We start from the raw sequence: 57,671 nt of genomic DNA, 5'->3' as shown, positions 1-57,671 counted from the left end.
CTGGCTGAGTCGAACGTGGAACGAGTTTACTAAACGGTATAATTGAAATATAATGCTTCGGTAAAAAATGTAAGGCTCTGCCTTGTCCCGCATTGGACTCCACCACAATCGTTCCTGATTCAGCTAGTAAAAACTCAGCAAAGGCAATCGCAATATTTGCCTGAGCAGCTGTTTGAATATTCGCTTCTCGTTGCTCACTTCCAGGTTGCCATTGCTTAACAGAAACAGCCTCTAATGACTTAGCTAAATCAGCTAATCCATAGGCTTCAAAACGTGCATCTGTTGGCAATAAAAGATTGCCCCCACCAAACTCAGCAACAATTTGCTGAATCGTCGTCAGTAAATTTTCTTGTGTGGTTTCCACTAAGTTCGTGTGAATCGTTTCCACACGTTCTTTCACAATCGTTAATAGCTCTGCTGGTGTTTTATCTGCCAACTGTTCTTCTGGTAAATGATTAACTGGCTCAAATGGATGGGCCGAAACAGGCTGTTTTTCTACGCCTAATTTTTCTCGTAGATTTTGTAAAAAAGGTTCTCGATTTTGAATCGCTTCGTTAGTCATTTTTTTCACCTTCTTGATGTTTTTTGAACCAACTTCTGAAGTTTTCTGAAGATTTTGGTGGTCTTGGCAAATCACGAACATCGGTCCAACCTTTTACTAACCCTGGTCCTTTATCAAGGTAGCCCCCATGATTATACATGTTTTCAACAGTAATTTCTTTTTGTTTACTTAAAATGCCCGCTGCAGCATGATCGACTTTCATGGCTGCTTTAAACATTGCTGGTGAACCAGTGGCTTTACCTACCATACGCATTTGGAAATCTTCAAATCCATGTTTCATTTTCAGATCATCGGTCATCACTTTACGATGTTCAATTAATAGTTCGTGCAATGGAATTTTCACAGGACACGTTTCCGTACATGCCCCACAAAGACTAGACGCATAAGGCAATTCCCCAAACTGTTTATATCCACCTAAAATTGGAGAAAGTACAGCACCAATTGGTCCTGGATAAATAGAGCCATAACCGTGCCCTCCAATATGGCGATAGACCGGACAAACGTTCAGACAAGACCCACAACGAATACACTGTAAGACTGGCTGAAAGGCTGTTCCTAAAGCTTTTGAACGCCCGTTATCCAAAATGACTACGTGAAATTCTTCTGGACCATCGGATTCATCCGCATTTTTTTGCCCGGCAAACGTCACATACGTTGTTAAATTTTGACCAACAGCACTTCTGGCTAAAAGGTTATCTAAAACCTCTGCTTCACGCATTGTTGGTACGATTCTTTCCATTCCCATTAACACGATTTGTGTCTTAGGAATACTGATGGTCAAATCAGCATTTCCTTCATTTGTATTTAAGTTAATTAAGCCGCTATCCGCAATAGCGAAATTACAACCTGTAATGCCAATCTCCGCTTCCAAAAAGAATTTGCGCATCACTTCTCGTGCACAGCGTGCCAAATTTACTGGGTCATTATCTCCTTGATACCCTAATTTTTTCGCAAAAACCTGACGAATCTGTTCGCGATTTTTATGAATACTTGGGAAAACAATATGTGACGGCTCATCCCAGTCATCCATTTGTAAAATGAATTCCGCCAAATCTGTTTCCATCACACTGACATCGTCTAATCCCAATAACATTGGATCAATATCGACTTCGGTCGTCACCATTGATTTAGATTTCACAATTTTTTTCGCCTTTTTTTCTAGAACCACTTGTTTCACATATTCATTGGCCTCTTCGGCGGTTTGAGCAAAAAAGACTTTGCCACCTCGTTTGGCGACGTTATCACTGAACTCTTCTAAATAGTCAGGCAGATACTGAATTGTATGTTGGCGAATTTGTTCTCCCAGTTCACGCCATTGTGGCCAATTGCCTAAAGCTTCCCGCGCACCTTCTCGTTTCTCCCATTGGGCATCTTGTGCTTTGGCGACAGCCTTTTGCATAAACACATCTTTTTTACTTTCTTCAATTCGTTCACTTAACGGCTTATTGCTCGTTGATAATCCCACAGTTCTTCCCCCTTACCCTACCGATATGATTTGCGGTTGGTCCATGCGTGCTTCATCCACTTCGTGATTAAGGACTTCTGCAATATGCATAATCTTAATCTTTTTCCCATCACGATTAAATTTACCGCCGATATTCATTAGGCAACCCATATCCGCACTAATTAAAATTTCTGCGCCCGTATCAATCACATCGTTCATTTTTTCCGTCACCATTTGTTCAGAAATAGCTGGCATTTTCACTGAAAACGTTCCGCCAAATCCGCAACAATTTTCAAGATGTCCTAAAGGAATCATTTCTAATCCTTTCACATGATCCAACAAAACAAAGGGTGATTCTCGTTCATTTAAAATTCGCGTCATATGACAAGAACGATGATAAGTGGCTTTCCCATGTAACGTTGCGCCAACATCTTTGACCCCTAAGACACGATAAAGAAACTGACTAAACTCATAAGTTCGCTCAGCTAAACGTTGTGCTTTTGGTCCATAAATAGGATCATCTGCTAAAAATTTGTGGTATTCTTTCATCATGCCGACACAAGACCCCGCAGGTCCCACCACATAATCGGCACCGTCAAAACTATCAATTTGATTCTTAAGCGTTGTCGTGCTCTCTGTCACATAGCCACTATTGTACGTTGGCTGACCACAACACGTTTGGCTTGTTGGTAAAACCGTTTCACAGCCATAACGTTCCAAAACCTCTACCATTGCTTGCCCTACATTTGGAAAAAGTAAATCCACCACGCATGTCGAAAATATACTCACTTTCACGCAAAATAACCTCCTCGTTTTCTACGAAAAGGCTCCATGAAATTAATTGGGCGGCTGTCATTAAAAGTCACTTGGCTGTCGTCTCTAACTACTTCACAGTGCCTTTTCAACAAATACGTTATTTGTAACAAAAATCGTTTTTTAAAATGATTCTTATACAATAATTATTTTACCAGTATCTGGTTTTAACAGCAAACGATTCCAGAAATTTTGTGCATTTTCACACAAAAAAGGAGGCTTTTTTATAAAAGTTTCTTTTACCCCCTTCGAAATTCGTTTTTTCTGAAGAAAAGAGTGACGAAATTTTGAAATTTTGGTAAACTAAGAAAAAACGAGAAACGAGGGCCATGCATGTTCATTTCATTTAACATGTTTATTCTATTAATTGTTGCAACGATCCTAATGATTTTTCTGATTATCTATTTGACAGTCACTGGAAATGATAAAAATAATAAAAAGAAACAAAAGAAAGAAACAAAAAGAACTACGCCAACTTTAAACAAAAAAACAACTGTTCCCCCTTCCCAGAAGCCAAATGTTGTGACTGATGTTGCAAAAAAGAGCGAGCCGGAAAAGCAAGCCGTACAACGAACACAGCAACCAACCACTAGAGAGGACGAGACTTCTCAATTTACACGAAGCCAACGTCATAAATGAAAATGGGACATAAGTCGAGATGACTTATGTCCCATTTTCTAATTCTTAAGATAATCAGCTGAACAAAAAATCCGCTAGTTGTTTCACTTTTTCTTTTAATTAATGATAGTTTATTCTTCTTTTCAGGTGTATACTAAATGATTGAAAAGAGACTTTAACTAATTAGGAAGAGGTGATTTTTTGTCTGCAAAGCGGTTTATTCAATTATTCATTTGTTATGCTATTTCAATGATTGTCGCAATACTTTTAACGGACTTATTTAATTTCTCAAGTTCTATAGCTTATTTAGTAGTGGCTAGTATCATCGGCTATGTAGTCATTACTGTTCCATTAACAATTATGACTCTATTAAAAAATAAAAATTAATAAAAAAATTGAGCGATTTTAATCACTTAAATTGCTCGATTTTTTTATTTTCATAATATTTTTCACTTATTTTTTCATTTTCATTGACAGAATAGTTGTAATTGTCAGAAAATTGTATATAATAAAGAAAGTTATTTTCATATTATTTTTTTCAATTAAAGGAGAATCCTATGAGTGAAACACAACAAACAACCTTAAAAAAACAATTAAGCTCGCGCCACATTACGATGTTAGCCTTAGGGGGAGCGATTGGCGCAGGTCTTTTTAAAGGAAGTGGCGAAGCAATTGGTATTGCTGGTCCTTCTGTTTTAATCGCCTTTCTAATTGGCGGTGCTGTTCTCTTCATCGTCATGAGTGGTTTAGGAAAACTTGTTTTAGATGGCGGAGACACACATCATGGTTTGTCTGGCTTAGTTCGACCATTTTTAGGTGCACATTCTGCTGATTTTATTGATTGGGTTTATTATTCCATGTGGACAATTAATATTATCGCAGAAGCGGTTGCCGCAGCTTCCTTTTTACAACTTTGGTTTCCTAATATTCCTGCTTGGTTTTTTGTTTTCATTTTAGCTATTTTAACGACGCTCATTAATCTTTACTCGGTTCGTTTATTTGCAGAAACAGAATATTGGTTGGCGTTTGCTAAAATTAGTGTCATCATTTTGTTAATTATTTTTGGTGTTTATCTGGTGGGACAACAAATGCTAGGCAGTGGTGTCTTCCCTACTTTACAAAGTATCACCGATCATGGTGGCTTCGCCCCACATGGCATGAAAGGTATTGTTAATTCTTTATTAGTAGTTATTTATTCTTATGGCGGTTCAGAATTAATCGCGATTACTGTCAGTGAAGCAGATGATCCTAAAAAAGCCATTCCTAAAGCGATTCGTGGTGTGATGGGACGGATTATTTCCTTCTATATCATTCCATTATTCTTACTTTTGATTATTTTCCCTTGGAATACCTTAGCAGGCACAACGGTGAGTCCATTTGTTATGGTTTTTGAAAAAATGAATATTCCTTTTGCTGCTGACATCGTAAATTTTGTGATTATTTTAGCCTTGTTTTCTTCTATTAATTCTGGGGTATACGCCTCTTCTCGCCTTTTATATTTTCGCTTAAAAGATAAAAAAGGACCCATGAGTAAACTTGCGGTTTTAAACAAGCACCAAGTACCTCAACGTTCAGTTTTCTTCTGCGCCAGTGTTTTATATCTGGGCGTTATTCTTTCTTATTTTGTTGGCGATGAATTATTTGGTTACTTAGCCGGTTCTCTCTCTTACACTGTCTTGCTAATTTGGATTTTAATTAGCGCTGCGGCGTTTGTTCTGTCTTTAAAACGAGGGTCTCTCTTTGAAAAAAGTATTAATCTCCTTGCTTTAATCATTTTAGGCCTCATCTTTATTGGCATCTTATTTACAAATTCGTTAGGCGTCACTCTTTTAACAGGCCTACTGTACTTTGTTATTTTCTTTAGTTATCGTAAGAAAAATGATTCCTTTCTACTCTCTGATGAAAGCTAAATAGACAAAAAAACGAACAGTTTTGTAAGACAACTGTTCGTTTTTTCGATGTTCCATCTCCTTCTTCTTTTGCTATGCTATTTTTGTAAATTGTTAGGAGGACAAAAAATGAAAAAAATCGGCGCTATTTTATTTATTGGCTTATTTATTGTTGGTGGTTATACAGGCTATCGTTATTATGCAGATACATATAAGGGTGAAAAAGCCTATGCACAAGTTCCTCTAGAAATTCCTGAACGAAAACAAACAGTAGATGACAATCAAAAAAGCATAGATGGCCAATATTCTTTACACTATCGACTAACTTTTGTTAAATGTAATGGAAAAACGCAAGTTATGGACTACGAACGGACAGACAAAAATCCGCAACCTTTGGAACCAAATGCTTACATAGAAGCAACCATTAGTAAAAAAAGAATCATCCAATCTCCTGCCAAAATTGATAAAAAAGAGATTCCAGAAAAAGCTTTCGCACAATTAAATAACCGAAAAACAACCAGCGATAATTAGTAATCGCTAGTTGTTTTTTTACATGGAATAACAATTAATTCATAAATAATGGTACGCTGATTTTGCTTAATTTCATGAGAACCAAAAATTTCTTGTACGCGTTGTTCTAAAATTGGAACTGACCATTGTTCTTCAAAATAGCTGCGGAAAAAGTCTTTTGAAATAGTTTCTGATGCTTCAAAGAAAAATTTTTTTGTGAAAAAAGGTCGCTGTTCTTTTTTTAGAAATGCTTTGTATTTTGCCATCCAATTTAACTGCGGGTTGCTCTCTTGCTCAAAAGGAGAAAATAACGAATCTTGCTCTTCCACTAGCCGAAATATAAGACACCATTTCTCACTTAATTGGCACAATGCATTAACTTTTTCCGGCGTATCCAAAGCAGGGTTCATCGCTGAAAAAACGACTTGAAATTTTTTCCCAGTCTCAATCAGTCTTTCTTGGCTTTGGTGAAGAAAAACAACGTTGCTTTGTGCTTTTGCTTCCGCAATCTCCAACATTCTCTGAGAAATATCGGCTAGCGTGTACTCCGTGACTTGCTCTTGAAAAAAAGGCAAATATCGTCCCGTCCCACCTGCGATATCCAGAAATGTCTGACACGGAAAAATGCCTTCTTGGACCAAGAAATCACGTAATTCTCGGGCAATTGGAAATGGCGATTCTTGTTGAATTTCTTCATATTCTTCTGCAAATTCATCCCAAAATTCCGCTAATTCTTGCTCATTATTATTCATCAACAGTTGCCCCTTTCTCTCAATTCTTATAAAAAGTGTAGCAAAAGAAGCGCCAAAGAGCTAACAAGTTCACTCATTTAAATCAATAATTTCATCTACAAATCGCAGGGTTTTAGGTCGATGAGTAACCAAAATAGTCAACTTATTGTGGGTAAATTTTTGTACTTCTTGTAACACTTTTTCTTCGGTCTTTTCGTCCAATGCAGAAGTCGCCTCATCTAAAATAAGGATCTCTGCTTGTGTAAATGCTAAGCGTGTGAAAGCAATCCGTTGTTTCTCGCCACCAGAAAAATTCATTCCTTTTTCACTCACAATAGTGTTTAAACCTTCCGGCAACCGTTCATAAAGTTCCCCCAACTGAAAACGATACATAGCTTCAATTACTTGTTCATCAGAAATTTCTTGATTCAATACAATATTTTCTTTCAACGTTCCTTGAAATATTGGCACATCTTGAGATAAATAAAAAACTTTTTCATAATAATCTTCCAAATTGAATTGTGTTAGAGGAAATTGATTCACATAAACTGTCCCCTCTGTCGGTTTCAATAATCCTAAAATCAATTTAATCAGGGTAGATTTGCCTGTCCCACTTTTTCCAATCAAGCCATAGGTTTTGTTCATTGAAAATTGTCGATTTTGTTGGGACATAATCGTTTGACTATCTACGCTAAAACACACATCTTTTAATGAAATTGTTTGAATTTCAGGTAACGCTTTGCCTGGAACCGCTAAGTCAGGATCATCTTCTTTTTTATAAAAATCTTCCAAGCGCTGATAGGCTACTTTATCCAAATTATATTGAACAAATAAAACATTAAATATGGCTATCGGCGTATAAATTCGATCGATATACATCACTATCGCTACAAGTCCACCTAAACTCAATGTCACAACGTTAGTAAAACTAAGTACGACAATGCTTACTTTGATAAGTGCGACTAACAAGGCAAAAAAGCCAAAGAAAAATTCATGGATCATAGTCATTTTTGTTATATTTTGACTATTTTCCTCTGCCATTAACGCGTAATTTTCAATCTCTTTTTTATATTTTCGATTAATTCTAAAAGTCACTAGTTCTGTCATCCCTCGTATCAAAGTAGCATTCATTGCTTCTTCAGAAATAAGTGTTTTTTCTTTCATTTTTTGTAGCGTTTTCAAAAGTATTTTGGTTAAAATAAATACAATCACATAACCAATTAGAATTGCTGGTAGTAATTTTTTATCAATCAATGCTATGAAAAACAAATTAAATAACGTCTCTGGAATTAGCTCTCGAAATAAGCGTCCATAAAAATTCAAGTGGATATTTCTCCCAGCTGCTGCACCAACTTCTACTTTTTGTAGTAAAGCTCCCGCTCCCAGTTTTAGATATTCTTCATAGGAAATCTTGCTCATTTTTATTAAACTTAATTTCTTCAAATAGAAATAGATGCCATTAGTTAAGTAAGCTTTCGGTTTCTGTTCACAGTAAGACAATAGCGGAATTAAAATAATTGTCGTTCCATACGCTACTAACAACCCTAGTTGGAAACTTTTTTGATAATGATCTAACAACTGTTGAAAAAAATAAATTGCTAAAGCACTACATAATGAAACAATCACGCCAATCAAAATGTACCAAGTGAAGCTTTTCTGAAAGTGCGACCATATTTTTTAGTCATTTACTCCCCCCTTTTCGAGCATTATATACCTTACTGTAGCATAGTTTTTGATTGGCGCCTATCAGCAATTTATCTCCAGATAATAGAAAAGCCCCCCAGCGAAAGCTGGATGGCTTTTCTATTGTTAATTCTTTCTGATTTGTAGATAACTTACACCTAAAACGGCAAATGTACTTGCCAGTATTCCTGCTATTAACATAAACGGTGTTTTTGTTGTGCCTGTTTTGGGAAGTTCTCGTTGCCCGTTTGCTTCATTTAATTTTTGAATTGGTTCACTAAGCAGTTGGGGAGCCAACTGTGGGCTTCCTTCATTTTTCAATGTATTTAATGGAGCGTTTAGTATTTGTGGTTGATTTTTTGATGTAACATTTTTATTTGTCTCCACAGTTGTTTCTGTGGATGGCTGTTTTTTCTCAGTTGTAGTAATTTCTTTTGTTGGTGAGACATGGACTTCTGGTTGACTGCTTTCTGCAGTCTCTGTTGTGCCGTTCTCTTCAGTTGTCACACTTGGTTTTTCAGGTATGATTGGCTCAATCGTGCCTAGTGTTTCACTTTCATCTGGATTTTCTTCTTCTGTTGGCGACACATGAACTTCTGGTTGACTGCTTTCTGCCGTTTCTGTTGCGCCATTCTCTTCAGTTGTTACGCTTGGTTTTTCAGGTATGATTGGTGCAATTGTACCTAACGTTTCACTTTCATCTGGATTTTCTTCTTCTGTTGGCGACACATGAACTTCTGGTTGGCTGCTTTCTGCCGTTTCTGTTGCGCCATTCTCTTCAGTTGTTACGCTTGGTTTTTCAGGTATGATTGACTCAATCGTGCCTAGTGTTTCACTTTCATCTGGATTTTCTTCTTCTGTTGGCGACACATGAACTTCTGGTTGGCTGCTTTCTGCCGTTTCTGTTGCGCCATTCTCTTCAGTTGTCACACTTGGTTTTTCAGGTATGATTGGTTCAATTGTACCTAACGTTTCACTTTCATCTGGATTTTCTTCTTCTGTTGGTGAGACATGAACTTCTGGTTGGCTGCTTTCTGCGGTTTCTGTTGTGTCTGTCTTTTCACTTGTTTCTATTGCCTGTTCCGAAGTAGGTGTCTTTGGTTCCCATTCTTCTATTGTCTCTAAAGGAATGTCTAGACTTTCTTCTGTTGGCATTTCCACATTTTGATTGCCGCTTGCCTCGCCTTCTACAAAAACATTTTTAACCTGTGATGTATTTTTTTCATTCATTGCGTCTTGATTGTTTAGTTGATAATTGATGTCATAACTATTTTCAAATGTTGCTTGATGTTGGCCTGCTTCTGTGATTGTCGAAGTGTAACGGACGATAAAGGAAGTAAAGCGTGCTTTATCCCGATAAAAACGTAAATTAAAGTCATTATCTGTCACGAAGTCAATTTTGCCATAACCTTGTTGCTCAAACTCGGCAAGTGAAATATATTTAGTTTCTTTGTCATTCACAATATCAAATGTAAAACTCTCTTTATTTAATTGTTGACCACTTCCTTGTCGATCCGCAATTGAAATATCTTCTGTGACATCGGATTTATTGAGGTTCACATTTAAAAACCAGCGTACTTGATTTGACTCTCCAGCCAAATCGCCTACTTTATAAAAAAACGGATAGTCTCGCTCAATTTGGCCAGTCTCTGTGTTAGTCACTCCTTCAATCGTCAAACGTTGAGTCGCCGTTGCTGTTCCGAAATCCGTTTCTATCACATTCGGTTGCGAACTATTGGTGATAAGCGTTTTAATCCCGAAAGAAAAATGCCCATTCACATTATGTAAAGATTCAACTTTTTCGTTAAATGTTGCTACAACATGATCTTTATAGATAAAAACTTCCCCTAAACCATTTAAATTGATTTTTCGTGGTGAGCCATCGTTCTCGGTCATTCCAACTAATGCATTTGGTAAAGTTAAAGTAATAGTATCGCCAGGTTTTATTTTCTGATTCTCTTTGTCACTAAAAGATACTTTAATGGAGGTCATCTCTCCTTGATATAAAGTAGTGTGATCTAATTCTACTTTGTCAACGATTGAACTTTTGCTCAATTCGGCGCCAAACGAAATTGGACCAATCAATAACGCCCCCGCAATTGGTAGAATCATTACCAACAGTAACACTAAAAATTTTACACTTTTTGTCATAAAAAATTATTCACCTTTCTTTTCTCTTATTTTTTCCACTTAGTGGTCTTTTTCAGAAGTTGACAATAGCAAAAAGATATGTCTCGTACAATATTAATGCTCATTTAAGTAGCCTTTTTTTTAAATTTCTAATTCACTTCCTAAGGAAAACGTTTTATTATGGTAGTTACATTAGATAACATTTGTTACAAAATATCTAATGTTGCCAAGTTTGAGTTGCATAAATAACATATTTCACATCAATAATGAATAAAAATACTTATTTCATCCTCATTTTGTTTCCCAGGCCATTTATTCTTGTTATAATAAAGTTTATGAGATAAGGAGGAAAAGAATGAAAAATTCATATTTTGACGGTGGTTTAGCAACGTATATCGGGACTTCAATTTTAGCAACCTTGATTACTGTCTTTACATTAGGCATTTGCGCACCTTGGGGAATTTGTATGATGTACAACTGGAAAATCAAGCATACCGTTATTGATGGTAAACGCCTTTATTTTGACGGTACAGCTATGCAATTATTCGGTCATTGGATTAAATGGCTTTTATTAACTATAATTACTTTAGGAATTTATGGTTTTTGGTTGAATATCCGTTTGCAACAATGGATTACAAAACATACCCACACACTTTCATAAAAAGAGGAAGGATGAACTGAATTACGGTCCATCCTTCCTCTTTTTATGAATATCTAACAGAGTGTTATCCTACTCTTTGAAAAAACAAGGAATTTATGCTATACTTTGATAAGTATCAAGGGATACTTATGTTATTTCGGGGGCGTTACGGATTCGACAGGCATAGTTGAGCTTGAATTGCGTTTCGTAGGTTACGGCTACGTTAAAACGTTACAGTTAAATATAACTGCTAAAAACGAAAACAATTCTTTCGCTTTAGCTGCCTAAAAACCAGCTAGCGAAGATCCTCCCGGCATCGCCCATGTGCTCGGGTCAGGGTCCTAATCGAAGTGGGATACGCTAAATTTTTCCGTCTGTAAAATTTAGAGGAGCTTACCAGACTAGCAATACAGAATGCCTGTCACTCGGCACGCTGTAAAGCGAACCTTTAAATGAGTGTCTATGAACGTAGAGATTTAAGTGGCAATATGTTTGGACGCGGGTTCGACTCCCGCCGTCTCCATTAAAAAGGAACTTGCTAAACGTTGTTAAATCAACGATTTAGTAAGTTCCTTATTTTCTTGGGAGTTGGACTGAACTCGGACTTTTGAGAAAAATCATAAAGAAAATAGAAAAAGGTATCAACTAATAATCAAAATTTGGTGAATACTTTCAAGAAAACATTATTAAAAAGGTAATCTTTTACATAACGAACCAATTTTCTGCTGAATAATTTCAATTTATTTAAATTATACTTGATTCGATTAGCTTCACATGGATATCCACTTTTTCTAAAATGAATCTCCATTGTAATTATTTCATATTTATGAATAGATATTCTAATGGATAAACCTGTAGAAATTTCGATTTATATTACCTTATAGAATCCAGATAACAAATTTGTATAATAAAAATAGATTCAATATTTTTGTATTTTATGTGGTAAAATTAATTAAATAATGTCAAAGGAGATTCTCAAAATGGGTTACGTAAATTTCACTATAAAAAATTTAATTAAGAAAATAGATAACAATGAATATGTACTACCTGCGCTTCAAAGAGAATTTGTATGGAAACCAGAACAAATTGAAAGATTATTCGATTCCATTATGAAAGGATATCCCATCGGCTCGTTCTTATTTTGGAACGTCCAAAATGAAAATATAAATAAATATGAATTTTATAACATATTAAAAGAATACCATCAAAGAGATGCTAGACATAATACAAAAATCAATATTTCACATAAAGATAGTGTTACAGCAATACTAGATGGGCAACAAAGAATAACATCTATCTATATAGCTTTGAAAGGTACCTACAGCTACAAAATAAAAGGAGCATGGAAAAATAATGACAATGCTTATCCTTCGAGACAGCTTTATTTAAATATCGTTTCTCCAAATTTAGATACCAACAAAGATGTTCAATTTGATTTTAGATTTTTAACTAATGAGGAAGCAGAAGATTTTACCGAAGATACTCTTTGGTACCCTGTCTCCGATATTTTGCAATTTGAAGTAGGTGAAATGTTTACTGTGATTGCTAGATATCAAGAGCTTTATCGGAAAAATTTTCCTAATGAATCCGTTGAAAAAACAAGTTATATTATGAATTCTTTAGGAACTTTACATCAAATGATGGAAAAAGATATATTGGCATATTATGAAGAAAACTCACAAGAAATTGATAAGGTTTTAGATATCTTTATCAGAATGAATAGCGGTGGTACTACGCTAACTTATTCTGACCTTTTGCTTTCTTTAGCGACTGCTAAATGGCAAAATCTGAATGCTCGAGAAGAAATTTATTCATTAGTTGATGAACTAAATATGATAGGAAACGGTTTCAATTTTAACAAAGATAATATTTTAAAGGCTGCTTTAGTGTTAACTGATAAAAAGAATATTAAATTTAGAGCTTCCAATTTTGACAAACAAACCACAAACCTAATCGAAACTAACTGGGAAAAGACAAAAAAAGCAATATCTTTAGCAGTGAATTTACTTTCAAATTTTGGGTTTAATGGAGATACTTTAATTGCTAATAGTGTAATCATCCCTGTTGTTTATTACCTATACAAAATTGATTGCCCAAATAACTATTTAGAAGCTGATAGATACTTAAATGATAGGAATAAAATAAAATATTTTGTTCAGATTTCTTTGTTAAAAAGAATCTTTGGAGGAACTCCAGACTCAATATTACTTAAAATGAGAGAAAATATGCAGGATTTATCCGAAGGGTTCCCATTGTCAAAACTTCTTAAAGTTAGAGATACAAACAAATCTTTAATCCTAACGGATGAAGACATTGATTATTTACTAGATACAAAAATTGGAAAGTACTCTTTCACACTTTTATCGGTAATTTTTCCAGCCATAGATTTAAAAAATAAGTTTCACCAAGATCATATATTCCCTTCAAGCAAATATAAAAATAAAAAGAATTTAAGAGAAATAGGTTATTCAGAAGAAGAAATAACATTTATTGTTGAACACATCGATACAATTGTAAATTTACAATTACTAGAAGGCATTCCTAATACAGAAAAAAATAATAAGTATTTCGATGATTGGGTATTAAAAAGATATAATTCTAACGAGGAACTGGATTATTATCTAAATAGGAATTTACTAAATAAAGTTTATAAAAAGAATGAATTCATCCAAATGTATACAGATAGGAAGGAAGAATTAAGAAAAAGACTGCTACAAAACTTATCTTTTTAGCCATCTTTTCAATTACTAATAACTATGTTTTATATCAAAGCTAGATAGTATAGAAATAAACTAACCTTATTATTCTTGCTAGCATTCCCTTCTCTATAGAATAATTCTAGCAAGAATAACCTGAATAATAAAAATTATGTATTATTAACTATCGTGTTAGTCGGTTTAGTACTGACACTTTTTACTGTAATTAATTGGATTACTTACTCAGTGATCTTGTTAATTGTAGGCATATTAAGCAAAAGAAAGTAGTTGATTAAATGACTTACACTGAAAAAATCGAAAAATTAATAGACCTAGATTTAACGAGCTATCGTATTGCAAAAGAAACTGGAATCAGCACGCAATACATTGACAAAATCAGAAGTGGAAAAACAGCTATTGAAAATATTGGACTTGGAAAAGCGGAAATATTAGTAAAGTATTTTGATGATTTAGAAAAAAACATATCTTGATATGATGTAGTTTTTAGCTTCTATATTTCTAATATCAATATTTTTTCCAACATCTTTCTTGATTCACAAAAAAAGACCCCCAAAAATTCTGTAGAATTAAAGTTACTGAACCCATTCTAAGTAGGAATCAAGCTATGCTAAGCTTATCAAAGAAACATTGAATAGTTTAAACCTGAATGTTATATAGGATACTTATATTTCCACCTTAAGTGTAATGAAATTTCTATGGCTTTTTTTATAAGTATTACCTCCTAAACTGTTAATGTGGTTGTCGTGAACCAAACTTCATTTTAACGGTTTGGTAGGCTTTTTAGCTATCTTGAACCATCTACATAGCAAGTCAATAAAAAAATAAAGAGAAGGCTCGTTACCTCCTCTTACACTTCCTATCACATTATCTTTCTAAAACCACTTCATTTTCTTTTTCTATTGGTGATTTTGGGTATTGCATAGAACATGGCTAAAAATATTATTGTTATCAAAAGAGTCTTTAAGATTTCAATTTCTCCTGAATCTATCCAAGTATATACAAAAGCGATGATAAAAGTAATTACTATTTCCGTAACATGATCTTTTAAATTCATTAGCTTAACCCACATTGAACTGCCCATAAAGCTAGTTGTCCAGCTACAATAATAGCATTCGTCTTTAACCCATTGGCTTTAGCGAAGCGTAATACAGTCACTGCTAATTCTTTCCAGGCTTTCTTTTGTGCAGCTTTTACAATTGCGCTGATACTAATCATTGCAAAAAACTCATCTTTGATTTTGTTAGCAACGCAACTTCCTAATGCATTCCAATTAAAACGTGCTTGAACTACTGTTGAAGCATCAGAAATATTTACATTTAACTCTTCCTCAACTGAAGAAATCTCTTGCTGAGCAAAATTATTTTTGACATAGTTTTTAAAGTTATCTTCCGTCACTCCATTCGCATACATTTCTTCCAGTCCTTTTGCTACAGCCTCAACTTCTGAATCCTCTAGCTGGTCAGATGCATAAACACTTGTACCAGCGCTGATAAAAATACCTAATGTCATTAGTAATGCCATCGCCAAACAAAAAAATTTAGCCTTTTTTGTCACCTGTAATTCCATACATAAATCCCTACTTTCTTTTCCTTGTTATAATCATAACAAGGAAAAAGATAATTTATCATCAAAATCCCTATTTGATGCTTATATTTTCCTATATATCCTAGAGCTGATTTTTCTCACTAGTGATCACATCAATTTGAACTAATGATTCAAAAAAAGACACAGGTTATTTGAGGTACATTCGAGGTAATGCTAGGTTCTATTTTGAAAACAACGCTGCTCTCTTGAAATATTTTTTGAGCTTGTCTAAACCTTCTGAAACGAATATAGAAAATAAAAAAAGAGTCCCCTTTCTCAAGGAAACTCTCAATTACTAAGTTAAAATAACTTCCCGTTATCTAAATCTTTTAAATCAATCCTATGGTTCGCGGAACAAAGGAGCTAAAAACTTAATAGAATAAATCGCACAAATTCCGACAATAATATAGATAATTTTTGCTAATGGTGTGGTTGCACCGCCACTAATTGTTGCAACTAAATCAAAATTAAATGCACCGACTAATAACCAGTTTAAACCTCCGACAATCAATAAAATTAAAGCAATAATATCCAGATATTTCATTTTTAACACTCCTTCCAAATTTGATAAGCCAAGAGTAACACGTTTATTCTTTATTTACGAAAATAATGATTCAGGAAAAAAACTTTTTTCAATTATTTTCTCTAATAATTTTTTCATTATTAAGAATTTTATGATATAACTAAAGAGTAGACAAAAACAGATTCATTATCTCTGATAAGAAATGGTGGTTTATTATGCGTGCTAAGTTATTTTTAATTTTGCGGTATCGAGTGTTATCCCGTGTTGTCTTTGTCATTCTATTTTTACATGTGTTTTTTAACACAAATGATTTCACGGTGTTGCTGCTCCTCTTACTATTAAATTATTTACTCACGCTTGAAGATAGCGCGAAAAAAAACAGAAAAATCCAAACTTGGCAAGAATTTAAACAGTCGATTGATTGGCCCTTTGTCGCTTTTTATTCAGGGCTTGCTCTTTTAGTTATTTCGTTAATACTTCTGTTTCTCTGGTTCAATTATGCACGATAAGGAGGATTAAAAATTGAAAAGCTATTTTTTTACTCTTTTTTTTAGTATGTTTAGCCTTTTCGTCATACTACTTTGGTTTTCTGGATATGATAGTAAGGGATTTCTATTGGCCCTTACAGATTTTCTAGGTTTTTCTATTATTCACCAAACGCCTGTGCTGGATACTTATTATTCCCAGCAGCCTTTAACAACCAGAATGTTGATTTCTTCTGAGCTTCATTTTTGTACTTATTTTTGCTTAGGTTTGGTCATTGATTTACTACGTAAAGGGTTTAAAAAAATAAAAACATAGTCACTTTTATTATACGAATCGTTAATTTCCATGCTTTCTGGTCGTCTTTTTCCGTCGCTTGTACCAGATAATGAAGCCGCTAATAATTAACGCACAGGCAATTAAAAGTAATGTCCATAATAGTAAATTTTGTTGTTGTGTCACTTTTTTCATTCCTGCTGCTGCTTTTTCTGGTTGATATGGGATACGATGTCCTCGAACTAATAACCGATGACTGTTTATCATATACGGTGTGCAAGTTAATAAAGTGACGAGATCTTGGCCAGACTCAATGTGTAAATCTTTTGTATCAGTTGGTTCAACGGTTTTTATTTGATCCACTTGATAAGCGAGCGTCTTCCCATTGACTTCGATATAAAATTCATCGCCTTTTTTTAATTCTGGCAAATCTGTAAATAATTTGGCTTGAGGGAGACCACGATGTCCTGAAATGACCGCATGTGTATTCGCACCACCTGTAGGATAGGAGGTTCCTTCTAACAAGGAGCTTCCTTTTTCCAATAGTAATGCATTCGTTTTATCAAAAATTGGTAAACGGACATTTATTTTTGGGATGGTTAAAACACCAATCGTATGACTTTCAAAATAGGATTTGTCTGGTTTTTTCGTTGTTTTTTGCGTTTCGGAAAAAGGATCTAATCCAGGATTGCTGCCTTTTTTCGCTAATTCTTGGTTTTTCTTTTCCATTTTTTCTTGAAGTTCAGCCATTTCTTTGGTGTTTTCTTGGCTTGCTTTTGCTTGATAATGAGCGATAATTTGTTGATCCAGATAGTTATTTAATGCATCGCTAACAAAAGGATACGCAAATGCACCTATTCCAATAATCAGTAAAAGAATCATAAAACCATCAATGATACGACGTTTCTTTTTTGACTTCATTGCTTCCTCCTTAAAAATAAAGCATGAGAGCCTGGGACAGTGATTTGCCCAGGCTCTTTGTTTTTCTAAAAATTTCTTCGGTGATGCTAGAAATTAAGCATTTTCTTTTCTACGTCTAGCAAAGTAGACTACTGCAATAAGTAGCAAGACTGCGCCACTTCCTAAGTAAACGTAGATTCCTTTGCCACCTGTTGAAGGTAAGGTACCTTTGTGTTTGTTTGGTACTTTTTCTGGTGAAACTAGGTTTTCTGTTGTGCCATATGATTGTTCATTGACCACAAATTCAATCCGATTTGTTAACAAGACATAATCATCAGGAGCTACAGTTTCTTCTAAATAATAGGTGCCGTATTTAAGCCCTGTGATATCAACTAATCCATCAGCCGTTGTTGTAAAAGTAGTTGCTTCGGCTTTTGTTTTCACCCAAGTTGCTGCTTTCGTTGTTTCATCGATTTTCAAATAATTTGCTGTGTCACTGTTTTGATCACGAACGACAAAGGAAGCTCCCGCCAAGGCTTGTGTCGCTGTCACATCGCCATCGACTTTAATGAAACGTTTCCCACCTGTCACAACTTCAACAGTTGGTGGTGTTTGATCGTCGGTATGGCCATTATCAACATTCGCCTCATTTTTAAAGCCTTTCGTAGGATCTGCTTTTTCATTTAAATGCATAAAGTAAACGAATTTTAGTGTGCCGCCTGGTGTTAACGTAGGAATATACGCTGGATTAACGGCGACAGTGAAGCCATTTGCTTGTTCAGTCACTTGATAATTTTCAGGAGCAATCACTGTATCCCCATCATATAACGCATAGGCATACTCTCCAGAAGTCACGTTATCAAAAGTTAAGGCTGCATCATGTTTATCAACTAAATTGAATTTGACGTATTTATTAGCGTCGCCTTCTTTGTCTGCAATCCCCAATGGAATATTTACAGAAATTTGATATTTAATTTTTTCGCCAATTGCCACATCTTTACCATCCAAGTTTGGTGTTGTTTTATCAACTTTAGAGGTATCATTTTTGACTGTTTTTTCAACAGGTGTTTGATTGTTTGCTTCAATTGTAAATGGTGTTTTTGTTTGATTTTCAATTAATTCTGCATTATTTGGAGCTTTTACTTCTTCTAAAATATACGAACCAACCTCAAGATTTTTAACTGTTAATTCTCCCGTTCCATTCTCTGCTTCTGTAAAATCATTTTCGCCAATTTCATAACTTTTCCCAGTAATAAAGCGTTTTGCTTGTTCTTTATCCGTTGTCCATGTATATAATCCATCTTTGACTCCTTGGATATATTTTACTGTGCCTGGTGAGCCTTCGCTTTTGGAAATAACAAATTCTGCGCCATTTAATCCTTCATTTTCAGCAGTTCCTACTTTTTTCACATGTAAACTACCATCATTGGCTACCACATTTTTAGGATAAATATGAACAATCGCTAATTCTTCTGTTCCATATTTATAGGAACCATCTGCTTGCTTGATCATTTCGTAAACTGGGAACGCCACCACCATATTCGTAGCAGCAACTACACCCTCTTTTGGTTCTTCTTTAATGGTATACACTGCATCTTTACCATTTTGTTTTTTAGGTAACTGAACAGTGACATTCCCATTTGCATCGGTGGTTCCTTGAGCAACAGGTTTCCCAGGAGTTAAACTTTGGACAGCTTGTTTAGCTGCATCAACGCTTGCGCCTGCCGCTCGTTGCTCGTAAAATTCGCTCGTCACGTTATAAATACTAAACGTCACATCTGCCAGTCCTTGATATTTATCAAACTCGCTCATTTCTTTCCCGCTATTTTGAATAAGCGGATCTGGTAAATCCGTCATTTTCTTTTTGTGAATCACGAGCTGTGCGCTCTCCCCATTTTCTTCTGCAAATGCAGTTGTTGTCCCTAATACACTCGTGAAAAGTGGCAAAATTAGTAACAAGGTACTAACGGTGTACCAAACTTTTTTTAATTGCTTCATTTTCTCTCTCCTCTTTTTTGTTTTTGATAAAATAGCCAAATGACTACCATCCCAATGATTAGCAGGCCTGCAATCGTCAACCAAATAGAACGTTCTTCATTTGTTTTTGGTAAGAAGCCTGACTCTTTTACTTTTTTATTGATTACATGTAACGGTGCTGTTCGTTGTCCGTTCGTTGCATAAGAATTTTTTTCCACCGTAAAAGGAATTTCTGTTTGATTCAGAAGATAACCTTTTGGTGCAGAGATTTCTTCCAAGAAGTACTGGCCATCTTTTAAACCTTTAACTGAAAATTCACCGGCTTGATTAGACGTGATTTTTTTAGCTAATGCTTTTTCTTTTTGCCAACGATACCCGTTTGCTGTTTCATTGAGGTATTCCCCCGCTTGATTTTTGACGATAAAAACAGCCTCTGGCAAGGTGATTTTCGCATTTTCACTATCAACTTTGACAAAAGACTTGCCGCCTGTACGAACTGCGGCTCTTTTAGTCAAGGTATGCTTGTCCGTGACTAATTGTCCTTCGTTGTTAATCGCAGTGTCTGGTTCAGCGGTCTTTTCTAAACGCATTTGATACGACACAGTCATTGTTTGATTTGCAAAGTTTTGTAAGTCTTTAATTGAAAAATCAAGCGTAAATCCATGCTTTTGCGTCGTCAGTGTGTAACCTGTAGTAACTGTTTTTCCAGCCACTTTTACCTCAATTGATTCTGGTAAAAGTGTCAACGTTGTATCCGCCTTATCTGACAAACGGAATTCCTGATATCCTAAAATATTCGCTGGAATCTGAGTCGTTAACTGATAGTTAATGTGCTCTCCTTGATTAAAGCCTTGTTGCTTATCGAGTACCGTTTTTTCAAGTGGTGGTAAGTCATAGGCATTTTCTTCATTTTTTGGATATAAATGAACATGCGTTAACGATTGCCCTTGTGGATCTTGAACAGGCAAAATCACTACTAGGTTGCTAGCTTTTTCCTTTACCACTTCTGGTGCTTCCGCTTCAACAAATAAATAGGCTTTATCTCGTTGCTGCGAATCTTTGCTAGCTAATGAAAAAGAAACCACTCCATCTTCTCCATTTATTGTCTGTGTTTTATCTTCTGCGATTGGTTTTCTATTCATTGCACCGGTTTCTGCTAATTGACGCTGTGCTTCTTGGACCGTTTTTCCTTCAGAACGAAGCTGATAAAACGGATCCGTCACATCATAGACTTGATAAGTGACGTCATTTAAGCCCCGATAATTTTGAAGCAGCGTTCCCTCTTCCCCTGTGTTTTGCTGCTGTTCTGGTAATTGACCATCAGGGAACAATAATTTGTGCAACGTAACTTGAACGCTTGCTTGCGATGCTTCTGCTAATGCTTGCTGTGAAAACCCGAAAAGAGCGAGTAGCATGACGCAAATACTTAACCAACGTGCGTTTTTCATTGATTACACACTCCCTTCTGGTCGTCTAATAAAGAGATAAACACCCGCTATCACGAATGTACTAATCGCTATCAAGTAAAACCACAAGCGTCCTATGCCACCAGTTTCAGGTAAAGGAACCTTTGCTTGGTTCGTAACATCTAAAGTGATTTGATTATTCTTCTCTCCAGAAATTAAAACATCTGCTACTTTTTCCCCATCTATCGTGACTGAACCATCTTCGCGAATTATTAATTCGATTGGTTCTTTTAACCCCTGATATCCTTCTGGCGTAAAGGTTTCTGTTAGGACATATTTCCCTGGTTTTAAGTTTTCAAAAACAAAAGTATCCGTTTCTTTGCCATCTTTTGGTAATTCAATATCCGTATCTGGTCCTGTTAAACGGAATTTCGCTCCTTTAAGTGGCGTCTGATTATCGGCTTTTTTATGAACCGTTAAGTCAAAAGGTTTCAAATGATTTTGATGTGTCAGTGTCCATTCTGGCGCATTTTCTTCAATATTTTTGCCTGCATAGTGAATTTCCCCATATTTATCAACAGTAAATTCATAATTTCCAGCAAGAGTGTCGTATCCTAATGGTCCTGATTGTTCCACCATTCGATACTCACCAGGTTCACTAATTTTAAAATAGCTCAATCCTGCAGTATCTGTTTTTTGAGTTGCCACAGTTTGGTAACTTCCTTGAGCATTTTTTCTTTGCAACGCAAAAGTCGCCTCTGCTAAGTTCACTTGTTTGCCATTTTGCATGGTGTATTTTCTAATTCTGATTGGCAAAGAAGAAAATTTATTTTCAATTTCCAATGGAATAACTTGATTTGTGGTGGTCACTTCTTGTCCATCGATGCTTACTTTGCCTTGCTCACTCACCTCAATTTGCCAAGTCGTTTTCTTGCCTAACTCATGTCCTGCAGGTGCTTTTACTTCAGTTAATGTATAGCGTTCCCCTTTTTGTAGGCGCACATCTTTTGGCAAGGAATAGCTACCATCTTTATTGTCCACTAATGTTGTTTGAACATTTTTACCACTCAATTCAAAAACGGCTCCCACTAAGTTTTTCTCACCTGAGGAAGAATTTTTGATTACTTTTAAATCTAATGGCTTGAACTGCTTCGTGTTTTTCCAAGTAGTATCGTCGATTTTTTCTTGACTATAACCAGGAACTGCTAATTCACGGGTTGTTTGGTAATTGAAAGCTTGTCCTTGATTATTGTATTGGGGAAGTCCAAGAACTTCTTGATAGCTTTCATCCGCGGTTTTGGAAAGTTGGGTTACATTTTTGCGCTCCCAACTATTGCTGGTATCATTTTCTGGTTTTGATAATTTAATATACCCAGTTTGCCAGTTGGCTGTGTCAGTTACTTGCTTTCTACTAATTTCATAAATCACATTATCTGGCCGACTTGTTGGGTCTTGATCATACTCTTCCCAGATTTTTTTCACGTTTAACTTCACGCCAGGTGCTTTTCCCGAAGGAACCCCAAAATCAACTTTTTCAGGGGCCGTGGCTAATGGCTGAAACGTTGTCCGACCATTCATTTGATACCAAAAATCAGGTTTGAAGTTTTCTGACTCTGTTTGAATACGTACTTGATAATGAATTTGAATTTCTTGCCCTTTACCCAAATAAATCTCATTACTATTAATTGTAGCGCCTGTTAGCGACACTTCTGGTAATGTTTGAACCTGAACAGGACCCACACTTTTCATTGATAATGTATTTGGCTCGTATTTAAAAGGTTCAGCAATTGGATCAACTACTTTTCCGTTTACAACCGTTCCTGAAATCTGAACGGCTTTTTTCGCTAAATAATCAGAAATGTCTGGTGCATAATCCGCGGATTCATAATAAAGGTCTCCATTTTCATCGGCTGACACCATCTCACGCATTTTATCTTCAACTTGTTGTTTAGATAAATTAGCTCGTGGATCGCTTTGCAATTGAATACCCAATCCATGTATTTCAATCCCGCGTTGTTTTAAGGCCATTGCCTCACCTATCGTGGCGATAAACGTACTGTTAATTCGTTTATTGATATTGTTTTGATCTGGCGCATTATAGCTACCAGAGATATAAGAAGTGCTACCTGGTTGATCTTGTCGATTCGTAAATTGTGTCCCGTAAAAGCGACCATCCGCCTCTGTTTGAACTCGACTCACTTTATAAGAGAAGGTTGGGACGCCATCCGTTAAAAGTACAATAACTTTCTTATGTCCATTTGGCGTTGCTAACATATCACCAGCATCTCTTAATGCTTTTTGAGTGAAAGTTCCTCCTCTAGTGCTACTTGGCGTAATATTTTTAATTGGATTTTTGACTGTATCAAACGGCCCCATTTGAATGGCATTGTTATTATAACCGTCACTTGAGTAGCCAACATAGCCCATGTTGATGTTATTGGTAATACCGCTATCTGCCAATGTATCAACAAAACGGTTCACTCCTTTTTGAACTTCACCAATCCGATTGTTTTCATTCATACTACCGGACCAGTCAACGACTAAGACCAAATCCAATGGCGTGATTTCTTTCTGAACATTCCCACGCACATTAAGATATACATCAAAAAGCCCTGGTGTTGTTGTTTCTCTAGCATATTTTCGGATGGCATAATCGGCTTGGTCTCCTGTACCGCCATACTCAATATAAGAATTTGTGCGATTAGTAGGGTCCCCATTCCAACTCGTTTGGCCATCCCATTGGGCACCACCATCTTTATTCCCTTGATGGTTTAACACATTTTGATTGCCTGTGGGCCGCCAATTAGCTGTCGGATAAGTCCCAGAATTATCCGTCGTGTATTGTGGTGCAATTAAAGGCAGTGCCAGATTCGCTCTCAAAGTAGCTGGCGCCATTCTTGCTTCTGCAAATGGATTGGTTACCTCTTCTGTTGCGGTCGGCTGTTCTGTTTTTTCTGGAGCCGAATCATTTTTGTTAGTTTCTTTCGTATTTTCTGGTACAGTTATTTTTTCTGGTTCAGTTGATTCTTTAGCAGAATCCTCTACTGTTATTTTTTCAGAAGTAACTGAAACATCATATTCGTTGTTTTCATACAATAACTTAGGTGGCTGAGCTGTTTGAAGCGAACTTTGCTCAACAGCTAACGAAAGCTGTACCGGCTTTTTTACTTGTGCGTCCAAAGTCAGATAAAGCGTACCATTAGTCACTTGGTAAGAATATCCGTCTTTTTCAATTACAGCAGTATCCATGAACTGTGCATTTTTCAATTGAATTTCTCGTTGTAATGGCTGCTCTGTTTGGTTGAGAAGATTTAACTCGATATTAATATTCGTTTTATCATTCTCATCTGTTATCATTTGAGCGGATGTAATTTCAACTTCTTTGGCTGTTTCTGCATAGCCAATGAGCGGTATGAAATAGGATGAGACAAGTAAAAAGACTACGCCGAAAACCCCAAATTTCTTTAGTAATTTAATGTCTGTTCTCTCCTTTCTTTTATGAATTAACAGTTAAATTAGAATTGCCTAGCACGTAAAATTTCATTATTCTAATCTGATAATTATTATACAGAGAAGGAGCTCATTAAATCACACCAGCTTTCATACCAAGCGGTTTCATTTCTGAAATTGCGTTATTGTTTCGATGATTGTTTCATTAAAGTAAAGGACTTGGGAGGAAACAATATGATTAGGTTTTTAGAAAAAAATTATCGGAAAATGGAAGAAATCATTCGTGTCTTATCCATTTCTGATAAATGGATGACTAAAAAAGAACTTGCAAAATATATTGGTAGTTCTGAGTCTACTTTTATTCGTTATATTGAGGAGATTAAACAGCGTTGGGGCGAAAGTTTAACCATTAAAACATCGCATAAATTAGGCTATCGTTTAGAAAACTTTAATGTGTCCTTATATTTAAACGTGCTGACGGATATGGCAAAAACGTCAACGACCACCCAATTGCTCCATGAGTTTATCCAAAATCCTGGCAAAACCATCGAATATTATTGCGATACCATCAATATTAGTCGCTCTTCTTTTGCTCGAAAATTGAAGCAGTGTAATCAGGTCTTGGAAACTTACTCTCTTCGCGTTATCGTTGATCAAGGCTATCAATTAACTAGCCAAACAGAAGAATTGCCTTTACGTATTTTTACAACCTTTTTCTTTTTAATGTATTATGGTCATTATGAATTGCCTTATCAATTAGATAAGCAAGAAATCAAACAATTAATGCGTCGTAATCAATGTCAATTAAATATTATTAGTATGGATAACAGTTATGAACACGATTTCTTTATTATGTATTTTATTGTTGATTTATTAAGAGAGCATCAAGGCTTTCAGCAACGTTTCCAGAAAAAAACAGATAAAAAGAGTCCAATCAAAATGGAAGATTATCTTTTACTCAGTCGTCATTTTACTGGGCTCAGCCGTGAAACCTATCGGGAAGTTCTCCGGTATTTTCAAAGAGGCGCTTTTCAGCAATACTACTCCGAAGACCAAGAAGTCATCAGTCAAAGAATACGTGAAAATTTAAAATTTAATGCTTTTTCACAGATTGAACAATTAACAGAAGAAGTCGTCGACTTCGCTGTTCACTTGTTAACCTGTCTTTATTTGTTTTCTCAATTAGTGCCTTTTGACACCTCCGAATTGACACAAAGGGCCACCTTTTTCACTCGACAAATTCATTTTACTCAGCTTCACTTATATGCACGATTAAAAGCAGAATTGCATTTCTTTTCCGCTCTTTTAGAAACAAATCTATTAAACTATTCATCTTCTTATATTTTTTGGTTGCTTAATACTTTTCCAGAAATTAACCAGAGTTTCGACTCAAAAAAGATTTTGATTATTAGCGACATGGGCCTGAATCATAGTCAATATATTGGAAACTATGTCCACGATATTTTAGCTTTGCATCGGATTCGTTCAAATACGTTAGCAATTACGGAAGAACAATTAGGTGAACATCAACTTGAAGAATTTGATTTGATTATTACCAATCAACCAATTATTGAAACCAGTGTTCCAAGTATTTTAATTAATGATGCTATCTTATTTTCTAACAAAAGAGAATTGCTCGATTTATTAAACTTTTAACGTCTTAATGGTTTTCCCTATCTACCAAAAAGATAGCCCTTTTATCAAGAACCACGTAATGTGAGGTGCCATCATACAGAAGATATTTTTATTTTTCTGAAATCAAAAAGAAAATAGGACATAAGTCATTTCGACTTATGTCCTATTTTCACTCTTAAGATAATCAGCTAAACGAAACCAGCAAATTAAATTTCTGATTGATTCACTGGCCATCTTGTGTGACTTTTACTTGGCAAAATTAATGTAATGAAGATCACTAAAGTACCGATAAAAGGAAGTAAATAGAATAAAATCCACCAGTTACTGTGGTCGCGATCATGCAATCTTCTTGCTCGAACAGTAAAGTTTGCCAACCAAATTAAAGCAGTCAGCAAGAAAAAGATAATGGTCACGGTATTCCATTCTTTAATGATTGTTCCATCATTGGGTGTTACTTCAATATATCTGTAAACGCCCGTAATTGCTGAATAAATCCCTAACACCAAATAATTAATTAATTGTGGCCACCAATATTGTGCTCGTGTTGCTGACGCATTCATTGTTGTAATATTATTCCAGTATTCTCTATACGCGTTAAACATATTATCACCCCCGCATTAACTATTACAGAAGTCTTTCGTTTTGTCAAAGAATAACGTTATTTTATGCCGCTTAATGACACGTCCATGTGCCTTCCTTAAACTCACACGAAGCTGACTTTTCAGAAGAAGGAGTTAATGAAACTAACGGTTGCTGTTGTTTTTCTTCTGCGAGAATTTTTTGAATAGTTTGGCTGATTTGTTGTTTCGGTACTGCACCATTAATTAAATATTTTTGATTAATGATTAGTGCGGGAACTCCTTGTAAACCATAAGCAGAAGCTAGCGCAAAATCTTCTTGAACCGCCGTCCAAACAGCCTCGGAAGCAACAGCTTCTTTCCATAAAGCAAAATCAATCGTTGTCTCTTTTACTAGCTCCTCAATTACTTCTGGCTCTTCAATATTTAAACTTCTCATAAATAAACCTTCTTGTAACTTATCAAACAGTACCCAATAAGTGTCTTGGTTGCCAATGTATCCAGCTGCTTTTGCTGCTAATAATGCATTCTTTGATGTTGGAAAATCAAATCGTTGCTTCCTCATCCCTTCAATATTAAAACGATGCTTTGAATCGTTTTGATTGGCATGCACCCAATGCGTCAAAACTTCTTCTTTTACTGCTGCTCGTGAGCCAAACATTGTTTCAAAATCGTTTGCGGACCACCCCAACGCAAACGACCGATGAATCAATTCAATTTCAGGAAATTCTTGTTGAATCTCATGCATGCGGTCAGACATTGGAAAACAAAAACTACAAATAACATCATGGAAAAATTCTATTTTCATCCTTACCCTCCAGTAACTCTTTTTTCAAAACAGATTGAACTAAATTTACCATTTCACTTACTAAAAGTAAACAAATGAAGCCAATTAAAAGAAAAAGATGAAACAAAATGCGCTATGGCTTTTGTCTCACCTGTTCTATCTACTTATTCTGATGTGTCCATTCCATTACCCGCTCACCATTCGTATCTAATTCACCATTAAATACAAAACCAAGTTGTTGATACAACCGAATTGCTGAGCTGTTCGTATCATAAACACTCAAGTATAGCTTGTTTGTTTGGTATTTTTCTATTAGCATTAACATTAAAAGTCGACAGGCTGCTTTCCCATAACCTTGTCCTTGGAACCGTTGATCAATTAAAAAGCGGTCTAACCAAACGCGCCCATCTTGCCAACGTCCATACATGGCATAGCCGATTAATTGATTGCCGTCATAAATACCTGCCGATTCCCATTCTGGAAATTGGTCCGATTCTTTTAGATTTTCTGCCATTGATTCAATGAAGGTTTGTTGTTCAGCGAAAACTTGTAGGTTTTCCACTGCTTTACGATTATCGTTTGTTACTTTTTCAAAATGTATTTCCATTGTTTTCACCTAATTAGTTGTTATTTTCTGCATACTTGTATTCTTTCTTGCTTCTTATTTTAACATACTTATTTCCCTTTGCTTTCTCTAACTCTCTGTGATTATACGTTTCTCTTTTTTATGGGAAATCTTCCCTATAAATGGAGACTCTTTTCAAGAGATTTCTTTTTACACTACCCGTTTCAAATGATATAAATGATATATAGAGTGTTTTAACTATGTGCAACATGATTAAAAGTTAACTGTTGGGGAGCAGTTAACTTTTGCTTTTTAACCACAAAAGAGAGGATCCGCTGTGAGAAATAACTGCAGTAGATGCTCCCTTTTGTATATTATTTATTTACTAGCCGATAGTTGAAAGTTTTCCCGTTACTCAGTAGTATCGATTTTGTCTTCTTGACTATCTAAAGAACGGTCAACTTTTTCGTCGTAACTTTCCATGGAATTTTCATTTTTATGTTTCTGCTTATCGACCGTTTTATCGACTTTTTCTTTCTGTCGATCAATTGTTTTTTCCATCTCTTCGCCAGCCGAGGTACAACCACTCAGTAAAAGGAAACTTGTGAATAAAAACGCTGACAAGATAACTGTTTTTCCGATTTTTGTTTTCATAAACTCACCTCTCGTTTAATTTAAAAAAACGTCCCGATAAAACATTGTTCCCTTGATTATTTACTCACAATTAGCGAACGACTAAGACATTGCACAAAGCATGGTTAACCACATAATCTGTAGTAGAACCAATCAAGGTTCGTTGAATAGCACCTCTTCCCGTGGCACCTAGCACAATTAAATCTATGGCATAATTTTCAGAAATCGTGTTGGCAAGATAACGTTTTGGGCTCCCAAGCTCAACAATTTTTTTGACTGTTTTTACACCAATTTCACTCGCTTGTTTTGCCTTTTCAGTGAGCATCTCTTCTGACTTGTGTTTTTCTAAATCATACAATTCTTCAAAAGAAAATGGACTCGTCGTAAATTCAGCATCATTAATAATTGTAGCTAAATAAAGAGTGGCTTGTTCCTCTTTGGCAATCCTGACAGCTTCATGAAAAGCTTTTTCAGATTGATCTGAGCCATCAAGAGCAACCAAAATATGTTGATATACTGACATTTTATCCGCCTCCTTAACCAAATTAAGAATCAAAACTAACACAACAGCTGTGTTACATTTTAGTGGCTATCTGTTGTAATTTTTCCACGGTTAATGCTTGATAATTTGTTTCTTCAAGTAGTCCCGTTTGAATTTCAACAGAAACATCTTCCGTACATGTTTCTAAAAACATTGTGGCATAATCAAACTGTTGCTCTAAGAATGTTTCATACTCCAGTCGACAACGTAAAAATTCTTTCGCGGTATCTGAAACATGTAAACACATGCGGCGCTTATTCGCTTTCTTGGTTATCACAAAATAGGTTCCTTCTAAAATCGTGGTAATCTCTTCAATAATATACGCTGCATCTTTTACCATTCCGTCAATCCAGTCCTTTATTTGTTTTCAGTGTCGTTGCCTTTTTCTTTGTCGTCACTTAACAGCTCTTTAATTTTTTCACGATTGTCGTATAACTTTTTTCCTACGCCCACTAAGGCGCCGCCTGCCAATAACTTTGTTAAAAAGCCGCCATTTGCGTTTGTTTTTTTGCCATGGTGTCCTTTTAAATGATGTCCCATCCTAGCCACCTCCATAATTTTTATTTCTATTACCTATGAACATTATCTCATATGTTTTCACAAAACGCACGTATAACAATAGTTTTTTAATCAAGGCTCGACCACTTTGTAAACTCATGACTTTTAATATGACGAATCTCTTCAAATAAAATATGTGTATGTCCAACTTTTGCATACTCCATTGAACTCATCCCTTCAAAAACACCAACAATTGGTGGTTGAACACGGCCAAAATCATCCAAAGTATTCAATTGGATTTCTAAAACTTGGTTATTTTTTAAAGACTGCTCTAAGTATTCTTCAATTTCTTCTGTTGTCTGTTGCGGTAAGCGTTCAAACGCTCTCTTAGAATATTCGTCAGAAGCTTCGATTCCTTCTTGTAACTCCCCCAATGCAAAAGCGGTCGCCCATTTCAGTTCAAAGGGCCGATCATGGTACTCATTATAAGGTGTAAATTCTTTTTTTGTTCGTTTCATGATGTTATCCTCCTAAACCGACATTTCCTCCAGCATGTCCACCGACTAATCCCGAACGATGAATTGCCGTCGCGCCTTCCAACAAAGAAGAGGCGTGGATTAAAGCTTGAAAGCCAAATTTTTGTCGGATTTTATCAATCAGATAGTTTAACTCCATTTCACTAATTTGCTCTTCTGGTTCCGAAAATAAATCTAATTGTAAAGATTCATTCCAAACTAATTTCCCATAAGAAAGCCCTAATTGCCGGACATCAGTTCCCGCTAGATAATGTTCTCTAAAAAGGGCTAATACATAGGTAATCAAAACTTTTGTATTGTTTGTTGCAGGAATCGTTTGTTGTTTTCGCCAACCAGTTCGTCCTTCACGGTCAATTTGACCTTTGGAATAACCAACGTAGACTGTGATACATTCCGTTTGACAATGCGCTTTTCTTAAACGAGCAGCCACTTGTTCTGTCAGTTCCTTTAAGACTAGTTCAATCTGATCTCTTCGCGCATAATCTCTCGGTAAAATCTGACTATTCCCAAATGATTTTTCAGCTTTATGTGGTGCTTTTTTCCCTAAAAAGGTACGATCAATCCCCCATGAATGAGCATACAATTGAAGCCCCATCACGCCAAATGTTTCTTGTAAAAGATGCGGATTCGCTTGCGCTAACTCATATACAGAATCAATTCCTAAACGATTCAGTCGTTTAGCCATTCTGCGACCAATCCCACAAAAATCTGTCAAAGAAGGCAACTGCCAGACAGTATCTGGTACACGATCATACCGCCATTCTGCAATAAAGTCTGGCGAATGTTTGGCGCCATTGTCCAACGCCAATTTAGCCAGTAACGGATTGTCCCCTATCCCAACGGTCACATAAATACCCACATGATTATAAACGACTTTTTGGATAATCCGAGCCATCTTATAGGCGGTTTCACAATGAAAATAACTTAAAGAAGCCGTTACATCAAGAAATGATTCATCTACACTAAACACAGAGTGATCTTCATCTGCGACAAACTTTTTATATAAATTATTGATTTCTTGATTTTTTTTCATGTACAAATTCATTCGTGGCGGAACCACATATAAATCAGGATGAGCGGGCACTTGATTTTTACGCGTAACATTTGAAACACCTAAAACTTTTTTTGCCATTGGCGATGCTGATAAAACTAATCCCCCCGCATTTTCGGCATTACTCATCACTACTAACATCGTTTTCAACGGATCTAACCCACGTTCTGCGCATTCTACACTAGCGTAAAAACTTTTGCAATCAATACAAAGAATATCGCGACTAGGTTCTTTTTCATAATCAAATTTCATAAACATCACCTCACTTGCAAAATCATTATACGAACAAACGTTCGATTAATCAAGCGAACACTGTTTATTTTTTTGTTTTTTTCAAGAACGGTTGGTGATCAAAAAAAAAAATAAGTATTCGGAATTTTTATATTCCAAATACTTATTTTTTCTTTTACATCTTATTTCGATTTAAAAATAACGATAAAAAGCCCGTTCCTAACAGAATTACTGCTGAAACATAATAAGGGAAAAAGTGATTGATATCAAATAAAGCTCCTGCTGCCATTGGTCCTAAAATATTACCAAAACTTGTAAATGTCGAATTTAGTCCGTTGATGGTTCCTTGTTGATCTCCAGCATGTTTGGATAAATAAGTAGTTACTGCTGGTCTAAACAAGTCAAACGCTAAAAAGACAATAAACGTTGAAAATACAACAACTAAATTATTTTTTGTAAAGGCAATCACGGCAATAAAAATGGCACTTGCAAAAAAGGTTAATTGGATTAAACCCATTTCACCTATTTTTTGGACGATTGCATCAAAGAAAAACAACTGACAAATCAACGCTAAAATACCACTAACCGTAATCACGATTGCTATTTCACTTGTGGTAAAGCCAAAATTAATAGTCGCCATAATACTATAAATAGATTCGAACGCTTGCAGGCCAAAAGAGGAAATTAAGATAATCACAAATAATGAGGTAAACATTGGATTTCTTAAAATATCCATAAATGAACCTTTTTTCGCTTCAACAGCGGCTAAAATTCGTTTCTCCGGCTCCTTCAAAACAGTTAATGTCAAAATAAAACCAATAAATGCTAAAAATGCGGCCGCAAAAAATGGAGCGCGAATACCTAAATAAGCAATAAAACCACCAACTCCTGGTCCGATAATAAAACCACCACTAATTGCGGCTGACACAAGCCCCATCGCTTTCGGACGTTCAGAAATCGTGGTCATATCTGCCACAAAGGCTGTCACTGACGGCATTAATAAAGCGGCGGCAATCCCGCCTAAACCACGAGAAATATAAAAACCGCTTTTCGCTTGGGCTAAACCAAATAATAACTCAGAAATTGAAAAAACCAACATGCCCGTCGCAATCATTTTTTTCCGACCAATTTTATCCGAAAGGACACCTGCGATTGGCGATGTGATTAATTGGGCAATCGCAAAAATAGAAATCATCATTCCCATTGTGGTACCAGAAAAATGCATTTCTTCTTTTAATTGGGGAATTACGGGAATGACTAGGCCTACGCCTAGAAAAACAAGAAATAAGTTAGAAATTGCTAAGTACATCATACTATTTTTTTTCGTCATAATTTGCCTCCTCCATAAAAAAACAGCCATCAAAAATGGCTATTTCTGTTTCTTTGTATGTACTTTCTTTGACAGTGTTTCGACTGAAACACTCGTTGAGTCATTGAGATACATTTTACACTAATTCGCTGAAAATTTCACTAGTTTTTACTTATTTTTTTAAAGGAAATTGTTATTTTTTAAAGACATAACTTAAGTATCCAAGTATTTAATGAATCGCTTTTGTTTTTTATCAGAAATATAGCCAATGTGTTCATAAAATTGATGTGCTGCTGTACGCTGTTCCCCTGAATTTAAGCGAATCGCAGACAAGTTACACTTTTTAGCTTCCGTTTCTAGTTTCGTCATTAATTGTTTGCCAATTCCACGGCCTTCTGCTTCTTTTGCCACTGCTAATCCCAGAACGTTCAATAACGTTTGGGAATAAATTGTTTCATACAGTTGCGCATGCACATAGCCTAAAATCTTGCCTGTCTTCGTTTCTTCATAAACATATAAAAACTCTCTGTCACTGGCTAGTAGTAATTTCTCAATCTGTTTACAGGTCACGTCAACGGGAACTTCATAGCCCAATTGTTCTTTATTAATGATAGTTAACGCCGCTGCATCTGTTGGCTTCATTTTTCTAATCAAGGGTAACAACCTCCTAAATGATATTTATAGAGTATTACTTTGGCTACTCTATAGTTTTTTCGATAAATAAAGAACTAACTCATCATCATTAACACACCGTTCGTTTGGTTTCAGCTGCTTATTTTGAAACCAAACTCCTGAACCATCTGGCACATATCCTTGTTTGATATATAATCTTTGCGCTGCACCATAACCAGGATGCAGGCCTACTCCCAAGGAAACAGTATCTGCATAACTTTTGGCAACATTTTCTGCACGATTTAATAATAACCGCCCCACTCCTTGTTTTTGAAATGGCAAGAATACATTGAAATCAGCTATTTCAGGATATAAATTTTTAAAAGGTCCTTCCTTAGCTAATGGCAGTAACGTCACATAACCTAACAGCGTTGCCTTTTTCTCCGCTACAAAAACCGTTCGTTGCTTGACTAATTGTTCTTCTAAATAGTTCATTAAAATCTCTTGGCGACTTGGCCAACCTTGTTGGACAAATTGAGTATCCAGCGCTAAGATATCTTTCTCTTGCATTTCTCTAATAACCACTAGCTCAGACATCAGCATTTCCTCCAAAAAAAAGTTTTCATTTTATACAACGAAGCGAATAATTCTTCGCTCCCTTATTCATTTTCAAAAACCATCGAGTTGATGATATTTGGGCAAAACAGCAACACATGTTTCTTCTGAATTAACAGCAATAACGAACCCTTGCCATAAGGACCACGTCACCGCTTCACCTAATTTCTCTTTCACTCGTTGAATCATTTCAGCTTGCGTTAAGTCTCGAGCAGGGAAATGTTGAACTTTATCGTTACTGATTAAAAAAATAAATGATTCTGAAAAAGCTGTCATGACTTCAGGTGGTAAATTTTTTAATCGTTCTTGGTAATCCATTGAAACCACTCCTTCTTTTTTATCATACCACAACATCCATTTCTCTAAAAAGCGCAGCACTCACTACTGAATATCTGCTAAAATTTGCCTGATAATCTGCTTTTCAGACAGTTGTTCAGATAACCGCTTTTCTCCCGGAAGCTCTAAATAATCTTCTGGTAGCCACCAACGTTTCATTTCCACGACACCAAATTCTTGATTCTTGTTTCTCTGGCTATGTCTTTTCAGCGTTTCTTCAAAAGAAATATCAAAATAATAAACCTGAACGTTACCTTCAAAGAGATGGATTATTTCCTGAAAAAAGGAATGATAAATGGCTTTTTGAAAAATCCCTTCAACAATCACATACTGGCATTCTTGATACCCAAAAGCCAGAGGTCGGGACAGGAGTGTTTAGCTTCAAGAAATAAGAAGGAATTTCCGAAAGATGCTTTTCGTCTTTCGAGGAATTTCAGCTTATTTCCGAAGAAGCTGCTCCTCTCCCGCCGTTTATCTTAAGATTCAAGTCTAAGAAGGTAAGTCGTTTCGACTTACCTCCAAAAGACTGTTTCATCTTTAACACGAAGCATTTCTCTGCGCACCACATCTTGAGAAATCAATAACGATTGTTCTTTAAGACACTGATGAAGCGCTTTAGCTATCGTTGTTTTACCACTACCAGAATTACCACGTAAAATAATTAATTTCGGTTGCATCTGTTTCCCTCCATTTTCTTGATTGTTGAAAACAAGCAGAAAAGAGCAAAAAACTTGGAAAAAACTCTCCAAGTTTTGCTGTTATTTTGATGAATGTTTCGTTGAATCTCGCTGAATGAATTCCGTTCCGACAATAATTTTTCTAGGAACTGGTGGGGTATTCAAGCATAACTCTTTCATTGTCTCAACGGCTAGCTCACCCATCCATTCAGTATGAACTTTAACTGTTGTTAATGTGGGTGAAACATATTTTGCGACACTAATATCATTAAAACCAATGATAGAAATATCTTCTGGCACACGAATGGCTGCTTCTTGTAACGCCCGCATTGCACCAATCGCCAATGTATCACTTGCAGCGAAAAAAGCGGTTGGACGAGTGTCCGCTTTTTCAATAAAGTCTTTCATCGCTTGATAGCCTTCTTCAACAGAAAAAGCTGCTTCGACAACCCATTCTTGATGATAAAGGTCCAGATCTTTTAAGGTTTCTTTAAAAGCGACAAAACGTGGATCAACCAATGCCACGTGGGACTCTTTCGTATATTCTTGCCCAGAAAGTATACCAATTTTCTGATGCCCTTGCGCCAAAAATTCTTGCACAATTGTTTTAACACTTCCAGCAAAATCAACAACAATGGAGTTTTGGCCAAAAGCCATTGCATCAAAGTCTACAAATAGAAGAGGTGCGCCTAAGGCGGCTAAGGCCGCCACTTGCTTTTCATCAAATTTTCCTAGGGCAATTGTCCCATCAAATCTTTTTTGAGACAGGTTTGTCAGAGATTCTTTGACTAAAAGAAAACCCAATTCCTCTGCCCGCTTTTCAACACCTAAACGAATCGATAAATAGTAAATATCATCCAGTTCTTCTGGATCGCTGAACCATTGGACAAACCGAATTTTCTTTTTGCCTGCTTGTTTTTTTCTGGCTCGCTTTTTATAATTTAACGTTTCTGCTGTTTCAAATATTTTTTTCTTCGTTTCATCACTAACTGATAATGTTTCATCATAGTTCAAAACTCTCGAAACTGTCGCTGAAGAAACACCGACTTGCTCTGCTATATCTTTAATGGTTACGATGTTCCTCACCTCAAATTAATCATTTTCAATACATTGAATAAATCGTTCAAAAGCACGACGGCCTTCTTCGTCACGTTTAAAGACACCGGCATCTGTTAAAATTTGAACAAAAATTGTCCCAATTCCTTGTTGGATCACTTCTTTGACATTGGCTTCAGTGATGGTTTGCTGACTGAGTTCATCCGCCCAAGCTCGATGACTTTCAGCAATTTGATTGGGTTGCTTTAATAAATACTTTTCGACTTCTCTTAATTCTTGTGCTAGCCTTGGTGGCAAAATAGCTAGTCCCATTACTTCAATTAAGCCAATATTTTCTTGCTTAATATGTTGTACTTCTGGATGTGGATGAAAAATGCCATCTGGAAATTCCTCCGAAACATTATTATCTCGTAAAACTAAATCCAATTCAAATAATGACCCTTTGCGTCGAGCAATTGGCGTAATCGTATGATGCGGTGTGCCATCTTCTGAATAGGCCCGAACTGAGACTCGTTCATCAGAATAATTGCGCCATTTGGTCAAAATTAATTCGGCCGCCTCAACTAGTTCCTCTTGACGATCACTTTGAAGACGAATCACAGACATCGGCCATTTTAAAATACCCGCAGTTATCTCAGGATATTTTTTCAAAGAAAATCTTTTTTCCATTGGTGCTAAATCCATTGGAAATGTATGACGTCCTGCTTGGTAATGATCATGAGATAAAATAGAACCACCAACAATTGGCAAATCTGCATTAGAGCCCACAAAATATTCAGGGAATAACTCCGTAATTTTAAGGAGCCGCTGGAACGTTTTTTTCTCGATTTTCATTTCTCGATGTTGTTGGTCCAAGAAAATCGCATGCTCATTATAGTAAGCATATGGCGAATATTGAAAGCCCCAAGCTTCGTCCTCTAAATTTAGTCGGATAATCCGATGGTTTGTACGTGCTGGATAATTTACACGGCCATAATAGCCTTCATTCTCCATACATAACATACACGCTGGATATTTTTTTTGACTCATTTTCTTTTCAGCCAAAATTTTTCGAGCATCCTTTTCTGGCTTCGATAAGTTAATGGTAATTTCTAGTTTACCATAGGGTGAGTCCATTGGGAAAATAATATTTTTGGCGATTGCTTTCGTTTTAATGTAGTTATTCGTTTTACATAACTGATAAAAATAATCCGTTGCTTTTCGTGGAGACTCTTGATAATAGTCCATAAACTTCTGATTAATAGTGGTTGGGGTCGGCGTAATAAAATCCATTAACTCCGCTTCTAGTTGTTCTGCTTCCGTAATTGAGTCATCGATTTGGTGATTGGCTTGTGCAATGTTTAAAAGATGTTCCACCACACGCAACGGTTCTTGCTCACAAGCAACCGCTTCTGGTTGTTCAAAAAAATCACAGCCAACTAGTTTGGCAATCCGATTCGTCAAATAATAACGGTCTGTTTCCGTCCAATCGCCATTTTCTATGATTATCTCTACAAATGCAGCAATCCATTTACTACTTTCTTTCATCATCTGATGTTCTCCTATTCATTATAGCCTTGAGGATGTTTCACATGCCATTGCCAAGCGGTGGCGATAATGTCCTTGACCTCAGTTACTTCTGGTTGCCAGCCTAAAACTCGTTTGGCTTTTTCACTAGAAGCAATTAACGTACTAGGATCCCCTGCTCGGCGTGGCGCGATTCTCGCAGGGATTTCTTGACCTGTCACTTCGCGAGCAGCATCTAACATTTCTTTAACAGAATAGCCGTTGTTGCTTCCCAGGTTAAAGACGTCACTTTCGCCGCCATTTTTCAAATATTCTAAAGCCAAAATATGTGCTGCAATCAAGTCTTCAATATAAACATAATCTCGAATGCACGTGCCATCTGGTGTATCATAATCATCCCCAAAAATACTTAGCTCTGCTCGTTGGCCTAATGCCACTTGTAAAATAATTGGCACAATATGCGTTTCTGGCGTGTGATCCTCACCAATTGAGGCATCTTTTTTTGCTCCTGCAACATTAAAATAACGCAAAGCAACATATTTCATTCCATAAGCGTTGTCGCACCATTTCATGATTTTTTCCATCATTAATTTACTTTCCCCATACGGATTTTTAGGATTCGTTGGGGTTTCTTCTGTAATAGGCATTGCTTTTGGTTCGCCATAAGTGGCCGCTGTGGAAGAAAAAACAATGTGTTTCACTCCGAATTCTTGCATAACTTCCAAGGCAATTTGAGTGCCGTGAACATTGTTATTGAAATACATTAACGGTTTCTCCACGGATTCTCCTACTAAAGAATTGGCCGCAAAGTGCAACACCCCTTCAATTGATTCCTTTTCAAAGACACTACGTAAAAAAGTTTTATCACGAATATCGCCTTCATAGAAAGTCGCTTGTTCATGAACTGCTGAACGATGTCCCGTTAATAAATTATCAACAACAACAACGGCATATCCTTTTGAAATTAATTGATCGACGGCATGTGAGCCAATGTAGCCTGCGCCGCCTAATACTAAAATAGACATTTAAAGCCTTCCTTTCTAAAATAACTTTCTGGCACCATCATCAATTGATGCAGGATAAAAATCAGCAGCATAGCCAATTTTATCTTGATAACTCTGGCCAACAGCTTCAATAAATGCATCTATATTTTGCTTTGGTACCAAAGCAATACTACAACCGCCAAACCCTGCACCAGTCATCCGTGCGCCCAAAACGCCTGGTTGTTCTTGCGCACAAGCCACTAAGGTATCTAACTCAATGCCAGTTACTTCGTAATCTTCTTTTAGCGAACGATGTGAGGCATTTAATAATAAGCCAAATTCTTCCAAATCCCCTTCAGTTAGCGCTTGTTTTGCCAATAAAGTTCGTTCATTTTCTGTGACGGCATGACGCGCTCGTTTAATCAACGTTGGATCTCCAATCAATACTTGATATTGTTCAAATGTCTCGCTGTCTAATTCACCTAAAAATTCAATAGATAACTCTTTTTGAAGCAAACGAACGGCTTCTTCGCATTCTGCACGGCGTTCATTATATTTTGAATCTGCTAATTCACGACGTTTGTTAGTATTCATAATGACAATCGTATACTCACCTAATTTGGCGGGAACCATTTCATAGTGCATATTATTGGTATCTAGTAGAATAGCTTGATCTTTTTCTCCCATCCCTACGGCAAATTGGTCCATAATTCCTGAATTAACGCCAATAAATTCATTCTCCACTTTTTTACCGATTTGCACCAATTCAAGCATTGGACAGTGTAAAGCATATAAATCATTACAGATCGTCCCCATTAAAAGTTCAATAGAAGCAGAAGAAGACAAGCCAGCACCATTAGGAATCGTACCGTAGAAGAGCACATCTAAGCCAGAATCAATATTGTGTCCGCTTTCAATCAAGTAATTTAAAACGCCTTTCGGATAATTTGCCCAATCATCTGAATCTGAATAGTTTAAATCTTCTAATGAAAATTCGATGAGACCAACCTCTTTAAAATTATCAGAAAACATCCGAATTTTTTGGTCGTCTCTTTTTCTTGCCACACCAAATGTCCCTAACGTAATAGCCGCTGGGAAAACATGACCGCCATTGTAATCTGTATGTTCACCAATCAAATTAATTCTTCCAGGGGCAAAATAACAGGCTGTCCCTTTCTCACCAAATATTTCTACAAATCGATTCATTAACAGTTCTTCCATCACTAATCGCTCCTTTCACTAGTAAACAAATTGTACAATATTTACTAAACTTTTGCAAATGTTTACTTAATATTTTCTTAATTGTCATTTCAATTGAAAACGTGTACAATACAATTAAATAAAGATTTATTTTCTTAGCATTTCTTTTTGACTATTTAAATAATCTAAACAACAAAGTTAAATTTACTAAATATTTACTTAAAGGAAGGATTGATTATTTTGACTATTTCAACTGAATCATTTGGACAAGGAATGCTTCTTTACACACTGACGAATAAAAATGGTGTGACTTTAAAAGCAACAGATTTTGGTGCGCGAATTGTTGCGCTCGACGTTCCTCTTACAAAAAATGAATCCCGATCACTCGTGCTAGGCTTTCCCTCAGCAGATGAATATTTGTCTAAAGACTTATATTTTGGTGCAACAATTGGTCGAACAGCTGGCCGAATTGCCGATGGCTCCTTTGAACTAGCGGGTAAAAAGTATCAAACGATGATTAATACTCCTACTCAAACAACACTTCACGGTGGCACACCTGGGTTTGAAAGTAAAAAATGGCACAGCGAAATCCAAGAGGCACAAGCGAATCCTTCTGTGAAATTTTGGCTAGAGAGTCCTGCTGGTGAAAATGGTTTTCCTGGAAATCTCACTGTTTCAGTCACGTATACATTGACTGAAGAAAATGAATGGCAAATTGAGTATCAGGCAACTACAGATGAACAAACACTTTTTAATCCAACCAATCATGTCTACTTTAATTTAACTGGAAATCCTACAATCCCCATTGATGCGCATGAGTTACAAATAAATGCCCAAAAGTTTGTCCCGCTTGATGAAAGAGTTTTACCGCTTGGAGAATTAGCTTCCGTCGACCAGACAGCTTTTGATTTACAAAAACCTAAAAAATTAGCTGAGGTTTTTTCAAGTAACGATGAACAAATCCAAAAGATGAACGGCTTCGATCACCCTTTCATCTTAACCAATCATGATTTAATTAACCCGGATGTTATCTTAAAAAGTCCTACTAAAGATATCACCTTAGAGATGTTCACTGATCAACCTTCAGTTGTTATTTTTTCAGCAAATTTTGCTGATAACGGTCCCGATATTCAAGGGCAAAAATTAGTCAATCACGGAGCGCTCACATTTGAAACCCAAGTCTGTCCTGGTGCTGAAAGATTTCCGTTGTTCGGTTCTATCACCCTCTCACCTGAACAGGAATTTCACTCAACGACCCGTTTCAAACTAATTTATTAAGTGAAATGGTGCTCTTAACCAAGCTTATCTTCGAACTAAAAAAGATAAGAATGGTTAAGAGCACTTCTATTATTTGACATTTTTAATCGCTCCATTTACACTATTTTCAATTAGAAAGGCGGTGATGTCTATGTATGCAATCAAATTTTTTCATGGCTATTTAACTGCAGATGGTAAACGTACGCGAGATAAATCAGGTTGTTTAGTTTACCACTCTGAAAAAGAAGCACAAAAATTAGCAGATAAAATTGGCGGGAGAGTTAAAAAAATTGGATAACCTTAGATAAAGGATAGATAAGCAAGGCTATTTTGCTATCTGTCCTTTTTTATTTTACATATTCCTCGACTTATTGTATTGATTTGATACAATAGAGAAAAAGCCTAAAGGAGCGCTTACATGAAACAAAATGACTTTGATTATATGCAAATGTTAAAAGGTGAATTATATTACGCCCCCACCATTTTACCCGAAAACAAATCAACAAAAGGCAAGGTGTTAGCTCAAAAAATCAATCAACTTCCTATCGATAATGTGAAAGAAATTGTGGCCCTAGAAAAAGAATTATTAGGAAAAACTGGCAATGAGTTATATATCACCCCACCCCTCCATGTAGATTACGGTCGCCATATTGAGGTAGGAGAAAATTTTTATGCAAATATGGATTGCATTTTTTTAGATGTAAACAAAATCATCTTCGGTGATAATGTCATGGTTGGCCCTCGTGCTAGTTTTTATACTGCCGGCCATCCAATTGATCCAACGATTCGAACTGCAGAATTAGAATTCGGTACGCCAATTATTGTTGAAGATAACGTGTGGATTGGCGGAAGTGCCACCATTTTACCTGGCGTTACAATTGGAAAAAATGCTATTGTTGCTGCTGGTGCTGTGGTTACAAAAGACGTTCCTGCCAACACGATTGTTGGGGGTAATCCAGCAAAAGTCATTCGCAAAATTGATGAAAACGATCAGCAATTTTGGACAGAAAAGCAACGGCAGTATCAAATCGCTAAGAAGCAATTCTTTCATGAATAAAAAATCCCCAATCCAATGAAAATAACGGATTGGGGATTTTTTTAATCTTCTTCATAATAATTAAACATCCAATGGATGCCAAACTGATCTTTTAGGGAACCATACTTTTTGGACCAAAAAGTTTCAGAAACGGCATTGTAACAGTGCCACCTTCAGATAATCGCTTAAATAAGCGATCAATTTTTTCATCATCATCTGTGCTAACCACGAGCGAAAGGTTATTTCCTTCCGTAACTTCAAAACCAAACATATCAGGAACATCTGAAATCATTACATAGGTTCCTTCAATAATGATACTTGCGTTCATCACTAAATCCTTTATCTCGTCGTTTATAGGATGCTCAGGATCTTCAGGTGCTTCGCCAAAAGTCATTAAATTTTGACATTTTGTATCAAAAACATCTTCATAGAACGCAATTGCTTCTTTTGCTTCACCTTTAAAATTTATATACAGCTCTAACAAATGACTCACCTTCTTTCATGATCAAATTTTATACTTTATTTTCTCATGATTTGTCAGAAAGCAAAAATAGTCTGCTTAAAAATCTGATTTTTCTAGTAACAAGGTAACAAATTTTTCCAAATACAGTTGGTCAACCGCATCATAGCTATTTGTTACACCACTATCAATATCTAAAACACCGACCAATTGATGATTTTTTACCATCGGTACAACGATTTCAGACATCGCAGCTGAGTCACAAGAAATATAATTGGCGTGTGTCTTCACGTTATCAACAATCAATGTAGCTTGTTTTTCCGCGGACTCACCACAGACACCTTTGCCCATTTTAATTCTGGTACAAGAGACTTTCCCTTGAAAAGGCCCCAAAACTAATTCTTCATCTTTATATAAATAATACCCAGCAAAAACGGTGTCTGGTAATGTTTGTGCAAGTAACGCGGACGAGTTTGCTAAATTTGCAATAGCATCCGTTTCTATTTCTAACAAACCGCTCAATTGTTGTAAGCACAATTCGTAGGCTGCTTTTTTGTTTTCTCTCGTTTGTTCAGTCATGCTTGGTTCATCTCCTTCATTTTGTCTTATTATAAAGGAAGATACGCAAAAGTGCTATGTTAAAGTGAGTCAAACAAACTTGAAACGCTGATACACGTTGTGAGCAGAAGCACTTTATAAGGATTAAACTGTGACGAGTAACCGCTAGACTGACACTATGCGTTGCTCAGAGCTGAACCTTGTTTCCTCTGTTTGGCTTTTTAGCATTCTATTTCTACCTAATTTTAAAGCAAGTTAAACCCATTGTCCTTTCAACATAATCTGGCGTTTCTGTGGTTTTCTAGCAATCACTTCTGCTGTAGAAGCTGCTTCTGTAAAAATAAAGTTTGCTTCGTCGCCTTCTGTAAACCAAAGGCGTTCTTCTTCAAATGAAAAAGGTGCTACTTTGCCACAGCCATGGACGTAAGCTTGAGTAAGTTGCTCTTCTGTAATCTTTCCTGTCATTTCACAAAAATTACGTAATTTTTCAAATAAATCACCTGAAACATTAGAACTCCAAGAGTCAAAAAAGCCATCACTACCTAAATGAACCGATACACCAGCTTGGCGTAACACATCAATTGGTGGCAATAAATAACGAGGATCATAGGGAATTGTAGACATAATCGCCGTTTGATGCGTTGCCAAGCGTTGGTATAGTTTTTCTTTTTCTGCTGGTCGTACATCTAGCAGCGCAAAGGCGTGACTGATAGCGGTTCGCTGAGTAAATTTTCGTTCTTCTAAAATGTCTAAAAATTTATCAATTGTATAAACGCCCACTTCCCCCGTATCATGCAAGTGGATATCGATTCCTACTTGAAATTCTTCTGCCAGATCGAAAATAGTTTCTAAAGATTCTTCAATTGCATAATCAATGCCTGCAGGATCTAAACCACCAACCATTGTTCCACCATTTTTTAGAGCTTCTCTCATGAGTAAAACCGTTTGGGGATTTTTTAATAATCCATGCTGTGGAAAGACAACAATATCATAATCAATCACATGCGCATATTTTTCTAAGGCTCTTTTGACGCCCCAGAAGTTTTCTAGTTCTACATAAGGATCAATGTTGACATGTGTCCGAATATAAGAGGCTCCATACCCAATCAATTTTTCAATCATGGCCGTCGCTCGTTGTTCTGTTGACGGAGCTAACAATTTAAGTTCACTGGCTTCGTCTGCTAAACGCTCTTTTAAATTTTTAACAGGTTGGCTAGCACGCCAGCCTAATGAAAGGTAGGTTTTATCTAAGTGATTATGACTCTCTTGAAAAGCGGGAATAGCCAGTTGTCCGTTTAAATCAGTGCCTTGTTGCTTTTCAGTGACTTGATTTTGCGGAATAATCGCTTGGATTTTGCCTTCTTGAATCGCTAAAGTATAGCGTGCGGTTTTAGTATACGTTAATTCGTGGTGGTCTTTAGCAAAACCAGTTTCTAAACGAACATTATTCAAATAAACAATGGATGCTGTCATTCTTTTTCCCCCTTTTGAACGGCTTCAACCAGTTGTCCTTTTAGTATCAGTTGTTGGATTGGCTGTTGGCGTGCAATCACGTGAGCAGTGCTCTCAGCATTAAATAGTAGGAAATCTGCAGAATCGCCGACGTTAGGCCAAACTTGCTGCCCGTTAGGATCAAGAGGCGTTACAAAATTACTCGCTAAGCCCCATAAACGATTCAAGCGATACTCATCGCTAATTTTAAATCTTTGAGCGGCTGTATTTAATTTTTCTATTGTATTGCCACTGCCAAAAGGCGACCAATGATCCGTCAAACTGTCATGAGCCACGGAGATCTTAACACCTTGTTCAACCAAGGTTGGAATCGGCATGGTGGGCATTCCAATTGGTACAGTCGAAGTCAAATCAATACCTGTTTCGATGAATTTTTGCGCAATGTCTCTAATTGCTGCTTCTTCTAAGCTCCCTAAGGCTAAAGCATGACTTAAAGTAACTTTGCCAAACATTTTTGCTTGTTCTGTATAATCAACAAATTTATTAAATTCATAAAGTCCCAAAGTATCACGGGCGTGTAAATGAACATCAATTTTTTTATTAAATGTGGTAGCTAATTCAAATATTTTTGCAATTGAATGATCCACATGACGATCCACAAGGGCTGGATCAACGCCGCCGACATGAGTTGCCCCCATGCGTAAGGCTTCGCGCATCAAAGGTTCGACTTGTGAGCGGAGTAATCCGTGTTGAGGAAAAGCCACAATTTCATGAGTAATGTATTGTTCATATCGACTAAATGCTTCTTTAGTAATTTCAATATGTTTCGTTCCAATAGATGGATCTACATTACAATGACTGCGAATATGATAATGGCCTTGCTGAATATACTGCTCAATAACTTGGCAAGCACGTTCTAAACTAGTTGGTAATTGTTCAGGTAACAGCCAAGTTTCTTCTTCAATACGTGTTAAAATTCCTTTCGTTAGTGGACGACAGGCCTTCCAAGGTCCCCCAAAATACGTTTTATCAATATGAATATGCATTTCTTTTAGAGCAGGTAAAACGAGTTGCTGATTCACATCGATAACTGTTTCGTTCTCTAAAGGCCTTAACTGCGGTGCGACCGCAGTACAGACCTCGTTTTCAATTCGAATATCATAGCTAGCTGTCTCTGTCGCAACAATTCGCTGATTCACAGTAGAAAATCCTGTTTCTAATTTACAGTTTTTTAAAAGCATGACAAACCCCTTCCTACCTTCATTCAATTAGTTAACATAAGCCCATTTTAAACTGTACGTAGGTCCAAATGAATGCCAATACAGATCCTTGATTTTTTGATTAGCTAATACAGAAATGCTTCGATTGTAGATTGGTGCTAAAACCGTTTCCTGATTCACCAAAATATCTTGTGCTTGAGTAAAGTCATTTAAACGAGCCTCTTGATCAGCCGCATGTGTTGTTCTAGTTTCTTGAATTAATTTATCATACGTATCACTCTTGAACGTTACGCCGCCCAAGGTACTATCCGAAGTAAAGATGCGCATAACTGTTAATGGATCACGATAATCGGTTCCCCAACCAGATAATTCTAAATCATAGTCTCTCGTTTGATCACGATCAACACGAATAGTAAAAGGAACTTGAGTAACATTCACTTCTAATCCATCTAGATTTTCTTCCAATTGAAATTGGAAAAACTCAGCAGCTTTTTTGGCGCTGTCTGTATCATCTGTTAAAAATTCTAATTTGATTTTATCCAGCCCAATTTCTTTTTTCCCTTTTTCCCAGAATTCTTTTGCTTTCGCTGTATCGTAGGTTAAGTAGTTATTTTTCTTAGCAGCTAGTTTTGTGAAATCTGTTCCATCTGGCGCAATCGTTTGTCCCGGCGGAATTACTTGATCTGTAGCCGTTGATTGATCTTGCAAGACTTCTTTTACAAAACTTTCTTTATCAAAAGCTTGTGCCAACGCTTTACGAATATTGTTGTTCGCTAAAGCCGGATTTTCTTTTCCATCACGAACGCTGTTCATTTTTAAAAAGTATGTGACGAATTGAGGAATTGAAAGAAAGGCTGGATTATCAACATAACCAGGAATAAATTCACCACTTAGCTTATTCACTACATCCAATTCATTCGAGTCAAACAAATTCACCGCTGTCGTTGGGCTCTTAATTACTGAAACTTTCGCTTCTGTTAATTTAACTTTTTCAGCATCCCAATACGTATCATTTTTTTCGTAGGTCCAGTCATCGGAAGAGGCATTATCCCATTCTTTCAATTTAAAAGGACCATTATAAATCAAATGTTCTGCATCAGTGGCATATTTATCCCCTTGTTCTTTGATATATTTTTCATTTTGTGGAAACAAAACAGGAAACGAAAGTAATGATTTCAAATAAGGGGTGGGCCGTTCTAAAGTTATTTCTAACGTTTTATCATCTAGCGCCTTAACCCCAAGAGTATTCACATCTGCGCCTTCTAAAGCAATTTCCTTAGCATTTTTAATGACATCAAAAAATAACGCTTGATGAATCGACCCTGATTTAAGGGAAGCAACTTGTTGCCATGCATAAACAAAGTCATTTGCTGTTACTGGATCATCATTCGACCATTTGGCATCTTCTCTAATCTTAAATGTATAAACGGTTTCATCTTCAGAAATCGCTGGTTCTTCGGCAGCGACCCCCAACTCTAACTCGTCTTCTTTACCTAAAACATAGAGTCCTTCATAAACTTGATTCATGACTAAAGTCGAGGTCGTATCCCCCGCTGTGTGTGGTTCCATTGTCGAAATAGCCGCTTCAGAACTAATTGCAATTTTTTGTTCCGCTGCTTTGTTACTATCAGCCGAGTTTCCCGTTCCCGCCTGACAAGCCGTTAAAGCTAAAAGCAAACCGACGCATCCTAACATTTTTAATTTCTTCATACCGATCCCTCCATTTTACAAACTATAACCTTCAAAGTTACCAGAATTTTCTGATAAAATATAGAAAAAGAAGCATATCTGATAAGAGTCTCAAAAAACTTACAGATTATAGAAATACTTGAGAAATTTAAAGTAGCTGAAACAATAGTAAAAGCATTAAAAATTAAGTATACTATTGCTATATCTTTAAACGATGCGTTTCTATAGGTTGTAAGCGCTGATTGTTCTTATTTGGTCATTTGTGACTACCAATCACGTGATGACTTGGAACTTTTTTCTATTAGTATAAGGATACCTTATTTTCCCTAAAATAGTTTTGTAACATCTTACAATAAATACACTTAATTTTTAGATAATTCATACAAAAGGAGGCTTTGCTAATGATGACGGTCAATGATCTACTCCATGCAGAAGAACTACCTGGTTTAACCTTATTGACACACGAGACCAATTTAGATGCGCCAATTCTACAAGCAAATATTTTAGAAAATCCTGATGCTTTTGACTGGTTAACGCCAGGAGAAATTTTATTAACTACCGGCTATATTTTCAAAGATCAGCCTTGCTTGCAAAAACGTCTTATTCAAGAACTAGCAAATATGAACTGCGCTGCTCTAGGCTTTAAAGTCCAACGTTATTTCAATGAAGTTCCACAAGAGATGATCCAATTAGCGAATGACGTCGGATTACCAATTCTCTCAATCCCTTATAATTACAACTTTTCTCAAATTATTTCATTGGTCAATCGCCGAGTCAATCAACCTGACGAAACGATTAGCCAACATTCTGTTCATATGCATAATAAATTTTATACAATTATCAAAGCTGGCGGAAAAAGTACCCAATTACTGGAAGTATTAAGTGCCGCGATTCAAGCGCCTGTAATGCTTTTAGATGAGCGTTTTCAGATTATGAATCATTTTGATTTACCTGATGCGCCAACAAGAATCACCAGTATTTTAAACAACGCGACTCTCAAAAAACAGTTTGAGACAGCTTTAAAAGCCCAGAACAATGAGCTCCTATTATTTTATAAAGAACCATTGACTGTTGAATTTTCCTTAGCGAGCCATAAGTTATCTTTGCGAATTTTACCCATCAAAAAGAAAAATCTCAGCTTATCTTACTTAGTGATTTGGCAAACTACCAAAAAATTACAGACGATTGATTTATTATCTGTGGAGGTCTGTGCTCACTACCTTTTACCACAACTTCAATTAGAATCTTCGGAAAATTTAACAACGAGGCAAAAGATTGGGGCGCTGTTTCAAGACCTTATCCAAGAAAAAAATACCAATCCTCAAGCTTGGCAAGAATTTAGTAATTATCTGCAATTAAATGAAAAAGATACATTTAGTCTCTTGCTTGTAGCCATTGAACAATTGGAACAACTGTTTAATCCGACTATTCAAATGAATAGCATTGGCCATCAATTGAATCATATTTTAGAAGGATATCGACAAAAAATTACTGCCTTTCCTACACAAACTGGCTTTATTTTATTACTAGAAAATCCAGCGCAAGAGGAAGCCACCTACCTTGCACAAACCACTCATCTTGCCAAGAATTTACTAGAGCAACTAATGAAACTGAATCCAAAATTATCATTTAAATTAGCGATTGGGCCAACTGTCAAAAAAATCACCAATCTGTGTGATTCTTATAAATTAGCACAAGAAACATTCCACTTAGCACAAGCAAGTCAAGAATTACAACAACGAACTATTTTGAATTATGACGACCTCTTTTTTTATCGTTTAATGATCGAAACCCTGACCAAACAAGCCAAACAAAAAATATATCAACGATTGATTGAACCATTAGAAAAAGAAGATCAAAAACATGAAAGTTCCCTACTAGAAACCATCAATACCTACTTTCAATCGAATAAAAATATTTCGTTGACTGCCACAAATATGTATGTACATCGTAATACAATTATTTACCGCTTAAAAAAAATAGAAGAGATTCTTCACTTAACTTTAGAATTTCCTGATAGTTCGCTACAACTAAGTTTGGCTGTTTATTTATATAAACAAAAATTACTATAAAAAGGCCACCACGAATAGTAAATCGTGGCGGCTTTTTTAACTGTTTCAATTTTGCTAGCGAATAATCATTACAGAAATTGGTGCATATCGAGCCATATAAGCTGCTTGGCTACCAAAAAAGCTTTTTAATTTGCTAGTTGACTTGGAGCCAATAATTAACAAATCTGGTTTATTCAAAGGAATAAGCTTATTAATAATTAATTCCCCTGGGTTCCCTTCATTGACAATTACACTTACTTTATCGATGCCATTCGCTAACGCTTCTTGTTGATATTTTTCCGTTTGTTTCTCTAATTTCGCCAACTGTTCTTGCCAATAATTTTTATCTAACGATTGGTAAACATTAATCTCTTTCTCTTCTAAAATCGAAACAATAACCAATTCAGCTTGTTCTTCTTTTGCTTTTTGGATAGCATAATGAAATGCTTTTAACGCATCTGGCGACTCTTCAACACCAACCATAATTTTTGAAAATTTCATTATTTAACCTCCTCTACTTGTTGCTCCATAGCTGCAAGCTGCTGTGCGTATCGTTTATCACCTTTATATAATTCTACAACCGTCCAAACTAACAAGAGGATGACGAGTGCTATGATGACATAAGCAATATTATCGGCTAACGTAATTTGACTCGCTGTCGGATTATCACCGAAGAATCCTTCAATTTGATCAGGTAAGCCTTTCATATTGAGGTAAATTAAGCCAATGACAGAAACCCAGCCTAATAATTTAATTAACCACGAGTTTTTAAAATGTTCACCCATTTCAACACGGCTATCTGTAAACATCAGTAAAGGCAACATCGAAAATGGCAAAGCAAATGCTAGAAAAACTTGTGAATTGTTCATTAAATTATTAATCGCGATATGCTCTTCCACTGTACTTTTCCCGCTGGTCATTAAAACACAGATTAAGACAGGAATAACAGATAACAAACGTGTGACCATCCGACGTAACCAAATTGGTACGCGCATATGAATAAACCCTTCCATAATAATTTGACCAGTTAAGGTTCCTGTAATTGTTGAATTTTGTCCTGATGCCAATAAGGCTACCGCAAATAAAATTGATAAAATTCCAGAACCTGCAATATGCGCTAAAATAGAATTACTCATAACCGCTGGATTTGATAAAGCATCAAACAAACCAAAGAATGAAGGATCTTTGACACTGCCGGATTTAAAAACGGCCACACCCATAATCAATAATAAAGAGTTAACAAAAAATGCCATCGTTAATTGAATATTAGAATCCCAAGTTGAAAAGCGTAAAGCGCGTTGAATATCGGTTTTATCTTTACGATCAATTTTACGACTTTGCACAACAGAAGAATGTAAATACAAATTATGAGGCATCACTGTTGCACCAATAATCCCCAATGCACCTGTCAGTGGCGTTTGCCCATTCACCGCATGTGATGTAGAAAAAGCTTCTGCGCTAGGAACCAGCCCTTTAATTACATCTCCCCATACTGGATTTGACAATGCCACTTGATAAGCAAAAATCACAAAAATAACAACAATTAAAGCAACAACAATAGCTTCAATTTTTCTAAAACCAATTTTTGTCAATAACAATAAAAGTAAAACATCAAATACCGTAATGAAGACAGCCAGACCTAAAGGAATATGAAATAATAAATATAAGGCAATTGCGCCCCCGATAACTTCAGCGATATCTGTAGCCATAATTGCTAACTCTGTTAAAATCCATAATACAATACCTAACGTCTTACTAGTTCTAGCACGAATCGCTTGTGCTAAATCCATCTGTGAAACAATGCCTAATTTAGCAGCCATATATTGGAGCAACATTGCAATCAAACTGGAAATTAAAATAATCGACATCAATAAATATTGAAAATTTTGTCCCCCAGTAATTGAAGTAGACCAGTTTCCTGGATCCATATATCCCACTGCTACCAATGCTCCTGGACCTGAGTAAGCAAATAACGTTTTCCAAAAACTCATATTTTTAGGCACGTCAATGGTGCCATTAATTTCTTCAAGCGAAGGACCATTTGCATATTCAATCAAATGATGTCTTTGCTTTGGTTCATGTTCTTCTGAATTTTTCAATTCAATTCCTTCTTTCGTTTTGCAATAATTTTAAAAGGCCCCTCTATCAGAAGGTTAACCTCTAATATATTTTAGGTACACCTAAAATATACTGCTAAAAATAACAAAATGCAAGACTTGAAAGAAAATTTTGACAGTGTAAAAATAGATTGTCGTAAATGTGAGGTCTTAAAGTTTGAAGAAATCAGGGTAGCTGGTAGTTGATTATCTTAAGAAGTAGAAAATAAGAGACCTAAGTCATTTCGGCTTAGGTCCCTTATTTTATTTTTATTCGGTTATTCTATTAAGAATGGTTGCTACAATTTCTGTCGTGTCAGCTGAATGATTTCTAAAAATCTCGGTAAACTTAATCTGACGAAAACCTTCAAGTACTTCGGGCAACTTATTTTTCCCCCATTCAAAAGTTCCATCATTTCTTTTCAATAATCTTTGTAAAATTTCTTCTTTCTCGACCGCTAACAAAAAATGATAAACGTCAATGCCTGCTCGTCTCAGATATCCAATCAGCTCTTCTTCATATTCTTTTTTATAAAGGGTCATTGGAACAATAATCGGCCGTCCAGACTCTTTGGACATTCGTTTTAATAAATGAGCATTCCAGCAACGCCATTCCTGATACTCTTGAAAATCATTTTCTTTCATTTCTTCGGGAATTAACTCCATCAATGCACTACCAATAATTTCTAGATCATAAATGATTGCATTGGGAAGTTTTTGTTGTAACTCATGTGCAATGGTCGTTTTTCCGGCTCCAAACGCACCGTTTAACCAAATAATCATCATAATTTCCTTTCTTCTGAACAAATTTCTTTGTTGTTTAATTTAGGTGCTAGATTACTTTTAATTTTTTTAGCTTTTGTATTTGTTCATCTACGCTATGTGTGCCATCTAAAAGATAGTCTGAACTTGCTGATACATTTTTTTCATGTTCTATAAATAGCGGTCTAACATTATTTAAATAGTTATGGGCCCACTTAATAATACTTTCTCCTTGAGAATAAGAATAATCTCTAATCACTTGGCGAGCAAAACAAACATCTAATGGCGTTTTCAGGTAGATCACAATATCAATAAAAGGCTTCAAATCATCGTGTAAATAGCCAAATGGAAAGTCTATAAAAATATAATTAAATTTGCCTTGAGCATTCACAGAAAAAAAGTCTTTCATTAACTGGGTAATATCGAATAAATTGACTGCAACGTTGAAATTTTTTAATAAAAAAGCATGGGATGGTGCCGATGGCAAAGCATCAATACTATAATCATCGAATGAAAGTATATAAGCATTTTCAACAGTATCAGATAAAGCATTAATGAGTGTCGTTTTTCCACTTGCTGTCACACCGCTAATTACTATCACTTTTGTTTTCAATACACTACCTCCCAAAATTTTATCCATTCACTTATAGTTACTACTTACATCTTTAACAGTAAACGAGACAAACTAAAAATACAACATCCTACGCTATTAACCTCGGGTTACATAACATACTCATCTGATAATTTCTCCCTAAAAAAACAGAATGTGGGCAATCTTTTTAAGAATCATTGAATAGAATAACAACAAACAGTAATTCAGGTATAACCAGCTAGAAATTGTTTTATTTTTAGTCACGAGTATGATAAGCATGTAAATCAAATAGAATCATATTAGGTGAGGTTACTCTGAAGAACACAGGTTATCGCTCGGAAATGTCGAGAGACAGTAACGAGTAAAGCAGGGATTGTCGAATTAAGGCTTTCCTAAGATAACTAGAATTTTTTTCTTACGTCTCAGAAAGCCAAAGCTCAATTATTGTGATTACCCTATAATCTTCTTCTTTTATTCGGCGACCTCTTTAATATGATTAATTGGAGGTTTTTAAATTGAAAGCTGTCACTGCATCATCTAAGAAAAATACCCTACTTGCTAAAAGTATCGGGAATCTTACCTTGCTCATCATTTTAGGCATTTTCATTTTTATCATCGTCTTCTCTTGGCTAAAAATGAATCGCCCTCTCCACACCCTTCCCTCAGAAGAATTCCTCGCAACACCAAGTAAAACAGATGATTTCTTATCTCCATCAAATCTTTTTTACTTTTCAATTCGAACCATGTTTCGAATGATTGTGGGTATGGCTTGGTCCTTCCTGTTTTCCTTTATTTTTGGTATTTTAGCCGTAAAATATAAAACGGCACGAAGAGTCATTTTACCATTAGTTAATTTCCTTGAATCCGTTCCATTACTAGGCTTTTTGACCTTTACAACTGCTTGGTTACTTGGTTTATTTCCAGGAAATGTGATGGGCGCAGAAGCGGTTGCTATTTTTGCCATCTTCACAGGTCAAGCTTGGAACATCATGTTGACTCTTTATCAAATAATGGAAGTTATTCCTTCAGATCTAGTCAATGTGACCGATCAGTTCAAGTACAATGCTTGGGAAAAATTTTGGCGTCTTGAATTTGTTTACTCAATTCCTGGCTTACTTTGGAACGTTATTATTTCTCAAACTGCGGCTTGGTTTGCCTTGGTGGCCAGCGAGCAAGCTTCTGTTGCCTTTCCTAAAGAAACCAACCTTTATTTACCAGGAATTGGTTCTTATATCCAAGTAGCATTAAATCGAGCCGACTTTAAATCCTGTTTATGGGCTGTTTTTGCCTTATTAATCAATGTGGTGATTTTAAACTTTTTAGTTTTTCAACCTTTAGTTCGAGCCACTTATTATTTTAAATATGAAACAGATGTCGAAAGTACGACGCCACCTAAATCCATCATTTATCATTTATTAAAAAAAGCAACTTTAACGAAATACTTTTCAAAAGCTTTTGTGAAATTCAGTCATTTTTGGATTTACGATTTACCAAAAGTTTGGTACTTTTTCAAGCTAGACTATCTCTATCGATTACTAGCAAAATTACGCCATTTCTTCAAAACATTATGGTATGTCAGCTTAACCATTATTGGGGTTTATTGTTCTATTAAGCTCTATCATTTCTTGCCCCATCAAGATTTCAGCATGATTCCTAGATTAACCCTTTATACTACACTACGGGTTACCTTGGCCATGGTCGTTGCTGGCATTATCTTTACTCCCTTAGCAATCTGGGTTGCGAATGATAATCGGCGCTTAAGTATCGTTCAACCGATTGGACAAATTTTAGGCTCCATTCCGTCAAATGTTTATACTCCATTCATTGTGTTGATTATTAGTATGGGCTTCAACAAATTAGAATGGTGGATTTTACCACTCATCATGGTTGGTTGCCAATGGTATTTTTTCTTTAATGTAATTGCTGGCTACTTAGCCATCCCTGATGATATTCGTGACGTGACCAAACTTTTTAAATTATCTAAATGGCAATGGTGGACAAAATTTTTGATCCCTTCTATTTTACCTTACCTCATTACAGCAATTATTAACGCTGCTGGTGCTGCTTGGAACGCTGATATCGCAGCAGAAAGCATTCAATGGGGCAAAAAATCAATAGATGTTACTGGCCTAGGACAATATATTGCGGCAAACGATGGCGTAAAAGATAAATCTGCCTTAGGAACCTTAGCGATGTGTTTCGTTGTTGGTTTATGTATCGCCTTTGTTTGGCAACCTTTATATCGAGCAGCAAAACAAAAATTTCACTATTAATAGCTGGACGACTCAACTCGACTAAATTTTTAAGATAAACTAGAGAGGAGAACGATAGGTGATTTACCTTGACCTATCTAATAAGACGATGGAAAATAAAGAATTATTAAGCATAAAATCAGTATATAAAGAATTTGAAATTGAAGGACATTCAGAACATTTAAAAGTCCTTGAAAATATTGATTTAACAGTTAAAACGAATGAATTTTTAAGTATTATCGGACAATCAGGAACAGGAAAATCAACGTTGCTCAGAAGTATCGCTGGACTTCTTCGTACAACTAGAGGTGAAATTACTTTTGAAGATAAAATCATTAATGAGCCTGATGCCAATATCGGCATGGTTTTTCAACATTTTGCCCTTTTTCCTTGGTTGACAGTTGAAAAAAATATCAGCTTTGGCTTAGAAAACCGTAAAGAAATTTCTCGCGAACAAATAAATAAAAGAGTCAGTAATCTCATTGAAATGATTGGTTTAACTGGTTTTGAAAAAGCTTATCCCAGAGAGTTATCTGGTGGAATGAAACAGCGTGTAGGCTTTGCTCGTGCTTTAGCCATCGAACCTAGCTTATTGCTCTTAGACGAACCTTTTTCAGCTTTAGATATCATTACAGCCAGCCAATTATCCAACGATTTATTAGAAATTTGGCTAAACAATCAAATTGCGACTAAATCAATTGTGATGATCACGCATGATGTCCAACAAGCAGTTCAACTTTCTGATCGGGTTGTATTAATGGATGCAAATCCTGGTCGTATTGCCAAAATTTACTCAATCGATATCCCCAGAAATCAACGTTCGCCAAAAACAACCATTGATATTGTAGAACAAATAACAGAAGAAATGGTTCGTCGCATTCATTTGTAAATAGAACTGTTTTGACTTCTGCTTATGTCTTGACAAAGAGTTACTTAAAAGACTATTATTTCTTTGTAATAAGTTAGGTGAGGCTCCTATACAAACATAGGCTATTGCTCAGAAATGTCGAGAGACACCAATGAGTAGAACAAGACTGGTCGAGGAAAAGGCTTTTCTCAAAATAGCTAAGAGTGATCTTTACGTTGTATAGTGCTAAAGCTCAACGTTCATGTTGATGTATCTTTTTAGTCTCTAGTCAATCAGTTAAGTACTTTTATTTAAAATTAAGAGAGGAGTGAAAGTATGACTACTATGTTAGCAATCATTGGAACTGTTGCAATCATCACAGTTCAAGTTATTGAATATAATATGACAGAAATTCATATTCCTACTGCAGGAACATTTAATGACGATGATGCAGAACCCCCACATTCTTCTGTAATCCTTGTATTTATTCGCACTATACTTATCACTCTCTCACTTAACTTTCCATCTCATTTTTTTGAGATGGTTTTTTTATGTATTCGAGAAAATAATAAACAAAAAAGACTGTTAAATCAATGATTTAACAGTCTTTAGTATACCGGCGGCCGGGGTCGAACCGGCACTCCCGTGAAGGAACTGGATTTTGAGTCCAGCGCGTCTGCCAATTCCGCCACGCCGGCAAGATATTTTGGAAGGCGGTAACCGGATTTGAACCGGTGATGAAGGTTTTGCAGACCTCTGCCTTACCACTTGGCTATACCGCCATATTCCATTTTTGTTACAAAAAAACTGGGGTAGCTGGATTCGAACCAACGCATGACGGAGTCAAAGTCCGTTGCCTTACCGCTTGGCTATACCCCAATAAAATTACAAAGGGCGACCGATGGGAATCGAACCCACGAATGCCAGAGCCACAATCTGGTGTGTTAACCACTTCACCACGATCGCCGTAATTTTAAAAAGTGTATCTATTAAATAATTAAATGGCAGGGGCAGCAGGAATTGAACCCACACCAACGGTTTTGGAGACCGTTGTTCTACCTTTAAACTATGCCCCTAAAATGGAGGAAAGTGGATTCGAACCACTGAACCCTAAGGAACGGATTTACAGTCCGTCGCGTTTAGCCACTTCGCTATTCCTCCATAAATGGCGTGAGACAGAGTCGAACTGCCGACACACGGAGCTTCAATCCGTTGCTCTACCAACTGAGCTACCACGCCTAAAACAAAAGCTTGTTCAAATAATTTTCAAGTAACAACATTAAATGGCGGTTCCGACGGGATTTGAACCCGCGATCTCCTGCGTGACAGGCAGGCATGTTAACCCCTACACCACGGAACCAACCGAGTAATGGAGGTTAACGGGATCGAACCGCTGACCCCCTGCTTGTAAGGCAGGTGCTCTCCCAGCTGAGCTAAACCTCCAAAAAGGAATGTTACTATTAAAATAAATGACCCGTACGGGACTCGAACCCGTGTTACCGCCGTGAAAGGGCGGTGTCTTAACCGCTTGACCAACGGGCCAGTTTGTAAATATGAAACGGAGAGTAAGGGATTCGAACCCTTGAGACAGTGTTTACCGCCTACATGATTTCCAATCATGCTCCTTCGGCCTCTCGGACAACTCTCCATAGCTGAAAGAAGCACATACTCGTGATATTTCATATGTTAAACTCCGGCAGTAGGACTCGAACCT

55 protein-coding genes, 12 tRNA genes, 1 other RNA gene, 3 pseudogenes and 2 riboswitches (2 of these 73 cut by a window edge) are annotated in these 57,671 nt (G+C 36.3%); of the genes and pseudogenes, 18 read left to right on the top strand and 53 right to left on the bottom strand.

Annotation, left to right across the window (positions count from 1 at the left end):
• The 3 genes in view from IGL90_RS04390 to IGL90_RS04380 are tightly spaced (at most 12 nt apart) and all read right to left on the bottom strand, a layout consistent with a single transcriptional unit that may run on beyond the window.
• A protein-coding gene (locus IGL90_RS04390) for a LutC/YkgG family protein (RefSeq protein ID WP_010716939.1) crosses the window boundary here: on the bottom strand, positions 1 to 562 show its 5' portion. It extends 158 nt beyond the left edge of the window; only the first 562 of its 720 coding nucleotides appear in the window; it begins with the start codon at positions 560 to 562; the stop codon falls past the left edge of the window.
• Positions 555 to 2,027 carry a LutB/LldF family L-lactate oxidation iron-sulfur protein gene (locus IGL90_RS04385; RefSeq protein WP_002358041.1) on the bottom strand — a complete coding sequence of 491 codons (1,473 nt, stop codon included), beginning with the start codon at positions 2,025 to 2,027 and terminating at the stop codon, positions 555 to 557. Before IGL90_RS04385 ends, IGL90_RS04390 begins: the two co-directional genes overlap by 8 nt.
• 12 nt (positions 2,028 to 2,039) lie before the next feature.
• Positions 2,040 to 2,801 carry a (Fe-S)-binding protein gene (locus IGL90_RS04380; protein ID WP_002365495.1) on the bottom strand — a complete coding sequence of 254 codons (762 nt, stop codon included), beginning with the start codon at positions 2,799 to 2,801 and terminating at the stop codon, positions 2,040 to 2,042.
• 369 nt (positions 2,802 to 3,170) lie between these two features.
• Here IGL90_RS04380 and IGL90_RS04375 point away from each other — a divergent pair, with 369 nt between their 5' ends.
• From IGL90_RS04375 to IGL90_RS04360, 4 genes are all read left to right on the top strand, one after another.
• Positions 3,171 to 3,458, top strand: coding sequence for a hypothetical protein (locus tag IGL90_RS04375; protein ID WP_002386008.1), 288 nt, complete (start codon positions 3,171 to 3,173; stop codon positions 3,456 to 3,458).
• Positions 3,459 to 3,638: 180 nt separating this feature from the next.
• Complete coding sequence (locus IGL90_RS04370) at positions 3,639 to 3,824, top strand: hypothetical protein (protein ID WP_048737747.1); 186 nt, start codon at positions 3,639 to 3,641, stop codon at positions 3,822 to 3,824.
• A gap of 170 nt (positions 3,825 to 3,994) precedes the next feature.
• On the top strand, positions 3,995 to 5,347 hold the full coding sequence (locus tag IGL90_RS04365) for an amino acid permease (protein ID WP_002382100.1): 1,353 nt from the start codon (positions 3,995 to 3,997) through the stop codon (positions 5,345 to 5,347).
• A 108-nt stretch (positions 5,348 to 5,455) separates the two neighbouring features.
• Entirely contained in the window at positions 5,456 to 5,857 is a 402-nt protein-coding gene (locus IGL90_RS04360; protein ID WP_065420468.1) for a YxeA family protein, read from the top strand.
• On the opposite strand, the gene IGL90_RS04355 is transcribed toward IGL90_RS04360, so the two are convergent.
• The 3 genes from IGL90_RS04355 to ace all read right to left on the bottom strand — a co-directional run bounded on the left by IGL90_RS04355 (position 5,854) and on the right by ace (position 10,401).
• Positions 5,854 to 6,588 (bottom strand): class I SAM-dependent methyltransferase, encoded by a 735-nt coding sequence (locus IGL90_RS04355; protein ID WP_048737743.1) that lies wholly within the window; start codon positions 6,586 to 6,588, stop codon positions 5,854 to 5,856. The genes IGL90_RS04360 and IGL90_RS04355 overlap by 4 nt on opposite strands.
• 69 nt (positions 6,589 to 6,657) lie before the next feature.
• A complete protein-coding gene (locus IGL90_RS04350; protein WP_048737742.1) occupies positions 6,658 to 8,241 on the bottom strand; it encodes an ATP-binding cassette domain-containing protein in 1,584 nt (527 codons plus the stop codon).
• Between the two features lie 135 nt (positions 8,242 to 8,376).
• Positions 8,377 to 10,401, bottom strand: a complete 2,025-nt coding sequence (gene ace, locus IGL90_RS04345; protein WP_141411712.1) for a collagen-binding MSCRAMM adhesin Ace — start codon at positions 10,399 to 10,401, stop codon at positions 8,377 to 8,379.
• 334 nt (positions 10,402 to 10,735) lie between these two features.
• Here ace and IGL90_RS04340 point away from each other — a divergent pair, with 334 nt between their 5' ends.
• The 4 genes from IGL90_RS04340 to IGL90_RS04325 all read left to right on the top strand — a co-directional run bounded on the left by IGL90_RS04340 (position 10,736) and on the right by IGL90_RS04325 (position 14,207).
• Entirely contained in the window at positions 10,736 to 11,041 is a 306-nt protein-coding gene (locus IGL90_RS04340) for a DUF898 family protein (RefSeq protein WP_002360604.1), read from the top strand.
• A gap of 138 nt (positions 11,042 to 11,179) precedes the next feature.
• Positions 11,180 to 11,546: a transfer-messenger RNA gene (gene ssrA / locus IGL90_RS04335) on the top strand.
• A 454-nt stretch (positions 11,547 to 12,000) separates the two neighbouring features.
• Positions 12,001 to 13,752 (top strand): DUF262 domain-containing protein, encoded by a 1,752-nt coding sequence (locus IGL90_RS04330; RefSeq protein ID WP_002378176.1) that lies wholly within the window; start codon positions 12,001 to 12,003, stop codon positions 13,750 to 13,752.
• Positions 13,753 to 14,012: 260 nt separating this feature from the next.
• Positions 14,013 to 14,207 carry a hypothetical protein gene (locus IGL90_RS04325; protein WP_002360606.1) on the top strand — a complete coding sequence of 65 codons (195 nt, stop codon included), beginning with the start codon at positions 14,013 to 14,015 and terminating at the stop codon, positions 14,205 to 14,207.
• A gap of 413 nt (positions 14,208 to 14,620) precedes the next feature.
• On the opposite strand, the gene IGL90_RS04320 is transcribed toward IGL90_RS04325, so the two are convergent.
• The 3 genes from IGL90_RS04320 to IGL90_RS04310 form a co-directional block, all read right to left on the bottom strand.
• Positions 14,621 to 14,806, bottom strand: coding sequence for a hypothetical protein (locus IGL90_RS04320; RefSeq protein WP_033625701.1), 186 nt, complete (start codon positions 14,804 to 14,806; stop codon positions 14,621 to 14,623).
• Positions 14,791 to 15,303, bottom strand: coding sequence for an enterococcin EntV (gene entV, locus IGL90_RS04315; RefSeq protein WP_002358120.1), 513 nt, complete (start codon positions 15,301 to 15,303; stop codon positions 14,791 to 14,793). Before entV ends, IGL90_RS04320 begins: the two co-directional genes overlap by 16 nt.
• 358 nt (positions 15,304 to 15,661) lie before the next feature.
• On the bottom strand, positions 15,662 to 15,865 hold the full coding sequence (locus IGL90_RS04310) for a DUF378 domain-containing protein (protein ID WP_002381996.1): 204 nt from the start codon (positions 15,863 to 15,865) through the stop codon (positions 15,662 to 15,664).
• A gap of 194 nt (positions 15,866 to 16,059) precedes the next feature.
• Here IGL90_RS04310 and IGL90_RS04305 point away from each other — a divergent pair, with 194 nt between their 5' ends.
• Entirely contained in the window at positions 16,060 to 16,353 is a 294-nt protein-coding gene (locus IGL90_RS04305; protein WP_048737673.1) for a hypothetical protein, read from the top strand.
• Positions 16,354 to 16,366: 13 nt separating this feature from the next.
• Positions 16,367 to 16,645, top strand: a complete 279-nt coding sequence (locus tag IGL90_RS04300; protein WP_239660080.1) for a hypothetical protein — start codon at positions 16,367 to 16,369, stop codon at positions 16,643 to 16,645.
• A gap of 21 nt (positions 16,646 to 16,666) precedes the next feature.
• Here IGL90_RS04300 and srtC read toward each other — a convergent pair whose 3' ends face one another.
• The 4 genes from srtC to ebpA form a co-directional block, all read right to left on the bottom strand.
• Complete coding sequence (srtC, locus tag IGL90_RS04295) at positions 16,667 to 17,524, bottom strand: Ebp pilus assembly class C sortase (protein WP_002394164.1); 858 nt, start codon at positions 17,522 to 17,524, stop codon at positions 16,667 to 16,669.
• A gap of 93 nt (positions 17,525 to 17,617) precedes the next feature.
• The gene (ebpC, locus tag IGL90_RS04290; RefSeq protein WP_048737677.1) at positions 17,618 to 19,501 is read right to left on the bottom strand and encodes an endocarditis and biofilm-associated pilus major subunit EbpC; all 1,884 of its coding nucleotides are present in this window, start codon (positions 19,499 to 19,501) and stop codon (positions 17,618 to 17,620) included.
• On the bottom strand, positions 19,498 to 20,928 hold the full coding sequence (ebpB, locus tag IGL90_RS04285) for an endocarditis and biofilm-associated pilus minor subunit EbpB (protein ID WP_048737680.1): 1,431 nt from the start codon (positions 20,926 to 20,928) through the stop codon (positions 19,498 to 19,500). The genes ebpC and ebpB overlap by 4 nt, the downstream gene beginning before the upstream one ends.
• A gap of 3 nt (positions 20,929 to 20,931) precedes the next feature.
• Complete coding sequence (gene ebpA, locus IGL90_RS04280; RefSeq protein ID WP_152679634.1) at positions 20,932 to 24,396, bottom strand: endocarditis and biofilm-associated pilus tip protein EbpA; 3,465 nt, start codon at positions 24,394 to 24,396, stop codon at positions 20,932 to 20,934.
• 174 nt (positions 24,397 to 24,570) lie between these two features.
• On the opposite strand from ebpA, the gene IGL90_RS04275 reads away from it, so the two are divergent.
• A complete protein-coding gene (locus tag IGL90_RS04275; protein WP_025187107.1) occupies positions 24,571 to 25,992 on the top strand; it encodes a helix-turn-helix domain-containing protein in 1,422 nt (473 codons plus the stop codon).
• A gap of 185 nt (positions 25,993 to 26,177) precedes the next feature.
• Here the strand turns inward: IGL90_RS04275 and IGL90_RS04270 are convergent, their stop codons facing one another.
• The 19 genes and pseudogenes from IGL90_RS04270 to IGL90_RS04180 form a co-directional block, all read right to left on the bottom strand.
• A complete protein-coding gene (locus IGL90_RS04270) occupies positions 26,178 to 26,573 on the bottom strand; it encodes a DUF805 domain-containing protein (protein ID WP_002358131.1) in 396 nt (131 codons plus the stop codon).
• A gap of 70 nt (positions 26,574 to 26,643) precedes the next feature.
• Positions 26,644 to 27,357, bottom strand: a complete 714-nt coding sequence (locus IGL90_RS04265) for a DsbA family oxidoreductase (RefSeq protein ID WP_002375225.1) — start codon at positions 27,355 to 27,357, stop codon at positions 26,644 to 26,646.
• A gap of 139 nt (positions 27,358 to 27,496) precedes the next feature.
• On the bottom strand, positions 27,497 to 27,943 hold the full coding sequence (locus tag IGL90_RS04260) for a GNAT family N-acetyltransferase (protein WP_010713539.1): 447 nt from the start codon (positions 27,941 to 27,943) through the stop codon (positions 27,497 to 27,499).
• A 369-nt stretch (positions 27,944 to 28,312) separates the two neighbouring features.
• Complete coding sequence (locus tag IGL90_RS04255) at positions 28,313 to 28,555, bottom strand: hypothetical protein (RefSeq protein WP_002358134.1); 243 nt, start codon at positions 28,553 to 28,555, stop codon at positions 28,313 to 28,315.
• A gap of 70 nt (positions 28,556 to 28,625) precedes the next feature.
• A complete protein-coding gene (locus IGL90_RS04250) occupies positions 28,626 to 29,057 on the bottom strand; it encodes a universal stress protein (protein ID WP_002391595.1) in 432 nt (143 codons plus the stop codon).
• A gap of 52 nt (positions 29,058 to 29,109) precedes the next feature.
• Entirely contained in the window at positions 29,110 to 29,415 is a 306-nt protein-coding gene (locus IGL90_RS04245; RefSeq protein WP_002358136.1) for a hypothetical protein, read from the bottom strand.
• Positions 29,416 to 29,432: 17 nt separating this feature from the next.
• Entirely contained in the window at positions 29,433 to 29,630 is a 198-nt protein-coding gene (locus IGL90_RS04240) for a hypothetical protein (RefSeq protein ID WP_002363671.1), read from the bottom strand.
• 71 nt (positions 29,631 to 29,701) lie between these two features.
• The gene (locus tag IGL90_RS04235) at positions 29,702 to 30,091 is read right to left on the bottom strand and encodes a hypothetical protein (protein WP_002358138.1); all 390 of its coding nucleotides are present in this window, start codon (positions 30,089 to 30,091) and stop codon (positions 29,702 to 29,704) included.
• Between the two features lie 4 nt (positions 30,092 to 30,095).
• Entirely contained in the window at positions 30,096 to 31,412 is a 1,317-nt protein-coding gene (locus tag IGL90_RS04230) for a Y-family DNA polymerase (RefSeq protein ID WP_010817156.1), read from the bottom strand.
• Between the two features lie 154 nt (positions 31,413 to 31,566).
• A complete protein-coding gene (gene emeA / locus IGL90_RS04225; protein ID WP_002358140.1) occupies positions 31,567 to 32,721 on the bottom strand; it encodes a multidrug efflux MFS transporter EmeA in 1,155 nt (384 codons plus the stop codon).
• 192 nt (positions 32,722 to 32,913) lie between these two features.
• A complete protein-coding gene (locus IGL90_RS04220) occupies positions 32,914 to 33,354 on the bottom strand; it encodes a GNAT family N-acetyltransferase (protein ID WP_010824522.1) in 441 nt (146 codons plus the stop codon).
• A gap of 48 nt (positions 33,355 to 33,402) precedes the next feature.
• The gene (locus tag IGL90_RS04215; protein WP_002384748.1) at positions 33,403 to 33,915 is read right to left on the bottom strand and encodes a GNAT family N-acetyltransferase; all 513 of its coding nucleotides are present in this window, start codon (positions 33,913 to 33,915) and stop codon (positions 33,403 to 33,405) included.
• A 66-nt stretch (positions 33,916 to 33,981) separates the two neighbouring features.
• The gene (locus tag IGL90_RS04210; protein ID WP_002390034.1) at positions 33,982 to 34,281 is read right to left on the bottom strand and encodes a hypothetical protein; all 300 of its coding nucleotides are present in this window, start codon (positions 34,279 to 34,281) and stop codon (positions 33,982 to 33,984) included.
• 27 nt (positions 34,282 to 34,308) lie between these two features.
• Positions 34,309 to 34,626, bottom strand: a pseudogene (locus tag IGL90_RS04205) (hypothetical protein); the annotation flags it as partial.
• A 160-nt stretch (positions 34,627 to 34,786) separates the two neighbouring features.
• Positions 34,787 to 35,012, bottom strand: a pseudogene (locus IGL90_RS04200) (AAA family ATPase); the annotation flags it as partial.
• A 9-nt stretch (positions 35,013 to 35,021) separates the two neighbouring features.
• Complete coding sequence (locus IGL90_RS04195) at positions 35,022 to 36,026, bottom strand: LacI family DNA-binding transcriptional regulator (protein ID WP_002369677.1); 1,005 nt, start codon at positions 36,024 to 36,026, stop codon at positions 35,022 to 35,024.
• 6 nt (positions 36,027 to 36,032) lie between these two features.
• Positions 36,033 to 37,523: a UDP-glucose--hexose-1-phosphate uridylyltransferase gene (gene galT / locus IGL90_RS04190; RefSeq protein WP_002361579.1), complete on the bottom strand. Its 1,491-nt coding sequence runs from the start codon at positions 37,521 to 37,523 to the stop codon at positions 36,033 to 36,035.
• A gap of 14 nt (positions 37,524 to 37,537) precedes the next feature.
• Positions 37,538 to 38,527 (bottom strand): UDP-glucose 4-epimerase GalE, encoded by a 990-nt coding sequence (gene galE, locus IGL90_RS04185; RefSeq protein ID WP_163404198.1) that lies wholly within the window; start codon positions 38,525 to 38,527, stop codon positions 37,538 to 37,540.
• 15 nt (positions 38,528 to 38,542) lie between these two features.
• Positions 38,543 to 39,706, bottom strand: a complete 1,164-nt coding sequence (locus IGL90_RS04180) for a galactokinase (RefSeq protein WP_048736919.1) — start codon at positions 39,704 to 39,706, stop codon at positions 38,543 to 38,545.
• A 252-nt stretch (positions 39,707 to 39,958) separates the two neighbouring features.
• Between IGL90_RS04180 and galM the strand changes: the two genes are divergently transcribed.
• The 3 genes from galM (at position 39,959) to IGL90_RS04165 (ending at position 41,999) form a co-directional block, all read left to right on the top strand.
• A complete protein-coding gene (galM, locus tag IGL90_RS04175) occupies positions 39,959 to 40,963 on the top strand; it encodes a galactose-1-epimerase (RefSeq protein WP_002399811.1) in 1,005 nt (334 codons plus the stop codon).
• 130 nt (positions 40,964 to 41,093) lie between these two features.
• On the top strand, positions 41,094 to 41,240 hold the full coding sequence (locus IGL90_RS04170) for a hypothetical protein (RefSeq protein WP_002384758.1): 147 nt from the start codon (positions 41,094 to 41,096) through the stop codon (positions 41,238 to 41,240).
• 120 nt (positions 41,241 to 41,360) lie between these two features.
• Positions 41,361 to 41,999: a sugar O-acetyltransferase gene (locus tag IGL90_RS04165; protein WP_002379300.1), complete on the top strand. Its 639-nt coding sequence runs from the start codon at positions 41,361 to 41,363 to the stop codon at positions 41,997 to 41,999.
• Positions 42,000 to 42,040: 41 nt separating this feature from the next.
• Here IGL90_RS04165 and IGL90_RS04160 read toward each other — a convergent pair.
• From IGL90_RS04160 to IGL90_RS04140, 5 genes and pseudogenes are all read right to left on the bottom strand, one after another.
• A pseudogene (locus IGL90_RS04160) lies at positions 42,041 to 42,471 on the bottom strand (VOC family protein).
• A 66-nt stretch (positions 42,472 to 42,537) separates the two neighbouring features.
• Positions 42,538 to 43,017, bottom strand: a complete 480-nt coding sequence (locus IGL90_RS04155) for a GAF domain-containing protein (protein ID WP_002360627.1) — start codon at positions 43,015 to 43,017, stop codon at positions 42,538 to 42,540.
• 234 nt (positions 43,018 to 43,251) lie between these two features.
• Positions 43,252 to 44,469: an amidohydrolase gene (locus IGL90_RS04150; RefSeq protein ID WP_002379298.1), complete on the bottom strand. Its 1,218-nt coding sequence runs from the start codon at positions 44,467 to 44,469 to the stop codon at positions 43,252 to 43,254.
• Positions 44,466 to 45,716 (bottom strand): amidohydrolase family protein, encoded by a 1,251-nt coding sequence (locus IGL90_RS04145; protein ID WP_161796732.1) that lies wholly within the window; start codon positions 45,714 to 45,716, stop codon positions 44,466 to 44,468. The genes IGL90_RS04150 and IGL90_RS04145 overlap by 4 nt, the downstream gene beginning before the upstream one ends.
• Complete coding sequence (locus tag IGL90_RS04140) at positions 45,717 to 47,378, bottom strand: peptide ABC transporter substrate-binding protein (RefSeq protein ID WP_002394771.1); 1,662 nt, start codon at positions 47,376 to 47,378, stop codon at positions 45,717 to 45,719. It lies immediately after the preceding gene.
• A gap of 380 nt (positions 47,379 to 47,758) precedes the next feature.
• On the opposite strand from IGL90_RS04140, the gene IGL90_RS04135 reads away from it, so the two are divergent.
• Positions 47,759 to 49,429 (top strand): PucR family transcriptional regulator, encoded by a 1,671-nt coding sequence (locus tag IGL90_RS04135; RefSeq protein ID WP_002375257.1) that lies wholly within the window; start codon positions 47,759 to 47,761, stop codon positions 49,427 to 49,429.
• A 54-nt stretch (positions 49,430 to 49,483) separates the two neighbouring features.
• Here the strand turns inward: IGL90_RS04135 and IGL90_RS04130 are convergent, their stop codons facing one another.
• The 4 genes from IGL90_RS04130 to IGL90_RS04115 form a co-directional block, all read right to left on the bottom strand.
• Complete coding sequence (locus tag IGL90_RS04130; RefSeq protein WP_002358161.1) at positions 49,484 to 49,909, bottom strand: universal stress protein; 426 nt, start codon at positions 49,907 to 49,909, stop codon at positions 49,484 to 49,486.
• Positions 49,909 to 51,507: an Nramp family divalent metal transporter gene (locus IGL90_RS04125; RefSeq protein WP_002382010.1), complete on the bottom strand. Its 1,599-nt coding sequence runs from the start codon at positions 51,505 to 51,507 to the stop codon at positions 49,909 to 49,911. Before IGL90_RS04125 ends, IGL90_RS04130 begins: the two co-directional genes overlap by 1 nt.
• A 267-nt stretch (positions 51,508 to 51,774) precedes the next feature.
• Complete coding sequence (locus IGL90_RS04120; protein ID WP_048736913.1) at positions 51,775 to 52,290, bottom strand: AAA family ATPase; 516 nt, start codon at positions 52,288 to 52,290, stop codon at positions 51,775 to 51,777.
• A gap of 46 nt (positions 52,291 to 52,336) precedes the next feature.
• Entirely contained in the window at positions 52,337 to 52,906 is a 570-nt protein-coding gene (locus IGL90_RS04115; RefSeq protein WP_025192790.1) for a Flp pilus assembly complex ATPase component TadA, read from the bottom strand.
• 240 nt (positions 52,907 to 53,146) lie between these two features.
• Positions 53,147 to 53,314, top strand: a riboswitch (M-box (ykoK) riboswitch).
• A gap of 44 nt (positions 53,315 to 53,358) precedes the next feature.
• On the opposite strand from IGL90_RS04115, the gene IGL90_RS04110 reads away from it, so the two are divergent.
• The 3 genes from IGL90_RS04110 to IGL90_RS04100 all read left to right on the top strand — a co-directional run bounded on the left by IGL90_RS04110 (position 53,359) and on the right by IGL90_RS04100 (position 56,554).
• Positions 53,359 to 55,131, top strand: coding sequence for an ABC transporter permease subunit (locus IGL90_RS04110; protein ID WP_025190697.1), 1,773 nt, complete (start codon positions 53,359 to 53,361; stop codon positions 55,129 to 55,131).
• 88 nt (positions 55,132 to 55,219) lie between these two features.
• Positions 55,220 to 55,999 (top strand): ABC transporter ATP-binding protein, encoded by a 780-nt coding sequence (locus IGL90_RS04105; protein WP_002360638.1) that lies wholly within the window; start codon positions 55,220 to 55,222, stop codon positions 55,997 to 55,999.
• Positions 56,000 to 56,061: 62 nt separating this feature from the next.
• Positions 56,062 to 56,229, top strand: a riboswitch (M-box (ykoK) riboswitch).
• A 64-nt stretch (positions 56,230 to 56,293) separates the two neighbouring features.
• A complete protein-coding gene (locus IGL90_RS04100) occupies positions 56,294 to 56,554 on the top strand; it encodes a hypothetical protein (protein WP_033595476.1) in 261 nt (86 codons plus the stop codon).
• Between the two features lie 17 nt (positions 56,555 to 56,571).
• On the opposite strand, the gene IGL90_RS04095 is transcribed toward IGL90_RS04100, so the two are convergent.
• The 12 genes from IGL90_RS04095 to IGL90_RS04040 form a co-directional block, all read right to left on the bottom strand.
• Positions 56,572 to 56,655: transfer RNA gene (locus tag IGL90_RS04095), tRNA-Leu, on the bottom strand.
• A gap of 13 nt (positions 56,656 to 56,668) precedes the next feature.
• Positions 56,669 to 56,739: transfer RNA gene (locus IGL90_RS04090), tRNA-Cys, on the bottom strand.
• A 25-nt stretch (positions 56,740 to 56,764) separates the two neighbouring features.
• Positions 56,765 to 56,836: transfer RNA gene (locus IGL90_RS04085), tRNA-Gln, on the bottom strand.
• A 14-nt stretch (positions 56,837 to 56,850) separates the two neighbouring features.
• Positions 56,851 to 56,923: transfer RNA gene (locus IGL90_RS04080), tRNA-His, on the bottom strand.
• Positions 56,924 to 56,959: 36 nt separating this feature from the next.
• A tRNA-Trp gene (locus tag IGL90_RS04075) sits at positions 56,960 to 57,033 on the bottom strand.
• 4 nt (positions 57,034 to 57,037) lie between these two features.
• Positions 57,038 to 57,118 (bottom strand) — tRNA-Tyr (locus IGL90_RS04070).
• Positions 57,119 to 57,123: 5 nt separating this feature from the next.
• A tRNA-Phe gene (locus IGL90_RS04065) sits at positions 57,124 to 57,196 on the bottom strand.
• 45 nt (positions 57,197 to 57,241) lie between these two features.
• Positions 57,242 to 57,317: transfer RNA gene (locus tag IGL90_RS04060), tRNA-Asp, on the bottom strand.
• Between the two features lie 10 nt (positions 57,318 to 57,327).
• Positions 57,328 to 57,400 (bottom strand) — tRNA-Val (locus tag IGL90_RS04055).
• A gap of 27 nt (positions 57,401 to 57,427) precedes the next feature.
• A tRNA-Glu gene (locus IGL90_RS04050) sits at positions 57,428 to 57,499 on the bottom strand.
• Between the two features lie 17 nt (positions 57,500 to 57,516).
• Positions 57,517 to 57,605, bottom strand: a tRNA-Ser gene (locus IGL90_RS04045).
• Between the two features lie 43 nt (positions 57,606 to 57,648).
• Positions 57,649 to 57,671: transfer RNA gene (locus tag IGL90_RS04040), tRNA-Asn, on the bottom strand (it continues 51 nt past the right edge of the window).

The organism is Enterococcus sp. DIV1307a (genome assembly GCF_050537425.1).
GTDB classification, from domain to species: Bacteria; Bacillota; Bacilli; order Lactobacillales; family Enterococcaceae; genus Enterococcus; species Enterococcus faecalis.
Note: the sequence above shows the minus strand (reverse complement) of the source record. Positions and strands in the feature narration are given on the sequence as shown.

Coding starts and splice junctions, on each gene's coding strand:
- IGL90_RS04375 (WP_002386008.1), top strand. CDS start 3,171: ATGTTTATTCTATTAATTGTTGCAACGATCCTAATGATTTTTCTGATT.
- IGL90_RS04365 (WP_002382100.1), top strand. CDS start 3,995: ATGAGTGAAACACAACAAACAACCTTAAAAAAACAATTAAGCTCGCGC.
- IGL90_RS04360 (WP_065420468.1), top strand. CDS start 5,456: ATGAAAAAAATCGGCGCTATTTTATTTATTGGCTTATTTATTGTTGGT.
- IGL90_RS04355 (WP_048737743.1), bottom strand. CDS start 6,588: ATGAATAATAATGAGCAAGAATTAGCGGAATTTTGGGATGAATTTGCA.
- ace (WP_141411712.1), bottom strand. CDS start 10,401: ATGACAAAAAGTGTAAAATTTTTAGTGTTACTGTTGGTAATGATTCTA.
- IGL90_RS04340 (WP_002360604.1), top strand. CDS start 10,736: ATGAAAAATTCATATTTTGACGGTGGTTTAGCAACGTATATCGGGACT.
- IGL90_RS04330 (WP_002378176.1), top strand. CDS start 12,001: ATGGGTTACGTAAATTTCACTATAAAAAATTTAATTAAGAAAATAGAT.
- IGL90_RS04325 (WP_002360606.1), top strand. CDS start 14,013: ATGACTTACACTGAAAAAATCGAAAAATTAATAGACCTAGATTTAACG.
- IGL90_RS04320 (WP_033625701.1), bottom strand. CDS start 14,806: ATGTGGGTTAAGCTAATGAATTTAAAAGATCATGTTACGGAAATAGTA.
- entV (WP_002358120.1), bottom strand. CDS start 15,303: ATGGAATTACAGGTGACAAAAAAGGCTAAATTTTTTTGTTTGGCGATG.
- IGL90_RS04310 (WP_002381996.1), bottom strand. CDS start 15,865: ATGAAATATCTGGATATTATTGCTTTAATTTTATTGATTGTCGGAGGT.
- IGL90_RS04305 (WP_048737673.1), top strand. CDS start 16,060: ATGCGTGCTAAGTTATTTTTAATTTTGCGGTATCGAGTGTTATCCCGT.
- srtC (WP_002394164.1), bottom strand. CDS start 17,524: ATGAAGTCAAAAAAGAAACGTCGTATCATTGATGGTTTTATGATTCTT.
- ebpC (WP_048737677.1), bottom strand. CDS start 19,501: ATGAAGCAATTAAAAAAAGTTTGGTACACCGTTAGTACCTTGTTACTA.
- ebpB (WP_048737680.1), bottom strand. CDS start 20,928: ATGAAAAACGCACGTTGGTTAAGTATTTGCGTCATGCTACTCGCTCTT.
- IGL90_RS04275 (WP_025187107.1), top strand. CDS start 24,571: ATGATTAGGTTTTTAGAAAAAAATTATCGGAAAATGGAAGAAATCATT.
- IGL90_RS04270 (WP_002358131.1), bottom strand. CDS start 26,573: ATGTTTAACGCGTATAGAGAATACTGGAATAATATTACAACAATGAAT.
- IGL90_RS04265 (WP_002375225.1), bottom strand. CDS start 27,357: ATGAAAATAGAATTTTTCCATGATGTTATTTGTAGTTTTTGTTTTCCA.
- IGL90_RS04260 (WP_010713539.1), bottom strand. CDS start 27,943: ATGGAAATACATTTTGAAAAAGTAACAAACGATAATCGTAAAGCAGTG.
- IGL90_RS04255 (WP_002358134.1), bottom strand. CDS start 28,555: ATGAAAACAAAAATCGGAAAAACAGTTATCTTGTCAGCGTTTTTATTC.
- IGL90_RS04250 (WP_002391595.1), bottom strand. CDS start 29,057: ATGTCAGTATATCAACATATTTTGGTTGCTCTTGATGGCTCAGATCAA.
- IGL90_RS04245 (WP_002358136.1), bottom strand. CDS start 29,415: ATGGTAAAAGATGCAGCGTATATTATTGAAGAGATTACCACGATTTTA.
- IGL90_RS04240 (WP_002363671.1), bottom strand. CDS start 29,630: ATGGAGGTGGCTAGGATGGGACATCATTTAAAAGGACACCATGGCAAA.
- IGL90_RS04235 (WP_002358138.1), bottom strand. CDS start 30,091: ATGAAACGAACAAAAAAAGAATTTACACCTTATAATGAGTACCATGAT.
- IGL90_RS04230 (WP_010817156.1), bottom strand. CDS start 31,412: ATGAAATTTGATTATGAAAAAGAACCTAGTCGCGATATTCTTTGTATT.
- emeA (WP_002358140.1), bottom strand. CDS start 32,721: ATGACGAAAAAAAATAGTATGATGTACTTAGCAATTTCTAACTTATTT.
- IGL90_RS04215 (WP_002384748.1), bottom strand. CDS start 33,915: ATGCTGATGTCTGAGCTAGTGGTTATTAGAGAAATGCAAGAGAAAGAT.
- IGL90_RS04210 (WP_002390034.1), bottom strand. CDS start 34,281: ATGTTGTGGTATGATAAAAAAGAAGGAGTGGTTTCAATGGATTACCAA.
- galT (WP_002361579.1), bottom strand. CDS start 37,523: ATGAAAGAAAGTAGTAAATGGATTGCTGCATTTGTAGAGATAATCATA.
- galE (WP_163404198.1), bottom strand. CDS start 38,527: ATGTCTATTTTAGTATTAGGCGGCGCAGGCTACATTGGCTCACATGCC.
- IGL90_RS04180 (WP_048736919.1), bottom strand. CDS start 39,706: ATGGAAGAACTGTTAATGAATCGATTTGTAGAAATATTTGGTGAGAAA.
- galM (WP_002399811.1), top strand. CDS start 39,959: ATGCTTCTTTACACACTGACGAATAAAAATGGTGTGACTTTAAAAGCA.
- IGL90_RS04170 (WP_002384758.1), top strand. CDS start 41,094: ATGTATGCAATCAAATTTTTTCATGGCTATTTAACTGCAGATGGTAAA.
- IGL90_RS04165 (WP_002379300.1), top strand. CDS start 41,361: ATGAAACAAAATGACTTTGATTATATGCAAATGTTAAAAGGTGAATTA.
- IGL90_RS04155 (WP_002360627.1), bottom strand. CDS start 43,017: ATGACTGAACAAACGAGAGAAAACAAAAAAGCAGCCTACGAATTGTGC.
- IGL90_RS04150 (WP_002379298.1), bottom strand. CDS start 44,469: ATGACAGCATCCATTGTTTATTTGAATAATGTTCGTTTAGAAACTGGT.
- IGL90_RS04140 (WP_002394771.1), bottom strand. CDS start 47,378: ATGAAGAAATTAAAAATGTTAGGATGCGTCGGTTTGCTTTTAGCTTTA.
- IGL90_RS04135 (WP_002375257.1), top strand. CDS start 47,759: ATGATGACGGTCAATGATCTACTCCATGCAGAAGAACTACCTGGTTTA.
- IGL90_RS04130 (WP_002358161.1), bottom strand. CDS start 49,909: ATGAAATTTTCAAAAATTATGGTTGGTGTTGAAGAGTCGCCAGATGCG.
- IGL90_RS04120 (WP_048736913.1), bottom strand. CDS start 52,290: ATGATGATTATTTGGTTAAACGGTGCGTTTGGAGCCGGAAAAACGACC.
- IGL90_RS04115 (WP_025192790.1), bottom strand. CDS start 52,906: ATGGATAAAATTTTGGGAGGTAGTGTATTGAAAACAAAAGTGATAGTA.
- IGL90_RS04105 (WP_002360638.1), top strand. CDS start 55,220: ATGGAAAATAAAGAATTATTAAGCATAAAATCAGTATATAAAGAATTT.
- IGL90_RS04100 (WP_033595476.1), top strand. CDS start 56,294: ATGACTACTATGTTAGCAATCATTGGAACTGTTGCAATCATCACAGTT.